Origin of the sequence: Embleya scabrispora DSM 41855 (genome assembly GCF_000372745.1) — a bacterium.
GTDB lineage: Bacteria > Actinomycetota > Actinomycetes > Streptomycetales > Streptomycetaceae > Embleya > Embleya scabrispora.
The window spans coordinates 1-50,244 of sequence record NZ_KB889705.1; the positions used below are offsets into that span (position 1 = coordinate 1).

General features: G+C 69.8%; 31 protein-coding genes, 2 pseudogenes and 1 CRISPR repeat array. Of the genes and pseudogenes, 20 read left to right on the plus strand and 13 right to left on the minus strand.

Features of this window, described 5'->3' with window-relative positions:
- The first annotated feature begins 5 nt into the window (after positions 1-5).
- Positions 6-1,378: a CRISPR direct-repeat array (repeat unit 29 nt; unit sequence GAAGTCCCCACACGCGTGGGGGTGAGCCG).
- Between the two features lie 442 nt (positions 1,379-1,820).
- The 3 genes and pseudogenes from A3IC_RS67880 to A3IC_RS70365 all read left to right on the plus strand — a co-directional run.
- Positions 1,821-1,979: pseudogene (locus A3IC_RS67880) on the plus strand (mycothiol transferase); the annotation flags it as partial.
- Positions 1,980-2,263: 284 nt separating this feature from the next.
- Positions 2,264-2,752, plus strand: a complete 489-nt coding sequence (locus tag A3IC_RS59380) for an NUDIX hydrolase (RefSeq protein ID WP_245599798.1) — start codon at positions 2,264-2,266, stop codon at positions 2,750-2,752.
- A gap of 8 nt (positions 2,753-2,760) precedes the next feature.
- Complete coding sequence (locus A3IC_RS70365) at positions 2,761-2,913, plus strand: hypothetical protein (RefSeq protein WP_020555740.1); 153 nt, start codon at positions 2,761-2,763, stop codon at positions 2,911-2,913.
- Here the strand turns inward: A3IC_RS70365 and A3IC_RS70370 are convergent.
- Positions 2,910-3,221, minus strand: coding sequence for a hypothetical protein (locus A3IC_RS70370; protein ID WP_020555741.1), 312 nt, complete (start codon positions 3,219-3,221; stop codon positions 2,910-2,912). The genes A3IC_RS70365 and A3IC_RS70370 overlap by 4 nt on opposite strands.
- A 357-nt stretch (positions 3,222-3,578) precedes the next feature.
- On the opposite strand from A3IC_RS70370, the gene A3IC_RS0140340 reads away from it, so the two are divergent.
- Both A3IC_RS0140340 and mobF (A3IC_RS0140345) read left to right on the plus strand, forming a co-directional pair.
- The gene (locus A3IC_RS0140340) at positions 3,579-6,905 is read left to right on the plus strand and encodes a hypothetical protein (protein ID WP_040877965.1); all 3,327 of its coding nucleotides are present in this window, start codon (positions 3,579-3,581) and stop codon (positions 6,903-6,905) included.
- A gap of 258 nt (positions 6,906-7,163) precedes the next feature.
- Positions 7,164-8,711, plus strand: a complete 1,548-nt coding sequence (gene mobF, locus A3IC_RS0140345; protein WP_020555744.1) for a MobF family relaxase — start codon at positions 7,164-7,166, stop codon at positions 8,709-8,711.
- A gap of 547 nt (positions 8,712-9,258) precedes the next feature.
- Here mobF (A3IC_RS0140345) and A3IC_RS0140355 read toward each other — a convergent pair.
- Positions 9,259-9,783 (minus strand): NUDIX hydrolase, encoded by a 525-nt coding sequence (locus A3IC_RS0140355; RefSeq protein WP_020555746.1) that lies wholly within the window; start codon positions 9,781-9,783, stop codon positions 9,259-9,261.
- Positions 9,780-10,286, minus strand: coding sequence for a hypothetical protein (locus A3IC_RS0140360; protein ID WP_020555747.1), 507 nt, complete (start codon positions 10,284-10,286; stop codon positions 9,780-9,782). The genes A3IC_RS0140355 and A3IC_RS0140360 overlap by 4 nt, the downstream gene beginning before the upstream one ends.
- Positions 10,287-10,868: 582 nt before the next feature.
- On the opposite strand from A3IC_RS0140360, the gene A3IC_RS0140365 reads away from it, so the two are divergent.
- The 7 genes from A3IC_RS0140365 (at position 10,869) to A3IC_RS0140400 (ending at position 23,011) form a co-directional block, all read left to right on the plus strand.
- Positions 10,869-12,359, plus strand: a complete 1,491-nt coding sequence (locus A3IC_RS0140365) for a hypothetical protein (protein WP_020555748.1) — start codon at positions 10,869-10,871, stop codon at positions 12,357-12,359.
- Positions 12,356-14,014, plus strand: a complete 1,659-nt coding sequence (locus tag A3IC_RS0140370) for a hypothetical protein (RefSeq protein ID WP_020555749.1) — start codon at positions 12,356-12,358, stop codon at positions 14,012-14,014. The genes A3IC_RS0140365 and A3IC_RS0140370 overlap by 4 nt, the downstream gene beginning before the upstream one ends.
- Positions 14,015-14,217: 203 nt before the next feature.
- Positions 14,218-14,640, plus strand: coding sequence for a hypothetical protein (locus A3IC_RS59385; RefSeq protein ID WP_020555750.1), 423 nt, complete (start codon positions 14,218-14,220; stop codon positions 14,638-14,640).
- Between the two features lie 671 nt (positions 14,641-15,311).
- Positions 15,312-20,135 carry a MobF family relaxase gene (gene mobF / locus A3IC_RS63320; protein WP_020555751.1) on the plus strand — a complete coding sequence of 1,608 codons (4,824 nt, stop codon included), beginning with the start codon at positions 15,312-15,314 and terminating at the stop codon, positions 20,133-20,135.
- A gap of 308 nt (positions 20,136-20,443) precedes the next feature.
- Entirely contained in the window at positions 20,444-22,060 is a 1,617-nt protein-coding gene (locus A3IC_RS0140390; protein ID WP_020555752.1) for a hypothetical protein, read from the plus strand.
- 280 nt (positions 22,061-22,340) lie between these two features.
- A complete protein-coding gene (locus A3IC_RS0140395; protein ID WP_020555753.1) occupies positions 22,341-22,616 on the plus strand; it encodes a hypothetical protein in 276 nt (91 codons plus the stop codon).
- Positions 22,613-23,011 (plus strand): PIN domain-containing protein, encoded by a 399-nt coding sequence (locus A3IC_RS0140400; protein ID WP_020555754.1) that lies wholly within the window; start codon positions 22,613-22,615, stop codon positions 23,009-23,011. The genes A3IC_RS0140395 and A3IC_RS0140400 overlap by 4 nt, the downstream gene beginning before the upstream one ends.
- 215 nt (positions 23,012-23,226) lie before the next feature.
- On the opposite strand, the gene cas6e is transcribed toward A3IC_RS0140400, so the two are convergent.
- The 7 genes from cas6e to A3IC_RS59405 all read right to left on the minus strand — a co-directional run bounded on the left by cas6e (position 23,227) and on the right by A3IC_RS59405 (position 32,938).
- A complete protein-coding gene (gene cas6e, locus A3IC_RS0140405; protein ID WP_020555755.1) occupies positions 23,227-23,895 on the minus strand; it encodes a type I-E CRISPR-associated protein Cas6/Cse3/CasE in 669 nt (222 codons plus the stop codon).
- Positions 23,892-24,743, minus strand: coding sequence for a type I-E CRISPR-associated protein Cas5/CasD (gene cas5e, locus A3IC_RS0140410; RefSeq protein WP_020555756.1), 852 nt, complete (start codon positions 24,741-24,743; stop codon positions 23,892-23,894). Before cas5e ends, cas6e begins: the two co-directional genes overlap by 4 nt.
- Positions 24,740-25,936: a type I-E CRISPR-associated protein Cas7/Cse4/CasC gene (gene cas7e, locus A3IC_RS0140415; RefSeq protein ID WP_020555757.1), complete on the minus strand. Its 1,197-nt coding sequence runs from the start codon at positions 25,934-25,936 to the stop codon at positions 24,740-24,742. Before cas7e ends, cas5e begins: the two co-directional genes overlap by 4 nt.
- A 37-nt stretch (positions 25,937-25,973) precedes the next feature.
- On the minus strand, positions 25,974-26,636 hold the full coding sequence (casB, locus tag A3IC_RS59395) for a type I-E CRISPR-associated protein Cse2/CasB (protein WP_020555758.1): 663 nt from the start codon (positions 26,634-26,636) through the stop codon (positions 25,974-25,976).
- Positions 26,637-26,665: 29 nt separating this feature from the next.
- Complete coding sequence (gene casA / locus A3IC_RS59400; protein WP_040877967.1) at positions 26,666-28,282, minus strand: type I-E CRISPR-associated protein Cse1/CasA; 1,617 nt, start codon at positions 28,280-28,282, stop codon at positions 26,666-26,668.
- Positions 28,283-28,464: 182 nt separating this feature from the next.
- On the minus strand, positions 28,465-31,278 hold the full coding sequence (locus tag A3IC_RS0140430; protein WP_020555760.1) for a CRISPR-associated endonuclease Cas3'': 2,814 nt from the start codon (positions 31,276-31,278) through the stop codon (positions 28,465-28,467).
- Between the two features lie 613 nt (positions 31,279-31,891).
- Complete coding sequence (locus A3IC_RS59405; RefSeq protein ID WP_158696299.1) at positions 31,892-32,938, minus strand: tyrosine-type recombinase/integrase; 1,047 nt, start codon at positions 32,936-32,938, stop codon at positions 31,892-31,894.
- A 726-nt stretch (positions 32,939-33,664) separates the two neighbouring features.
- Here A3IC_RS59405 and A3IC_RS71810 point away from each other — a divergent pair.
- Positions 33,665-34,273 (plus strand): annotated as a pseudogene (locus A3IC_RS71810) (PIN-like domain-containing protein); the annotation flags it as partial.
- Between the two features lie 148 nt (positions 34,274-34,421).
- Entirely contained in the window at positions 34,422-34,967 is a 546-nt protein-coding gene (locus A3IC_RS71815; protein ID WP_020555765.1) for a hypothetical protein, read from the plus strand.
- Between the two features lie 114 nt (positions 34,968-35,081).
- On the opposite strand, the gene A3IC_RS0140460 is transcribed toward A3IC_RS71815, so the two are convergent.
- Positions 35,082-36,815, minus strand: coding sequence for an ATP-binding protein (locus A3IC_RS0140460; protein WP_020555766.1), 1,734 nt, complete (start codon positions 36,813-36,815; stop codon positions 35,082-35,084).
- Between the two features lie 121 nt (positions 36,816-36,936).
- The gene (locus A3IC_RS0140465; protein WP_020555767.1) at positions 36,937-37,407 is read right to left on the minus strand and encodes a hypothetical protein; all 471 of its coding nucleotides are present in this window, start codon (positions 37,405-37,407) and stop codon (positions 36,937-36,939) included.
- A gap of 1,102 nt (positions 37,408-38,509) precedes the next feature.
- On the opposite strand from A3IC_RS0140465, the gene A3IC_RS59410 reads away from it, so the two are divergent.
- From A3IC_RS59410 to A3IC_RS0140495, 6 genes are all read left to right on the plus strand, one after another.
- Positions 38,510-39,967 (plus strand): ATP-binding protein, encoded by a 1,458-nt coding sequence (locus A3IC_RS59410; RefSeq protein WP_020555768.1) that lies wholly within the window; start codon positions 38,510-38,512, stop codon positions 39,965-39,967.
- Between the two features lie 26 nt (positions 39,968-39,993).
- Positions 39,994-42,834 (plus strand): Z1 domain-containing protein, encoded by a 2,841-nt coding sequence (locus tag A3IC_RS59415; RefSeq protein WP_020555769.1) that lies wholly within the window; start codon positions 39,994-39,996, stop codon positions 42,832-42,834.
- Positions 42,822-43,817, plus strand: coding sequence for a PD-(D/E)XK motif protein (locus A3IC_RS0140480; RefSeq protein ID WP_079027003.1), 996 nt, complete (start codon positions 42,822-42,824; stop codon positions 43,815-43,817). Before A3IC_RS59415 ends, A3IC_RS0140480 begins: the two co-directional genes overlap by 13 nt.
- On the plus strand, positions 43,810-45,573 hold the full coding sequence (locus tag A3IC_RS0140485) for an AIPR family protein (RefSeq protein WP_020555771.1): 1,764 nt from the start codon (positions 43,810-43,812) through the stop codon (positions 45,571-45,573). Before A3IC_RS0140480 ends, A3IC_RS0140485 begins: the two co-directional genes overlap by 8 nt.
- Before the next feature lie 218 nt (positions 45,574-45,791).
- Positions 45,792-47,678: a DNA cytosine methyltransferase gene (locus A3IC_RS59420; RefSeq protein ID WP_245599800.1), complete on the plus strand. Its 1,887-nt coding sequence runs from the start codon at positions 45,792-45,794 to the stop codon at positions 47,676-47,678.
- 1,799 nt (positions 47,679-49,477) lie between these two features.
- A complete protein-coding gene (locus tag A3IC_RS0140495; RefSeq protein ID WP_158696302.1) occupies positions 49,478-49,813 on the plus strand; it encodes a hypothetical protein in 336 nt (111 codons plus the stop codon).
- 119 nt (positions 49,814-49,932) lie between these two features.
- Here the strand turns inward: A3IC_RS0140495 and A3IC_RS0140500 are convergent.
- Positions 49,933-50,244 (minus strand): IS30 family transposase (locus tag A3IC_RS0140500; protein WP_020555774.1); only part of this gene is annotated, 312 nt, incomplete at its 5' end.

Consider the following 50,244-nt stretch of genomic DNA (forward strand, 5'->3'; position numbering starts at 1 on the left):
CCCGGGAAGTCCCCACACGCGTGGGGGTGAGCCGTCGTCCTCCGCGCGTCCGAACGCCGGGCCCGGGAAGTCCCCACACGCGTGGGGGTGAGCCGCACGGCGATCATCACCGACGACTACGACACGGCGAAGTCCCCACACGCGTGGGGGTGAGCCGATCCGCCCACAGCCTCGCGAGCGTTGCGTTCGGAAGTCCCCACACGCGTGGGGGTGAGCCGCAGGTCGGCGCTACCCCACCAGCTCACGACGGGAAGTCCCCACACGCGTGGGGGTGAGCCTCTGCGGTGTCGTGGCTGAATCCGATCGGAAGCGAAGTCCCCACACGCGTGGGGGTGAGCCGCCTTGGTCGTCGGTGCGGACGCCGCTGGTGCAGAAGTCCCCACACGCGTGGGGGTGAGCCGTCGGACATAGGCGTGATCGTCGTCATCGAAGAGAAGTCCCCACACGCGTGGGGGTGAGCCGCGGCCGGGTTCGATGGCGCACAGCTCGGCCGCGAAGTCCCCACACGCGTGGGGGTGAGCCGTCGATCCGGCCTTGGTCGTGCAGCTGGGCCCACGAAGTCCCCACACGCGTGGGGGTGAGCCGGCGCTCGCTGGCGGCACCGTGATCTGGGCGGAGAAGTCCCCACACGCGTGGGGGTGAGCCGAACCTTCCTCCGCGACACCATCGACGTTGCACGAAGTCCCCACACGCGTGGGGGTGAGCCGTCACGCAGGAACGCAAGGCCCAACGGCGTGCCGAAGTCCCCACACGCGTGGGGGTGAGCCGCCCGAACGCGGACGACACCAAGCCGAAACCCGGAAGTCCCCACACGCGTGGGGGTGAGCCGGATCATGCCGATATCGCCCCCGTCGGCTGGCTGAAGTCCCCACACGCGTGGGGGTGAGCCGACCGCCACGGCCCCGGGCTCCGAGGTCAAGCCGAAGTCCCCACACGCGTGGGGGTGAGCCGCTCAACTGGTAGTGCTGGGTCGCGGCGGTGTTGAAGTCCCCACACGCGTGGGGGTGAGCCGGTGCGCGGCGAGGACGATGTAGATCCGGACGGGAAGTCCCCACACGCGTGGGGGTGAGCCGGCCCAGGGGTCACAGTCGAGTTGGGCCCATGCGAAGTCCCCACACGCGTGGGGGTGAGCCGGGCAAGAAGAGCGGGAGCGCCGGGAGCACCGGGAAGTCCCCACACGCGTGGGGGTGAGCTGGCGGTGGACAGGGCGCTGATCCGGCGGTCCTCGAAGTCCCCACACGCGTGGGGGTGAGCCGAACGAGGCCGCCACCGAGGCGACCCCCGGCATGAAGTCCCCACACGCGTGGGGGTGAGCCGGTCGGCCGCAAACTCCAGGAGTGGGGAACGGAGAAGTCCCCACACGCGTGGGGGTGAGCCGCGGTATCGATGTATCGCGCGGGAGCCGACGAACGAACCCTTGTCCGGCTAGCCGCCCCCGCTGTGACCACCGAGGGGCCAGCGTTGCGGGCCACCATCGGTACCGCCGACGTGATGAGCGACGAAAACGTCATCCTCGGCGGCGGATTCTTCGCGGCCAGCGGACACTACGCGGGATCGTGGACCTTCGAACTCAACCCCGCCGCCCACAGCACATACCTCGACTTCCTCCGCATCGAATCCGACCACCGAGCACAGGGATTCGCATCCGCTCAGACCGGACACTTCGAGAACTGGCTGATCTCCCAGGAGCACCGGACGGTCAGCCTCCTCGCGAACATCGACATCGGCGGCTACGCATGGGCCCGCAACGGCTACTCCTGGACCGACGAAGACGGGACCGGGTCCGCCGGGGCCGGCGCGACCACGTCCGAGCGTTGCCGGTCGCCGGGAACAGCCTGGATACCCGGGCCAAGGGAGCCGTCCGCGACGGTCTCCGTGTCGACCTGCGCTGGATCATCCTCCACCTCACCGAGGAGACGGCCCGCCACAACGGCCACCTGGACATCCTGCGCGAGATGCCCGACGGCACGACCGGCGACCAGATACGGCGGAGATCACGCGCGGAGTCGGATCGAGGCGATGGTGACGGTGCCGTGGAAGATGTAGCCGCGCTTGTCGAACCTCGTGGCCATGGCTCGGGCGTTCTTCAACGCGCTTGTTCGCCCGGCGCCACTCGCAGATCGATATCACCGGATCGCATGCTCCGAACCTGGTCCGGTCGCCCTGCGAGTGAAACCGATGACGAGTCCTGTTCACGCCGCCCTGCCCCGAACCCCGACCGGCCGTACAGTCACAGATCGTCAACCCGGCGTCATCGACGAAGGTGTCCCGTGCCGCCTCAACCCGGTACTGGGTTCCGAAGGTCCCGCGCCCGACCACAATTCGTGAAGGACTCCATGGACGTCCCCGCCCCCCACGCCTGGCCCGTCTCGGTCAAGGGCGTCGTCGTCGACCCGAAGACCGGGTCCTGCTCCTGCGCAACGAGCGCCGGGAATGGGAACTCCCGGGCGGACGCCTGGAATTGGGCGAGGAGCCCGCCGAGTGCGTCGTCCGCGAGATTGCGGAGGAAACCACCTGGGACGCGAAGGCCGGCCCCCTGCTCGACACGTGGGTGTACCGGCCCATCCCCGGCCGGCACGTCCTGATCGTCACCTACGGCGTCCACCCCCTCGACACCGCCACCACACCGGTCCTCAGCCACGAACACAAGGAGATCGGACTCTTCGGCCGGGCCGAGATCCCCGACCTGTTCATGCCGGACGGATACAAACGCTCCATCGACACGTGGTTCGACCACCCCCACCGGGCCTGACCCGAACCGTGCCCACGAGAGCCGACCCGGCGACGATGTGGCGGTGGGCCACCCCCGCTGGCCAAACCGTCCTCACCACCCGCGACCTCGCCCGCATCCTGCGCCACCACCGCGCGGTCAACGCCCTGATCCCAACCGTGCCGGGCGAAGTCCTGGGCTAAGAAAAGACGTTCATCTCCACGCTGGAGAACCATCGCCGGACCATTTCCGACGTCGAATCCCGACGGCGCGTCGCCGTCCACCTGGGCATCCCACCGCACGTCCTGGCGTGACCGATCCGGGAGACGTCGACTTCGCCGTGATGCTCCGGTTCGGAGACTCCACCGTCCGCCTCGCCGAGATCGCCCGCCGAAGCGGACAGGCCACCGAGGCGGTCAACGAACTGTGGCCACTCGTCGCCCGCCCGGAGGCTCGCGTCGCCGACGGCCACATCGAACGCGATGTACTCCCTCTCCTCGGCCGTGCCCACACCGGCCTAGGCGTGGCCCTCGCACACATCCTCCCCGAAGAGCGCATGGCCACCGCCGCCCACTGGACCGGCAGGGGATTCGCCGTCACCCGCCGCGGTCCAACCCTTCCTTGCCCACGCCGCCGAGCACAGGGGGCTCTTCGACCGGACCTGTGCCACCAGCCGACGACTGCTCGACCGAACGGACCACGACGGACTGTTCAACCCGCTCACCCACCACGAGATCCACCTGCGCGGCCTGGTCGCCCTCGAGCCGCGCACCCGCCTCCGACTCCCCCGTCACAACCCGCGCCGCGCGCGCACCTCCCCGACCACGACGGCGACTTCCCGGGAGGCACGACGTGAGCAGGCACGACCATGTCCGAAGGTAGGGCGGACGGACGCACACCGATCGTGATCCGTCTGGGAAAAGACCCCGGCGTCCACGACATCGACCCCGCCGACCGTGATCTCAAGGTCATCCTGCGCGCGGAAGGCTTCGAGCCGGGAATCGACGAACCCCGAGTCTGGAAACCACCGCCGGACCGGGCGGGCGCCGCGATGGCCCACCTGCAGGCAGTCCTCGCAAAGCACCCCGCGTACGAGGTGGTCCCCCAAGAGACGGCCACAGACCGCGCCGCCCACCGAGCCCCCGAGTCGGCGGCCACCGTTGTACATGCCGGCACGGAGACCGCCGACTCGGGTACCCCCACGTCCGCGGCTCTCCCGTCACCCCACCCCGAAGACACCGGGCCGACCACCGACGGCACCCGCACCGACGGCCGCCCCATCGCCGAACCGCAGAACCCGCCGCCCGATCAGCCGATTTCGGCGCCCGACGGCCCCGACCAGCCCGCCACCGACGACACCGAGCAGCCGAACCCCACCACCTCTCCCGACCCGGCGCCGGACCCCGCGCACACCGCCACCGATTCCGCCGAGACGAACCACGACCCGGACGAACCCCCGCCCTACACCACCCGGGACGACGCCCACGCCCAAACCCGGAGCATCGACGACGCCGCCCACGCGTGGAAGGCCTCCATCGACAACCGATCCGACACACCGGACCACGTCCGCGAGCTCCGGGCCACCCTCACCGACGCCCTCCGCGCCGCCCGAACCGCCCACGACATCCACCTCGGCGATCCCACCGACGCCACGGACACCCCGACCGTCGGCTCCGACAACCTCCGCGTCCTCGCGGACCACGCCCGCACCCTGGTCTCCACCATCGAGAATCTGAGCCCGGCACTCACCGCCCGGACACGGAATCCCGAACGCGCCGCCCTCCGCGCCATATGGCAGCGCGCGCGCCACCACATGGACACCCTCGACGCCACGATTCGCGACCTCGACAGCGGCAATCCGCGGACGCTCGCCTGGACCCGAACCCACACCACACCACCGACCGAGGCCACACCACCCACCACCACCGAAAACCCCACCACCGAGACCGCCCAGGCCAAACCCGCCGACGCCCCTACCCGACCGCCCCAACCCGCGACACCACCCACCGACCCGCCCCCACCACCGCGATCCGAGTTCGACCACTGGAACGGCATCGCGCTCGAATCCGCCCACCGCCGCCACGCCCGCGACAACCGCCGGAGCCAGGGCCGAAGCCGCAACCCCCTCCGCCGCCGACACCACAGCGCCCTCATCCGCGCCTGGAACATCGCCACCGACCCCCGCGTCCCCCCGGACACACCCAGCCGGCACCTCCGGGACCTCCGCGACCGAGGCGACCGCTACGCCGCCGTAGCCCGAGCCGCCGCCAGACTCACCGCCTCACCCCAACGCCGCATCGAACGCGAGGCCCTGCACGAACTCCGCGTCGCCGCCGAACTCCACGCCCGCCACCTCCACCGCCAAGCCGACGCCCTCGACCCGCCCCACCGGCGACCGCGACTGCGGACCACGCGCTCCCCGTTCACCCCACGCCCACCCCGCCGGCGACCCGACCCCGACACGCTCCTGGCCCGCGTCGCCGAAGCGGAGGAACACGCACGACAGGGGATCGCCGGCCGCGACGCCCGAGCGAAGGCCCACCTGCACGCCACCGGGCCCGAACACGACCGACTCGTCCGGGACATCCGCGTCGAACACGCGACCGCGCACCAGGTCATGCGCGACGTCCGCGACCGCGCCTGGTGGCGCCGCGCCGACCCCGGACAGATCGCCGCCGTCTGGCAACGCGCCGTCGAATGGTCCGCCCACCACGACGTCGCCGCCGCACAAATCCTGCGCCACATGCAAGGCCGCATCCTCCAACACCACGGCGTCGAACTCCCCACCCCGGCGGTCAACGGCGTCAACCTCAACACCGCCATCGCCCGCGGCCACCCCACCCCCGCCGAAGGCCCCGCCGCCCACTGGACCTACACCGTCCGCGACCCCCTCCCGCACACCCGACTCATCGACCAGGGCCGACACACCGCCCTCGCCCGGGACACCCCCGACACCGTCGGCCGCCGCGTCCTCGCCGACCTCGCCGCCCGAGGCACCGACCCGGCGACCCTGCGCCGCGCCGTCGTCGAGGTCGTCCCCGCCGACCGACCCGACGCCGCACCCGTCGTCGTCACCGCCGCCCGGATCCCCGAGATCGGCCGCGACCAGGCCGCCCGCGACCGCGCCGAACACGACCTCGCCCAGGCCGGAGCCGCCCTCAAGTCCGCCCTGGACCACCGCTGGTGGGAGGACGCCCGCCCGGTCGAGATCGGCTGGATGTGGCGTGGCGTCCAGGACTGGGAAGAGGGCTCCGCCCGTACCGACGCCCTCACCTTCCTCGCCGACCGCGTCCAGGCCCACTTCGGCATCACCCTCGCCCCCGAGACCCCCGCCGTCGTGGTCACCGAACGCGTCCGCGAGTACGACCCCGCGCCGCTCGACCCCACCGGCGCCCCCGAGCGCGCCGTCGCCGCCCAAGCCGCCCGCCTCTTCGACCGCGCCCACCGCATCGAAGCCCGCATCGCCGCCGGGGACATCCCTGCGGCCGACGCCCCCGCCATGCGTCAGCAGGCCCGCTCCCACACCCTCCGCGCCCGCCACCTGGCCGGCCTCGCGAGCGACCCCGAGGAAGCGCGACACCTGCTCCGCGCCGCCCGCCCCCCGGCCGTCGACACCGACCGCATCCACCGCGACATCGCCGCCGAGTACCACCGGTCCTGGGGCCGCGCCCTCACCGACGACGAATCGGCCCGACTCCGCTCGATCCTCGAACGGGACACCGGCGACGCCGACACGGACCGCACGCCCGCGGCCGACCACGACCCGACCCGATCCGTCGAAGAGCCGCCCCGACGGCCGACGGCCGACTCCCCCGTACCACCGGACACTTCCCGGCAGCCGCCCCCGCCGAGCCCGGAAGCCGGACACCGCGAACGCGTCCCCGCACCGGTCGAACCCGCGTCTCGACAGCAGGATCCCCACCCGGGAACACCCGAACCGACGCGTGAGGCCGCCCGGGTGAGCGCGTCCGTCACCGATCGAGCCGACAACCCGCCGGCGCAGGTCCCGCGATCCGAGTCGGACGGCGCGACCCTGCGGATGGCCGATCGCCTCCTGAGGCAAGCCGAAGACGCCTTGGCGGCCGAGCACGCCCGGCCCCGCCCCCACCACCGATCCGGGCGGCACTCCGTCTCACCGGTCGGCCCGGGCGTACCGGCACCGACCGACGACGCCGTACCCGAGCTGAGCGGATAGGCCCCGCCCCACCCGACGAAAACCCGGCCCCATCGGCGGAACGCACCGCACCGGCCCCCGGTCCCCACACCCCGGGAACCGGTGCGTCCCGGCCCCGCCTCCCGCGCACCGTCACAACACGAACAGGCCCCGCACCTTCCGGATCATGGACATCGGAAGCCGCGCCCCATCCCCCACCCGCCGGCCGCAACTCGCCGACCGCGCCCCCACGTCACCGACGACCGGGCCCCACTCGGCCACCCCACCCGCCGGCCGCCCGTGCTGACCATCGCCCCCCGCAGCGACGTCACCTACCTGGCCAAGCAGGTCGCCCGCGGCGCCGAGCACTACCACCTCCGCGACGCCGCCATCGCCGGCGAACCCCCCGGCCACTGGCTCGGCCGCGGCGCCCCCGACCTCGGCCTGTACGGCACCGTCGACCACGCCGTCCTCGAAAACCTCTACCACGACTTCGTCGACCCCCGCCGCCGCGACGAACTCGCCGCCGCCATCGCCGACATCACCGACCCACTCGGCACCGACGCATGGACCGCGGCCGCCGACGCGGCCCGGGACACCGTCCGCCTCGGCCCCCGCCCCAGGGACTACACCACCGGCACCCGCGCCGCGATCGCCGAGGCCCTCGCCGCCGAACCCGACGCGACCCCCGCCCGACGCCGGCAGATCGAGGCCCGCGTCCGCGGCAAGGCCCGCACCGCCGTCAAGTACCTCGACCTCACCTGGTCCGCCCCCAAATCCTGGTCCATCCTCCACGCCGCCCTCCAACTCGCCGGCCGCGACACCGACGCCGACCGGGTCTGGGAAGCCTGGCTGACCGGAGTCCGCACCGGCCTCGAGTACCTCCAGGACAACGCCGGATTCGCCCGCGCCGGCCGCCACGGACGCACCTCCACCGGAGCCTCCACCGGCCGCTGGGTCGGCGCACACCGCTGGACCGTCGCCGCCTTCCCCCAACACACCTCCCGCGACGACGACCCCCAACTCCACGTCCACACCGCCGTCCTCAACCGCGTACACGCCGACGACGGCGCCTGGCGCACCCTGGACAGCCGCGGCATCCACCGCCACAAGCAGGCCGCCGGACACCTGTGCGAACGCGCCGCCGAAATCACCCTCACCCACGTCCTCGGCGTTGAATTCGCCACCCGCCCCGACCGCCGCGCCCGCGAGATCGTCGGCATCCCCGAATCCCTCCGCGCCCGCTTCTCCTCCAGGCGCCGCGCGATAGCCGCGGAAGTCACCGTCTACGCCGCCAAGTTCACCGCCGCCTACGGCCGCGAGCCCTCCGCGTACGAACTCACCGCCATCGCCCAACACATCACCCTGCTCCGCCGAGAGGACAAAAAACGAGTCCCGCTCCCGCGCACGGAACTCCTGACCCGCTGGGCCGAAGCCGCCCACCGCGACCCGGGCGTCGCCCTGACCGACATCCCCGCGGCCACCCTGCACCGCATCGGCCCGGAAGACGCCGAACACCCCGACCGAGCGGCGATCGTGGCCCGCGCCACGACGACCCTAGACGCCGTCAAGGACGCCTGGACCCGCCCGGACCTCGTCGCGGAACTGTGCCGCCGACTCCCCGACCGCCTCGCCACCCGTAACGTCCGGCACTTGGTGGACGACCTGGCCGACCAAGCCCTTGTGGGCGTCGTCCGATCAGACCCTGTCTCGTCGGGGCCGAGGGGCGGGTACATCGTCGAGGCCGCGTCGTTGCGAATGCGCCACTCGATCGGCGGCGACCACGAATCCGCCTCGATCGTGGGTCGCCTCGCTCCGGCACCGCGCGTGGTTGCCGCCGTCGAGTAGATCCGGGTCCGGGCGCCATCACCATGACCGGCTCCGCCCGCGGGCGAGGGATCGTCGGAGATCCGGCCACCTGATCCCGGAGGTCCCGCAGGCGGGTTCTGCGGCGGGTGCCGTTGCGGGCGTTCCCGCCCCGGCGCGCGCTCGCCCCACCGGTCCGGGCCTGCTCGGCCGCGAGGTGTTCGTCCATCTCCGCGTCGAGCGCATCCTCCATCAGGTGCTTCGCGAGCGCCTGCAACAGGCCGCCCTCACCGAGCAGACGCACCCCGCCCTGGCCTGCTCGGCCGCCTTCTCCGCCAGCTCGGCCACGGCCGCCGTCAACGTAGTGTCCACGCCCTGCCCGGTAGCCGGCGCGGACGTTCCCGAAACGTCCTCCACCGCACTCGACCCGGTCGTCGTAATCGCCACATCGGTCATCGGATACTCCCTTTGCGCAGGGTGTACACCGAGTCCTTGATAGTCCCTCCAAGGGTTCTCGGCCGATCCGGAATTCCCCACACCTAGGCATCGTGGGGGCGGTGGTTGTGGTGTGTGTCGGGGGCGGAGGGGGTCAGAGCCATTGGTATGTGTCGTCGTTCATGGGGGGTAGTAGGGCGGATGTGGTGTCGAGGGGTGTGTGGGGGTGGGGGAGTTGTGCGAGTGGGATGGGGGGGAAGAGGTTGAGTTTCGTGGTTTCGCGGTAGTTGGTCCAGACGATGGTTCCGGGTGTTTGGTTGTCGTCGATTTCGGTGGTGTGGAGGTGGTGGCGGGTTCGGGGGTGGATGTGGAGGCGGAAGACGAGGTGGAGTTTTCGGGGTGGGGTGGTGGGTCCGGGGCGGGTGACCATGGCGTCGATGATCCAGGTGAGGTCGGGGCCGGTGTGGGTTTGTTCGGGGTGTAGGCCGATTTCCTCGGCGAGTTCGCGTGTGAGGGCGTCGAGGAGGGGTTCGCCGGGTTCGACGTTGCCGCCGGGGAGGGTGTAGTGGTCGATTCCGTCGGGGTTGGTTCTTTTGATGAGTGCGACGGTTTCGTGTGCGAACACGGCTGCGGCGACGCGGATTTTGATGCGGTGGAAGGGTGGTTGGGTTGGGGTCATCGGGGGTTCTCGTTGTCGGTCGGGGGTGTGGTTTTGGTGGTGGAGCGGTTGCCCATTCCGCGTCGTGAGGTGTGCCAGTCGATGACTTCTCCCCAGGAGCGGAGGCCGTCGGTGTCGGTTGTGGGGAATGGGTTGGTGGAGTCGTCGGGGTAGAGGCGGGGGTAGTTGCGGATCTCGACGTAGTCGCGGTCGAGGCGGCGGGCGATTTCGGCGAGGGTGACGCGGTCGTGTCGTGGCCAGTGTCGGTCGGGTCGTGTGGGTGGTCCGAATTCGGGGTTGGTCGTGGTGTGGGCCCGGATCGCGGCTTCGACGGCGTCGCGGGGGTAGACCTTCATGGGTCGGCCTCGGGTGGCGCGGCGTTTGCCCAGGCCTTCGGTGGCCGCGGGCCATTGGGGCCAGTGGACCCATTCGCGGGTGACGGTCGCTTCGGTGACGTCGTAGTGGGCGGCGACGTGGTGGACGGTCCAGAATTCGGGTGTGTCCCAGGGGATGATCTCGGTCATGGGGGGTGCTTTCCGCGGGGGGACTTTTTCCGAATCTACTACGCTGGTCGGTGGTGGTGGCCTCGTGTCCGTCGTGGGGTCGGCCGGGGTGGGGTGGTGGCGTTTCGGGGTTCGTTCCCGGGCGCTCGCCGCCCCGGACCCCGGCGGCCTCCGGGGAGGGGTGGGCGTGCGGCGTGCGTGGGTGCCCGCTCGGGTCGTCGGTGGCGCCGGGCGCGGAGGTTGCGGTGTGGGTCGGTGCTCGTGTCGCTCCCCGTTCGGCCGCCGAGGGCTTACCGCGTCCGGCGTGGGGGTCAACCCGGGAAGAGCGCCCGGGTTGACCCCCACGCCGGACGCGGTCGGGGCTGTGCCCGGCCGAACGGGGAGCGACACGAGCACCGACCCGGGGGGAGCGGTGCGCGCCCGCGCACCGCTCCCCCCGGGGGCATGTCGCGTCCGGGGCGACCGGCGGTTCCGGGGATGGGAAGGACCATTGACCGATGGCACTTGCGACCGGTATCATGGAGGTGTCGGACGGAGGAAGGGAGACGGGAACGAGCCTCTTTTTTTACCCGAGACCGTAGTAGAATCGGAAGGAATTAGTTCATGCGAGACGACACGACATCCCAGCCGCACGGGTTGGCCGACCGCACGGCCACCGCACACGAGGAACTGACCGCCGCACTCGCGGGTCGCCCGCTCGTCAACTACGACCGCCACACCTCCGCCGGACGCGTCGCGCGCACCGGTCCCGCCCCGGTCGCGGCATTCCGCCCCGCCCTCGCCCTCGGCTCGTACTCCTCCTGGGACGCCGCGCGCGCCAGCGAGACCCTGGCCGCCGAGGACGACACCCACGAGCGCGGCGGCGGAGACGGCAAACACCAGTGGTGGCCCGTCATCGCCGACCGAGCCGCCGCCCGCGTCGCCGATTTCCCGCGTCCGCCCGTCGTCGCGGGATGGTGGGCGGTTCCCCACCTGTCCGACCTCGCCGGGCGAAACGGCACGGTCGCGGGCATCCCCCTCGCCACCCGCCACACCATCGAGGACAAAGCCGCCGTCGGGCACATCCTCCGCGACGCGGGAGTCCACGACCACATGATCATCCGCGCGCGCACCTACACCGGGCGACACCTGCCCGATCCGGCGGTCATGCGCAGGGACGTCGGTTCGCGCCGTCTGGTCGTGCAGTCGGGCCACGTCGGGGGCGGACGCGGCACCGTGTTCGTGAACGGCCGTCACGACATGCCCCGAGCCGCCGCGCTCCCCGGTCCGTGGCGCGTCTCCGCGTTCGTCGAAGGCTGGAGTTCCAACACCACCGTCGTCTCCATCCCCGACGGACACGGAGGCGTGCGCGTCTACGTCGACCGCCCCTCGCACAACCCCATGGCGATCACGGCCGTCGGTATCGGTCCCGCCAAGGGCGCCGGGAACGACTGGTCGTCCGCGTGGCCCGCGTCCGGCGTCCGCGACATCATCGACGCCGCCACGCGCATCGGTCGGTGGGCATGGCGCACACACCGCCTTGTCGGCATCTGGGGCATCGACACCATCTGGACCCCGCACGGTCCCGTGATCAACGAGATCAACGCCCGCAGGCAGGGCACCACCGAGGTCTCCGGCGTCAACCAACTCCTCACCGGATTCCCGCCGTTGGTGGTGGCCCATCTGACCACCCAACTCGGACACCGCGTGACGTGGCTGCCGTCCCCGGACGACTTCAACACGACCACCCTCGACAGCGCCCGAGGCGGCAAGCCCGCACCGTACTACCTCAAGATCCGAGCCCGCCGCCGCATGACCGCGCCGAACGACTTCCCCGGCGCCGGAATCTACCGACTCACCCCGAACGGTCTCCAGTGGGACCGCCCCGGCGCCAACCCCATCCAAGCCGACAGCGACACCGGACACGTGCTGTTGGCCAACGTCCCCCGCGCCGGAACGATCTCCCACCCCGGAGCCGAGATGGGCACCGTCGAGGGAATCACCGCCGGACCCGCCAGCCCGTTCGGCGGACCCCACGACCTCTCCCCCACCGGACGCGTCGTACTCGCGGCGTTCGACCGCCTGTTCACCCACACCGAAGGAGACCAGCAGTGAACCACGCCCTTCCGTCCCCGACGGACCAACTCCGGGCACTGCCCGACGAGGCATTCACCCGACTCCAGTACCTCGCCCCCGCCGCCGGATGCTTCAACCGGTGCGCATTCTGCTCCCAGGCAGCCGGACGCGACGTCTGGCAGCTCACCCGCCCCGGTCTCTACACGCTCATGAACGCCATGGCCACCGTCGCCGACGAACGCGGCATCGCCATCGCCCGAGGACGCGACGCCCACCGCCCGGGAACGATCTTCCCGTACCTGGACAACGACATCGCGAGCTACCCCCACCTCGACGACTACCTGTCGCTCGCCCGCGACACCCTCAAGACCAAGGTCCGAATCTCCACCGTCGGCTTCTCCGCCAACGCCCCGGACCTCACGGCCATGCATACCCGCATCGCCACCACCCTCGCCGACGTCCTGGACGGGGTCCGACTCTCCATCACGCCCTACACGACCGGATGGATCGACCACAACGCCGACTCCACCAGTCGAGCCCAGTTCACCGCAGACGTCGCGAACATCCTGCGCACCTACCGCCCCGTGTTCGACCGTCTGGGACACGGCGCAGCGACCGCCGCCGTCGAACTGCGCTTCGCACCGCTGTTGGGCAGGGTGCCCGTCACGGACACCCACATCGACGGACACCACGTCATCGCCGCCGGGCCACACACGCTCATCGCCGTCGAACCGACCACCGAACCGGCGCCGACCACCCGCGTGACGGGACTCGGCCCCGACAATCAACCCGAATTCACCACACCGCCCCGGCGCTACGTGCACATCACCGCCCGCGACACCACACCCAACCCCGCCACCGTGCGCGCAGCCCTACGCGACACCCTCACCCACCCCCACCACCGTCGCGAAGTCGACCTCTACCGATTCCGCAACGCGGACGGCCCGTACTACGCGATAGAACCCAACTTCCCCACCGGCGGGGGCTTCACCGCACTCCACATCTACCCCGCCACCAACCGGCGCGAGACATCCGGCTACACCGACGCCACACGGCCCTTCCTCAACGCCATCCTCACCGTCAAGGCAGCCCGGGGACTCGCCCGCCGAGACGCCTTCCCCGACGCCACCTGGACCGACGTGGACAACGTCCTACGCGTCCTCACCGACCGCGCCACCGCGCTCGACACCATCGACCCGACCGCCGCAACCCACATCCGCACGGCCATCCTCCCGGTCGTGACCACCTACATCACCGCCATGCGCACCGCCGACATGCCACCGTCCGCAGTCCTGTCCCGGGAATTCACCATCGACACCGGCCAAATCGTCAACCAGGGTCGCGCACGCGGACTCTTCCGAGGACTGGTCACCGTCGCCGACGAGCCGATGACCCCCCGAGAAGAACGCGGATACGGAGAAGTCAGCCTCTCCAGCATCCGGGGAACCGTCTGGCGCATCGCCCCCGTACCCTTCGCCAACGAACGACTGACCACAGCCGTCAAGGGCGACAAGAACACCGCCGCCCGAACCCCGACCATCGTGATCGAAGAACTCGACCCCCGCCACCTCCGCAACACCGACCGCGCCACAGGAAAGCCGCTCCGCCGCTACTTCCTGACCGGCGTGGACATCGAGCGCGTGACCCTTGAACAGGGACACATCCGCCGCTCCTTCCCCGGCATCACCCAGTAACCGCGAAACCCCGCACGAAACAGGTGTGCCGGACCCGAGAGAAGCGGGTCCGGCACACCGCCACGTTACCCCACCCCCACCGACAACCCCCCGACACACAACGCCCACGGCACGCAACATGCCGTGGGTACTCGCGCGCACACCAGGCTTCGGGTACAAGTAATCACCACCCACCCCGGCCCAACCGCCCGCGAGGAGCGTCCTTGATCCGCGCCAACCACCAGGCCATCGACACACAAGACGCCCTCACCATCTACGGCATCTCCCTTCGCACCTTCCGCCGCCGCATGAACACCCCCACCCCCGACCAACCCACCCCCATCAACCCCACCCACGGCAGTCGCGGACACCGACAACTCTGGGACGCCGAAGAAATCCGCGCACACGCCGAAGGCAGGCCCCTCCCCCCACACACCACCGAAGACCACCCCCAAGACCTCTTGGACCGCACCGAAATCGCCACACTCATCAACATCCACCCCGACACATTCGCCAAAGACCCCTACGCCCCACCCCCCGACCACACCATCTACGACATCCCCCACTGGTACCGCCACACCATCGAGCACTACCGCGACAACCGCCCCGGCAAGGGACACCCCAGAACCCCACCACCACAACCCTGAACCAAAACAGCCCTCACACCTGGTGCACTATCAGTGGTCATGCGCGTGGCGGGGCGATCGAGGACCGCTGGGCAAGGGGGCCGCCGCCCCACTGCTGGTTGCGGCGGGTCGAGCGGGTCGAACCGACTCGGGCCGCGCGACGCGGACTCTACGGCGCGTGCTCCGTGGTTGACTCGGGGTCGTACTCGGGACGGCGTCGAGGGTCGGCCTGGTCGGGCTCTTCGGCATGGCTCGGTTCTGGCTCTTGAGAGTGGAGTGCGACTCAGGCAAGTCGTTGCCTGATTACCTCAGTGTTTGGCCACGGATCGGTTACGTACCTGTGAATGTGCAGGTCGGCAAGTGAACTCCCCACGCAGGTGGGGGTGAGCCGAACAACGCCCAGGACGACCTCGACGTCAACGTGAACTCCCCACGCGGGTGGGGGAGCTGGGGCTGGCCATCCGGTGACTGCCGGAGGTGCCGGCTCCCGCGGAAGTTTGCCAAGTCCCCTCGCCCACCACATCACCTGCAGGCACACTCCCTGGCCCTACCGCCCCCGCCCCCTCGCCCTGATCCCGCCCGTCACATCGTCGTTGGTGGGCAAGTGACGGTGCTTCCTAGCATCGCCGCATGACGGCTCGGGCAATGGTTCAGGCGCGACGGCGCGGCGCGGCGGGGGTGGTCGCGCTGTGATGACGCTCCACAAGCTTGGGCCGAACGGGTGGGAGTACCTGGTCGATTCGGTGAGTGTGGCCGACGAGGGGCGTGGGCTCGGGCAGGATCTTGTCGCCTACTACGCCGCGACCGACAACCCGCCCGGTGTCTGGACGGGTGCGCTCGCCGAGGTGTTGGGGGTCGCGGGTACGGAGGCGGGCCGCGAGCAGATACGGAATCTCTTCGGGCACGGCCGGCACCCGATGCTCTTCCGGGAGTACGCGCGCACCCTCGTCACATCGCTCGACGCCGGCGCCACCTCCGGCGCCCTCCCCGGCCTCGGCCCCGACGTCACCCCCGGCATCGATCCCGACGCGCTCGCCCGGGCCCTGGAACGGCACCCCTCCGTGGTGGAACGTGTGTTGCCCGGCGCCGACATCGCCCATCGGGTCAACGAACGCATGGCCGTCGAAGGCGTCGACGTCACCGGCGCGGCCCGGACCGCGCTCCGCGACCGGATCCGCGGCGAGGAACGCGCCGCCGACGCCCGCCGCGTCGCCCACCTCGCGCGCCGTCTGGCGAAGAGCGCCAGCGCCGACGAGCGCGTCCTGGCCGACGTCCTCGTCCGCGCGAGTCCCGCCCACCTCGCCGCCGCCGCGGACGGGCTTCAGCTCGGGCGTGCCTTCCCCGTCCACCGCACCGTCGCCGAGCGCGCCGCGACCCGCTTTGTCGCGCATGCCGTCGCCCACCCCCACGCCACCGAGGCCGAACTCGCCCACGCCAAGGCCGAGATCCTGCGCGAGGAGGACACCCGCGGCGAACGCCAGGCCGTCACCGGGTTCGACCTCGTGTTCTCCCCGCCCAAGAGCATCTCCACCGCCTGGGCCCTGGCCGTGGTCACCGGCGACGACGCCACCCGGCTCGCCCTCGAGGAGGCGCACAACGACGCCGTACGCGCGGTCCTCGCCCGCCTGGAGAACGACGTGGCGTTCACCCGCCTCGGCGCTGGCGGCGCGGCGCAGGTCAAGGCGGACGGCGTCGCCGCGGTGGCGTTCGTGCACCGCACCTCCCGCGCCGGCGACCCGGACCTGCACACCCACGTCATCGTCTCCACCAAGACCCTCGGCCCCGACGGACGATGGCGTTCCCTCGACGGACGTGCGCTGTTCGCGGCCAAGGTCGCGCTCAGCGAGCAGTACAACTCGACCGTGCTCGACGGCGTCACCCACCGTCTCGGCTGGGCGACCGGTGTCCGCGCCGACCAGGTCGACCACGGCAGCCGCGCGATCCGCGAACTCGTCGAGATACCCGTCGCGCTCAACGAGGCCTTCTCCTCCCGCCGGGCCCAGGTCAAGGCCGAGTTCGCCACGCTGTATCGGAAGTTCCGCGAGACGCACGGCCGCGAACCGCGCCGCGGCGAGGAGTACGACCTCCTGCAACAGGCCACCTTGAACAACCGCCCCCGCAAGGACAAGGGCGGCACCGCCGCCGCCGAGGCCCGCCGGTGGCGGGAGATCGCCGAGAGTGTCCTGGGACCGGGGTACGCGACGTTCCTCGCCGGGCTGACGCACACCGCCCGGACACTGCGCGCCGACGACATCGGCGTCGAGCGGATCGCCGCCTGGGCCGCCGCCACCGTCGACGGCGTTCAGCACCACCGTTCCACCTGGACCGTGCGCAACCTCGAGGCGGAGGCTCAACGCGTCACCCGCGACACGGCGTTCGCCTCCTCCGAGGACCGCGCGGCGACGGTGTCCCGGATCGTGCGCCTGGCCACCGCCGAGGACCGCCTGCTCGACCCGGACACCGGCACCCGCGTCGTCCGGATCACCCCCGACGCCCTGATCGCCGAACCTGCGGCCCTGCGCCGCCCGGACGGCACCGGCGTCTTCCAACCGCACGCCGCCGTCCGTTACACCAGCACCGCCATCCTCGACGCCGAACGCCGCCTCCTCGCCCACGCCCGCGCCGGCGGCGCCCCCACCCTCTCCCGCGCCGCCGTCGACGCGGCCCTGGCCGAGTCCGCGCGCGAACACGGCCGCACCCTGGCCCCCGACCAGCGGGCCGCGGTTCGCCATCTCGCGCACAGCGGCACCTGGTTGACGTCGCTGATTGGCCCGGCCGGCACCGGCAAGACCACCACCCTGCGCGTTCTCGTCCGCGCCGCCGAACTCGACGGCTGGACCGTCGTCGGCCTCGCCCCCTCCGCCCGCGCGGCCCGCGTCCTCGCCGACACCGCCGGGATCGCCACCACCGAGAACACCCACCAATGGGCAGCGCAACTGCGCGGCGGCGCCGTGGCCCCCCACCCGCGCACCCTCGTCCTGATCGACGAGGCCGGCATGGCCGGCACCCTCACCCTGGACGCCATCACCCGCGCCCACGTCGCCGCGGGCGGCGTCGTACGCCTGGTGGGCGACCCGCAGCAGCTCGCGGCCGTCGAATCCGGCGGCGTCCTGCGCCACCTGCAACGCCACGCCGACAGCGCCGAACTCACCAGCGTCTGGCGCTTTCGCGAACCCGACGGCACCCCGCGCACCTGGGAGATCGACGCCTCGCTGCGACTGCGCGACGGCGACACCACCGTCGTCGAGGAATACCTGCGCCACGGCCGCGTCCACGACGGCTCGCTCCAGTCGATGACCGACCGGGTGTACCGGGACTGGCGCGCCGACACCGCCGCCGGCCGGGTGTCCCTGATGATCGCCTCCACCAACGCGCTCGCCGGCGAACTCTCCGAGCGCGCCCGCGCGGACCGCGTCGCCGCCGGCGAGGTCGAGCGCGACGGCGTCGCGTTGGCCAACGGCGGCCGCGCCGGCGTCGGGGACCGCGTGGTCACCCGCCGCAACGAACGCGCCATGTCCCTGTTCGCCGGCCGCGACTGGGTCAAGAACGGCGACGTCTGGGAGGTCACCGGCCGGGGCCGCGACGGAGCGCTGACCGTACGCCATACCGAGCACGGCGGCACGATCACCCTGCCGCCCGCCTATGTGGGCAGCAGCGTCGAACTCGCCTACGCCTCCACCACCCACCGCGCCCAGGGCATGACCGTCGACGTCGCCCGCGCCCTGGTCAGCGCCGACCTCGGCCGTGAGAACCTGTACGTGATGGCCACCCGCGGCGCCGCCGCCAACCACCTGTACGTCGTCGTTGACGAAGGCCTCGACCTCGACGGACACGTCCCGGCCGGCCAACGCCGCACCGCCCGCCAGGCGTTGACCGCCGTGATCGCCCGCGGCACCACCGAGAACGCCGCCCACGACGACATCGCCGCCGCCCTCACCGCCCGCACCTCGCTCGCGACCCTGACGCCCCGGTACCGCTACGCCCACGGCCTGGTCTCGTACCGCCTCGACGACGAGGAACAGGCACGCGCCGCGGACGTCGTCCGCGAAGCCCTTCCCGACCCGCTCGTCGACCGGGCCCTCGACGACGAGGCCTGGCCCGCCCTCGCCTACTACATCGCGCTCGCGGGCACCCGGGATCGCGACGCGCACGACACCCTGACCCGCGCGCTGACCCAGGACTTCTCCGTGCCGCCGGGCGAGGTCGTCGAGGAGTTCGCCGCAGTGAACAGTCCGGCGCAACTGCTCGCGTGGCGCATGGAACAGCGGCTGTACGGCGAGGACAAGCCGCCGCGGTCGGGAACGATGCCGTGGCTGCCCGTCCCGCCCCGGCCGGAATCCGCCCGCGAACACGACACCGCCGACGTCATCGCGTACGCCCGCTCCACCTACGAACGGATCGAGGCCCGCGCCGCACACCTGGCCGTCGCGGCCGTCGTCGCGCCGGGCCTCGACGGCGCGGGCGACGACCAGTCCTGGACCGTCACCCTCGGGGCGCTTCCCGAGACCGGGGTCGAACGCGAGGGTTGGCTGCGCACGGCGGCGGCCGTGGCCGCGTATCGGGAGACGTTCGAGGTGCGCGGGCCGCTTCCGCTCGACGAGCCCACCGAGGGCGAGTCGATCGTCAAGACCGTGGCCCGCGACCACGTCGCCGCGATGCTCGCAAAGCAGCGGAGCGGCGAGTCCGTTGTTCGGGCGTCGGACGGCGACCGGCCCGGTCCGGGGCGCGACCTGGCCGCCGCGGACGCGCCCGCGCTCGACGCGCTCGCCTCGGACGCCGCCACGCTCGACGCGGCGGCTCTCGCCCGCGCCATCGAGCACACCCGGAAGCAGCACCTCGCCCGGAAGAACCGGGCCGCGAAACTCCACGACCGGGCCGACACCATCCTCGCCCGCGCCGAGGCCGGACAAGGCCCGGCCGCGCGCGGTTTGTACGCCGACTCGGTCGAACTGACCCGACGCGTCGACGCCATCGAGCGCGTCCCCCTCCTGGAGAAGACCCTGCGCGCCGCCCACGACCGCCTCGGCACGGCCGTCGTCGCCCTCGGCACGGGCCGCCCGAACAGCCTCGACCACGCGCGGGCGCGGGTGGAACGCGCTCGCATCGAACGTGTGAGCGGCCTCCTCGACCGGGCCCGGCAGGCGGCGGGATCCGAGTACGAATGGGACGCGGTACGCGCCCGGCACACCCACCTGACCCGCACGCTCGACCTCCACCGCGAGGCCGCCGCGGCCGTCGACCGCGCCACCGGACTTGCCGTACGCGCGGACGCGGACCGGCTTGCCACCCGGGCCCACCAGGCCCGCGCCGAACTCGACGCGCTGCAAACGGAACTGCGCGCGCGGGTCGGCGGGGGCGGGGGACGCGGCCTCGGCGACATCACTCGGGCACTCGACGCAGTCGCGACCACGAGGGCGCCTCGGCGAGCCACCCCGACCGGCGGGGCCGTCGGGCCCGGCGGCAGGCCGGAGCGGCGGCCGATGGTGCCCCAGGCGGGCCCCGAGCTCGCCCCCTGATCCGCCGGGCCGCGCTGGGACGGGTCCGTACGGGTGGGCGATCAGGGGCGGGGGCGGCGCGGATCGCACCGAAAGGCCTTCCCGGGATCGGTCACGCCCGCCCGCTCCCCCGCACCTTCCCCGGTGACGGCCGACGTGCGATCACCGGACGAGAGGACGAACCCATCGGCGCGACCCACCCGCCGGTCGGCGATCCACGGACCCCGCCCGGTAGCTCATTCGTCGGCCCCTCCGTCGGCCCTTCGCCCGGCCCTTCGCCCGGTCGTTCGTCTGGCCGTTCGCCCGGTTCCTCTCCGGGACATGAGCGAGTGGACCTGGCGTGGGAGGCGTGGACCGGCAATCCGCACGGCGAATGGTCTGACACCGACGACGCGGCCCGGGCGCTGAACCGAAGCTGGCACGCCCTGCGCGTCGCCCTGCGCTGCGGCGAAGACGCCGAAGTCCTCCTGGCCCGGCGGTACGCCGACCTGGCGGCCGCCGCGCGCGCGACGCTTCCGCACGTCCACCCGGACGCGCGGCGAGCGCTGAACGCCGTGTGCGAACGAGCCGCCGAGCGAGCGGCGGAACTACGGCGGCCGGTAGACCGCGCATCCGTGCCCAGGGGCATCGCACGCGCCGAGGCCACAGGCGAGCAGCCTCGCGCTCGGACCGGCGCGGTGGTGGCAGCGGTACAGGCGAGCCGTGCCCGACTGAACACGGCTCACGCAGCTTGGCGGGCCGGCGAGGACATCGTCCCGAGGGGCGGCGCCGAGGTCTTCGCCGCACTCGACCGGGCATGGACGGCGACGCGGGACTACCGTCCGGTCGAGGGGATCGACGAAGCGGACGGTGCCACCCGCGCCGAGCAGGCCGAGCAGGAGGGCAGGGCTTGCCTGACCCTTGCCCACCACGCCCACACCCTCGCCGCCCTCCCCCAGGGCACGCCCACACGCGCCCGGTTGCACGACCTGCGCGTCCACGCCGAACACACCGCGCACGCGCTGCGCGCCCTGGCCCGGCTCACGAACCCGCCACCCCCATACGCCGACGACGGGCCCGACCGAGGCGGCCGTCCGACTCGGCGCGGCGCTGCCGACCCCCCGTCGACGACCCGCCCCATCCGCGCACGGCTCACCGCGCGCACCCTCGGCGCCGCGATCGCCCGGACCGAACTCACCCGCCCCCCGGCGCCGGACCGCGCATCCGACCCGGACGGCAACGGACTCCGCGCCCTGTACCGCGCCGACCGCACCGTGATGCGAGCCGTGTGGCATCGCGCCTGGTGGGCGCGGGCCACCCCGGAAGACATAGCTCAAGCCTGGACATCGACGTCCCGATGGGCCGCCTCCGGAAGCGCCTACGCCGCGACGACACTCCGCCGACTCCGCGGCCGCGTCCGCCAGTACACCGGCCTCGAACCCCCACCACCGAACCCGGGCCCGGACCTGAGCGCGGCCCTCGCGGCCGAATTGATCCATCCACCCCACGGCCACATCGTCTGGTGGCACTGCACCGCCCACGACCCGACCACCGGCACCCAAGTCCTGCCGGAATCCCGCGAACCGGCCACCGCGTGGGAGCATCCGGAGGAGGTGGCCGCCCGAATACACGCCGACCTCGAACACATCCACGGTCTGCGAGCCGACATCCTGCGCCGAGTCCACATCACCACGACACCGGAAACCACCGACGCCGATCACCGCGCAGCCGTTGGAACCCGCGTCCGCAGCACCGACATCAACCGCATCCGCCAAAGAGCGGCCTTGCGACACCGCCAAGAGCACCACACCACCCGGCGAGCCGCGCTCCTACGCCAAGACCTCGACACCACCTGGCGTTCGACCGCCACCCCCGCCGAGACCACCGCCCTCGAACGCGAGGTACGCACCTGGCCGCCAGGCCCCACACGCGAAGACATGCTCACGTTCCTACAACACCAGACCTGAGGCCCGCCCTCCGCGGACCGCGGCGGTAGGTGCCCAACCTCTCTCCGCAAAACACCACCCTCAGGACCGACCTGGGGGTGAGCCGCGCTCCCGCTCCGTGCGTTTCGGCGAGGGCGACGTCCGCGTCTGATCGTCCATCGGCGCATCGTCCAGGACCGGGACTCGCCGACACCACGCGGGGGCGGGCGACCGTACCGGGCGGTGTTCACGATGCGGGCCGGGTAGCAGCCACGAGCAGAGATCCCGAAGACATGCTCTGTAGTCGGTCTATAGTGGCCCTATGACAACGACGACGATCCAGGTCCCGCGGGAGACCCGCGATCATCTCGCGCAGCTGGCCAAGGAACGCGGGTTGAGCATCGGCCAGCTGGTCGAGGTACTCGCGGCCGAGCAGCCCACCGCCGCCCAACGCGCCGAGCGTCTGGCCGCCGACCGCGAGGCGGTGCGCTCGGTGATCGGGGTCCCGATCACCGACGAGGAATTCGAGCAGGCGCCCGACATCCTGGCCAACATCCACCGGATCGCCGCGGAGAAGGCCCGGAAACCCCTCGCGTGATCATCCTGGACACCGGCGCCGTCAAAGCCCTCGCCGCCGGCCACAAGACGCTCAACCTCCTCGCCGGCAACATGGCCCGCACCCCCGGGGATCATCTCGTGATCCCGGCCCTGTGCCTGACCCAGGCCGAAGCCGACGAACAGGACGTCTCCCGCCGAGTCCTGGCCCTGACCAGCGTGAACGTCGACCCCCTGGACACCGTCGCGGCGATCGGCGTCGGCACCATGATCCGCGACAGCCTCGGCGGCCCGGACACCTGCCACGCCCTGTACTGCGCCCTCCCCCGGGCAGAGTTCACCGGCATGTCCATCCTGCTCACCCCGCACGAGGACGCCTATCCCCCGGGCATCATCACCGTCGACATCGACTCACCCGGCATGCTCGGACACTGGTAACCCAGGTCGCCGAGAACCGGGTCCCGGACTGGCAGGCACCCGGTGCGGGAGATCGAACCCGCTCGTCGCGAGTTGCTCCGAGAACAGAACCCACGGAACGTCGAGCGGGGCGCTGCGTGCGGGAATGTCCGGCTCGCTCCGGGGTGCTCGACTCCGATTGTTGAAGCTGGGCGGGGAAGACCGATCCGGTGCCGAGGAAGGGCACCCGCCGGTGTCTACTCTTCCGGCCGTAGGGGCGCGATCGTCAGCAGCCCGCACCCATATGCCCGCCCTTTTCCGACGCCACCGATCATCGCGGCCCGCAGCGCGTCGGGATCGACGATTTCTGCGGTGCCCTCGAAGCGGACGCGGTGGTGGCGCACCTTCTGAGCGCCACCACCGGTGCCGCTCCGGCCGACAGCGGCGTCCAGGGGGTGGGAGAGGTGGGTGTAAATCTTGAGACCGGCCAGGCCCGCCCGACGGTGCCACCAATCGTCGGCGTGGCGGCCGTGGAGGGCAACGAGGGGAGGCAGGTTCCTGTACAGCTCCCGCGTGGTGTGGCCGGGGCGGCGAACGGGGTTGGCATCGCAGCGGTAGGACAGGCGGCGGCCATGGGCAAGGGCGTTCAGGAGCGGCTCGATGTCGCGAGAAGCCGAGTCGACCGCGTATCCGTTCGGGAACCGCCCGGGAGCGACCTTTGTGTTGCTCTGGACCATGAGTACGACCTGTCGCTCGGCCTGCTCGACCCGGTGCAGTACACCGAAGTGGCTTCGTGCCCCTTCGATTTTGGGCAGGTCCGGGAAGAGGGACATCACGCGCCGGTGCATGGCGACGGCGTCGCGCAGTTCCCTGCGCACGTCGGCCCGGGAAGTGTCGAGAGTGAGGCGGGCGAGCCAGGTGGTCATACGGCGGCCTCCGGACCGTCGGGCGAGGGCACGGCGGTGGTGTGCAGATGGGCGGCGAGGGCTTTGAGGTAGTTGTTGCCGAGTTCGCCGGTGTACAGGTGCTCGGGCGGGTGCCAGGAACCCCGGTAGAGCCGACGGGTGCGGAAGGTACGCCGGTCCGCGGCCGTGTCGACCGGTTCGTCTTGAACCTCGGTGCCGGGGCGGGTGCCGTCGTCGGGATCGTCGGGATGGCGTGGAAGCCAGCCGAGGGGGCGGTCGGCGAGCAGCGTCACCACGGGAGCCGGGGCCAATGCGGGCAACGGGACTAGAAGAAGGCCGCCGAGGACGTCGGAGCTGCGGTCGAGCAGGACGGGCCCCTCGGGTGGGCAGCCGCGACGGCCCAGGTACAGGGGCCAACGCGGCGCGGCCAGCGCCTCGGCGCAGCGGTCGAGTACCCGCTCCTCCTGACCGCTGAGTGCGCAGACGAAGGCGGCGTCGGCGAGGTAGAGACGGTGGCCGTACACGGTGGACGTGTTGGCGCCGCGGGTGCCGCCCTTGGCCGTTTGCACGGTGTCCTTCGGGGCGAGGCCACCGCCGACGGTGTGCAGGTCGCGCAGCACGTAGCCGGCGCGGTCGATGCGGACGGTGAGTCTCAGTTGTCGCAGATCGTCGTTGGCCTGCCCTCGATGTCGGCCGAGCGCGCAGGACAGGAGGCCGAGCACACCGGACTTGGTGGGAAAGGCCGCGGTGTCACGCTCTTCGGTGAAGTGGCTGCGCTCTCCCCAGGATTGCAGCGGCGCGGCGAGGCGCAGCAGCAGCCCGGGCTCCTGTGGCGGCTGGGGCGCCTGGAGCGGCTGTGGTGCGGTCACGCGCCGCCCTCCAGCGGGGCGAACGCGGCCGCCACACCGGCCTCGACCAGTGCGTCGAACGTGTCGAGGCGGGTGCCCAGTCCTTCGATCTCCCGACCGGTGCCGGCCCAGTGGGCAGCGAGGATGCGGTCGGTGCCCATGAGCGTGGTGGCGGTTTGTGCGTACTCGACGAGCTGGTCGCGGGAGGCGGTGCCGTGTCCGCCGCCTTGCGCGGAGCGCACGGGGGTCTCGAAGGCGGCGGCGAAGGACAGCGGGCGGTCGCTGCGGACGCTGATGTGGACGAGGTCCGGTGCGGTGTGCGGTGCGGTGGAGTTCTTCTTCGCCTGCGGCAGGGAGCGGATGAAGGAGGAGAGGAAGGCCCCGGCGATGTTGCGGGCGTCCTCGGAGACGTCCCGGGGACCGTCGGAGGAGGTGTGGACCTTCCCCATGTTGGTGACGAGTTCGCGTAGGTCGATGGTGGCGAACCGGTAGAAGGTGCCGGCGGAGAACTCGGCCTCGTTGAGGTGGCCGCTGCCGGTCTCGCCCCATGCCGCGTTCAGGTCGTCGACGGCGGTGAAGTAGTCGACTTGGACATCGCTGCGGTGGGTGGTGAAGGCGTGCGCGACCTGGACCGCGCCGTCGACGTCCGCGTCGTCGACTTCGGTGAGCATGCGGCCGAAGGTATGGATGACCGCGTTGCCCCGACGGATGATCTCTTGCACGTCGGCCGCGGGGAGCGGCGACTTGTCGGACGCCTTTTCGATCTTCTTTTTCTTGATCTTGTCGGGGTGTTCGGCGGCGAGGTCGGCGAGTTCTTCGATCGACTCGGCGGACAGGTAAACGAGTCCGTTGGTGATGGCCTCGTAATCCTCCTGGTCCGGCTTCCCTTCGATGCCGAACTTGATGTTGGAGGCTGCCACGATGTGAGCGCCGGCCAGCCGTGCTCCTTGCTGATCCCAGCCGTGCTTCTCTGCGAGAACCTCGGCAACGGCCCTGCCGATCCGACGAGTTCGGGTGGCGAACTGGCCGATCTCCTTCTGGAACTCCTGGCGCAGCGCCCTCTTCCAGGACTGGCTGCTGACGCGGGTGCGCCGTACGCCGCCGTAGTCCACCGTCTTGACGGCGTTGAGGTCGTCGCGGTTCAGCGTGGATACGGGGACGCTCTGAAGGACGTGTACGTCCACGAAGCAGGCGGGCAGGTGCGCGGTCGGCACGGAGGACTCCTTCTGGAGTGGTGTGCGAGGAGGGCGGTCAGGCGGTGGACGACGATCCGGGCTGAGGCACGGCCTGGGCGACGTCGGTTTGGTCCTTCGTCTTCCACTCGTCACGGTGGAGGGCGCGGAAGTAGTCCTGCTGCCAGCGGGTTCCGATGTCGGCCGCGTGCCAGGGCCAGCGGGTCAAGTCGTTCAGCAACTGGGCCCAGTCGGGTTCGACCTCGTACTGGCGCAGGAGGCGGGTGGCCGGGGGGAGGTAGCGGTGCAGCCCGGTAGGGCTCTGGCGGACGAGGAGGTCCAGTCGCCTGCGGGTACTGTCGCGCCGACGTGAGCGTTCTTGTGCGGGAGCGTTGAGGACGGCCTCGGCGAGGGTGTGGCCGAAGCTGGGGCCGTAGGTATCGATCGGCTGCTCCACCTCCGTGTCATCCGCCGGCCGGCCGCGGACAACGTGGCGGGGCTGGTCGGCGATGAGCGCGGCGATCGCGTAGTAGGCGCGGTCCCGCTCCCGGTTCCGCTTGTCCGGCAGCCAGTGCGCGACGAACTCATGCATCCCGGTCACCTGGTCGATGTCCTTGCCTACGCCGCGGCGCAGGCGCGCGTGTACCCCGGGGTTATCGGCACACAACCGCCGGATCTCCCGTACGAAACTCAGGTGTTCGGTGCGGCGTGCCCGTGTGGCGGCATCGCGGACCTCTGTCATGGGGCACCTTCCGATCGGCGTGGTGGTGACTACTTGTTCTTGCGCTCAGGGCGCGTCATCCACAGCAGGCCACGGGCGTCCAGCACGGCTTGGTTGCCGCGGACGGTGCGGGTGAGCGGCTCGGTCGTGCGCGCATATGCCTCGCGGGCCAGTCCCAGAAAGGCGTCGCGCGCGGCGCGGATGTCCAAGCCGCCATCGGGGTCCTTGCCGGTGCGATCGAGGTGGTCGAAGCGAATCCAGAACTCACGTTCGGCAGCGGGCCAGTACAGGGCCTCGGCCTGTGGGACGAGTTTGCCTGCGTGCTTGGGATCGCCCCTCGTGTACAGCGCCCAGGCCTTGCGTACCGCTTCGGTGAGGTTCTCCCCGTACCGTTCACCGAGCCTGCGCAAGCGACCGACCGCGACCTGAGCATCGGGGAACCGATCGGACAGGTGGCCCACAGTCGCGGAAGTGAGTCCGCTGACGAGCTGGGTGTTCTTGGCCTTGTTCTGATCGAAGCCGAGTGCCCGGACGCGCAGTTGCTCGGTGAGCTCTACCGCCGTTGCGAACACCTTTGGTGGCTCCAGCGTGGTTTCCTCGCCGTCGGCCTCCGGCGGCCGGTGCAGCAGCAGACCGTCCAGGTCCCTCCACAGGGCTCGGTTCGCCTTGGCCCGCCGGGCGGTGCGAATCTCCTCCCCCGGCTTGTTCTTGTCGAGCCTGCGTTCCCAGATGAGGTACGGATCGTCGAAGGCTCCGGGGAGGCGGTATGCCCAGGTGATGCGGGCGTTCGTGACGCGCTCTCGGCGAGCATCGGGCTGGAGTAGGAGAGCATGCCGCGAGGTGTCCGTCCACCAGCCGCAGGGGCCGACCGGCACCGGCGGAGCGCCCGCCGGGTCGGTCGGCTCGTCCCGCTCCCAGGGGCACAGATCTTCCTCGCGTCGCACCTCTGTCCCCGGCCGCACGAGCCCGGCGAGCAGGGTGACCAGTAACGAGTCCCCTTCCGGGTGGTAGGAGAGCGAGCTGAAGAGCGGTCCGCGCTTGGCCTCGGAGATCCGCTCCCCGTGGAGTGCGCGGGCGGTGCACTTGCCGGGAGCGCCGTAGTAGTGCCACATCAGCAGGTACGGCACTGCCGTGGCTGCGGAGGGCGGGCGCGGGGCGCTGTCGCGAACGTGGCCGAACCAGGAGTGGTTGTTGCCCGAAGGCCGGGTCATCACCAGCTTGTTCACGCCGGTCGACTCGGTGCACTCGTCCGCCAGACGCGAGTCCTGCAGCCACGGACGGCCGGTGGCGTCGTCGAAGAGAAAGAATCGCTCGTGACGCTGGGAGATGTAGTTCTCGATGCCGCCCTGCGGCAACGCGCGGTGTTTCAGGATGCGCGCGCGCCGGTGCATCCAGTCGCCGTTCCGATCCCGGTCGTCCTGATCCTGGGCGTCCCGATCCTGGTCGTCTTGATCCTCGTAGTGCCGCCGCTCCTGGTCGAGCTTGGTGACCCGCGCGGTGAGCGCGTACAGCACCCGCAGGAGCGCCGACTGGGCGGCGGCAAGCGGGACATCCAGGGCTTCGATGTGCTGGCAACGCTCCAGAAGCCCCCGGAAACCGACGGACTCGGGGCCATCCTGGCCGGGGAGCCAGCGCACGGGGATCCACGGCTCGTCGAAGAGATTCATCGCCTGTGGCACTTCCACAGTTCTCCCGGTCTCCTGTTCGTTTCCGTCCCGCAGGGCCGCACGGCAAGTCCGTCTCGTCGGAATGGCGCGCACCAATGGTGCTGTCGAGGGCACCTTCCGTAGCCGTTGGTTGTCGGAGATCGTAAGCGGTCACGGCTCGCAGCGCGGCCCGTTTCGGGGAATCAACCGAGTCTGACCAGGCCGGTCCTGGTGAGTTCGAGCCGCATGCTCCCGAGGAGTCCGGTATAGGTATCGCTGGCTCCGCTGACCACCACCGGGTACACGTGGTTCAGCCATGTCCGCTTCTTCCAGTGGTTGTACTTGATGTTGTCGAATCGATCGCGGCCGATCTGCGCCGAGATCCCGCCCTCGGGCGCCCAGTGCGCCGGAACCGAGATCGTATGTTGGGCCAGAGCGGCCACGGCCGGACTACGCTTGTCGCCCCCCACGAACGGCACCTTTTCCTTCCCCTCCGGATCCAGGTAGGCGGTCTTGTCCCGGAGGTGGACGCACAGAACATACGCCTGCTCGAACCCCATCGTGGCCGCGAGATGCGCCTCGGTGAGACCGCGCTCGGCCCGGGTCAGCGCATACAGGTCGTCGTGAACGTCCGCCGGGCTCGGGATGCCGGTGAGCCTGGCGTCGTGCAGCAGCCTGGCCTCGTGGCCGTGGGCCTCGGTGTCCAGTCGGCGCTGCCGCACAGCCGATACGTCGTCGAGAGTGGCCAGGTAACTGTCCGAGTCGTACACCTGGCGGATCAACCGCTCGACGTGATCGGGGAGAAGGAGTTCCGAACCGTGGGAACGGAGCGTTCGGATCGTGCGCTGCCTCAGCGCTCGGTCCATCGGCGAATCGGCCTGTGCCTCGCTTCCCAGGAGCAGTAGATGCCGACCGCGGGAGGCACGGGCCAGCAGCGAGGGCAGCGGGACCACAGGTGTGACGACCCACTCGAAGCGGAAGGGGAGATGTTCGGCGAAGGAAGCGGTGGTAACGAGCACCGAATCGCCTTGCGCCGGGTCTTGGTGAGCTGCTGTGCACTCCGCCACAAGTTCGCGGACACGATATCGGGGGAAGCGCGAGTGCAGCAGCCGAAGCTCGCGGGGCATCGCGCGCCGGCGATGCAGATGTTCGAGCGCACGGAAGGTCCGCTGGGCTTCCTCCTCACTGCTGCAGCACACGAGGGTCGAGCCGCTGTCCCCGACTTCGCGCATGACGGAGTCCACGTACGTGTCTGCGCCGCCGGGCCACGGGTGGACTTCGGACACGGAGACGCGCAGAACCGAGTCCGCAGGAGGATCGACCGCGAATTCGGTGACCGCGCCGTCCTGTCCGTCGACATGCAGCCAACCCGGCTGTGGCAGTTCCGCCGACGAGCGCGCGCCCTCCTGTCCGCTCCGCGTTCCCCGAGCCAGTCGCGCGCCCCTTTGATAGGCCTGCACCAAGCGATGGGCACTCGCGCCGGCCAGGGTGTCGGTCAGCAGCACGACGGATGCCCCGAGCGCCGCCAGCCACTCCACGAGCAGGCACAGGAGTTGATGCAGCCGGGGCTTCTGCGGACGCACGTCGTCCACCACGAGAACCTTCTCGCTGAGTGCGAAGAGCCGCACGGCGTTGTCCGGCACCGGCAGGACGGCCGGCAGGAATTGGTCGTGGGCGCCCACCCCGAGGGGAGCCAGTAGCCCGCGCCGCCGCAGGGTGAGCCACTGCTGTGCGACGGCCCGGGCCTGTGGCGTGTCGAAGCTGAGTTCGGGGATCTCCTCGGAGGCCGACTCGGGATCGCTGTCGAAGGCCATTTGGTGAAGACGGGTGAGCGTACCGAAGCCCTCCAAAAGCATGCCCGCCAACGACGCCAACTCTCCCGACGCCTCATCGAGGTGAAGCTCTTCCGGCAGGGCGAGAGCAATACCCCGAGCCCCGGACGCCCGGCCCAACCGCGAGGCCGCGACCAGCCCGAGCCGCCGGCGGGCGGGCCCAGCCGGAGCGCTAACGAGCAGCATGCCGGGACCTGCGGGCTCGGTCGTTGTGAGCAACTGTTGCGCGAGCCGACCGTGCACGGAGCCGTCCGGGAACCCGGCCGCACTCAACAGCTTCTCCCTCGCCGGGGTGGCGAATCCGCACTGCCCCAGAGTTCGCTGCTCAACCCCGGTCCGGGCCACCTCCCGGGCACGCTCCCAGTGCTGCGCAAGGGCTTTGCTGCAGCAGCACTCTTCGTCCTCGAGACGCCGCACCGTGTTGATCGACTCCTTGTCGCTGGCCATCCAGTCCGCCACCATCACCGCGCCGAGCACCACGACCGCGAGCTCGGCCGGGAGAGTTCCGGTGGGTACCGGGCCGTCGTGCGCGATCAGCGTGCGCAATACACGGACGTGGTGCAGGCGTTGCTCAGGCCACTTGCCCTTCCCGGCCTGCGGTAGGAACGTCGCCGGATGCTTCAACTGCCGACGGTCCATCCGCGGGTGGAAGACTCCGTGGTGGCCACCGAGCAACTGCCCGATAGCGTGACCGACCCGGTCGCCGACCGGCCCCTCGGGATCACCCGGCGGATAGCCCAGCTGTTCGAGAATCCCGGGCAGGGTCCAGTGCGTGATCTTGCCGTGTGGGCCCGCGCCGTTGTCCGTGCCGCCTGTGCCGTTCCAGTAGCGGCGGTCGGCGAATACCTTCTCGAAGCACCCCGGGTACCCCTTCCGCACTGAGTGCTGGTACGACGGTGAAATCTTCCCCACGTCGTGCAGCGCCGCCCAAAAGGCCAGTTCTCGCGTGGCATCGAGCTCCGACAACCCCAAGGCCAGAGCGATCCGGGCATGCATGCGCGGGCCGACAGCCGACTCCCACAAGGCCGCGAAGTAAGCGCCGGTGTCGACGAGGTGGCACACCACCGGGTATGGGGGCTTCATGCCTTGCTCCTTGCCCCATAGGCGGACGTCCAGGAGCCGGGGATTGCCGTGGTGGCAGCGGTTGTTCTCGGCGCCGACGCCACATTCGGTGGTGATCTCCATGCGAGTGTTGTAGCAGCCGTCATGAGCCAACCGGCGGCGAACGGCGAGTACTTGGCGTACAGTCGACGGTGGGTCGAGGAGATCCGGCGCCACACGGCAGGGGATGCGTCCCCACGGCCAGTGACACCGCCCCGCGGGTCCAGCCGGCCCGTGGCACCGAATCTCCCAGAGGTGTCTACATGAACGAGTCCCAGAACCGCTGCGGTGGGTTCCTCAAGCTGGTCGCCGGCTCCTTCGTCGGCAAGGTGCTTGCGGGCATCCTGCTGGAGTGGTGGTCAGGGCAGTAGTCCCAACCCACGGCCCGGACTTCGGTCCGGGCCACCTTGTTCCCGGGACCCGGCGATATCGCCCGGTCATCGATATCGCCACCCCCGAGATCGTGGGCCGGGCCACTGCGGTCCCGAGCGATGGCCCATACGGGCGGGTGCCGCTCAACGCGCCGCTCCGAGATGGATGTTCGTCCGGGGCCGGAACGCACGGACCAGACACAGGGCCTTCGCCCCGGATGAGCATGCGGATGGCGCCCATACTTACCCGCCCCGATGACAGGATCGGTGACCCGGATCCGCGCTACCGCCGGGGAACGCCCGGGCATCTCATCCCGGCGCCGCGGTCACAGCACGCCATCGAGGACGTTCTCGTGGAATTGCCTTGCGCGGCGCACGTATTCATGGACGACCGGCGAGTTCGGACTCCAGCGACCGTGGACCGCGATGTCGTGGACGGAGGCGCCTCCGTCGGCCGCGGCGGTGGCGCCGCCGGAGCGCAGGGAGTGTGCGGTCACCAGGTACGCGGAGGGCACGTCGGCCAGGACGGCGCGTTTGCGGACGATCCTGTTCGCGTGGTGATCGCTGAGCGAGGAGCCGATGCTCTGGCTCGAGCCCTTCCCGATCGAGCGGATCAGTCGTCCCGTGGTGACGCCGCGTTCAGCCAGCGCCGTACACCAGGCTGAGACGGCCCGCACCGGATCGATGTCGGGGTGTCGTCCGTGCGGGATGGCGACGACGACGCCCTCGGCCCTGCGGTCCGTCTTGGACCTGAGGATGCGTACCAGCAGGCCGCGTTCCTCCACGCTCACGTCATCCAGGTCCAGCGCGACGATCTCACTGCGGCGCCCCATCAGCGCGAAACCCAGGACCAGGATCACTCGGTCCCGCAGGCCCGACAGGGCGGTGGTGTCACACGTCGCGACCGCAGCACGCAGAGCGTCGACGCGCAGCGGCGGGGCCTTGCGCTTGGCCAACCCCCGGTCGGCGCGCTCGCGTTGGTGGTCGTCGATCACCTTGCGCGCGGTGGTGGTGTCCGGGATCGGCACCCCGTCCGCGCGGTGACGCGCGCACACCGCGTACATCGCCCGCCGGATGGTGGAGGGCGCGTAGTCGGCGACGACCAGGTGGGTGACGTAGGCGGCCAGAGTCGCCCACGTCGTGGGCAACGCGACCCGCGGTGCGGGCCGCCCGGCACGGTCTCGGGCCGTCGCGCACCAGCGCTCGAACGCCTCCCAGTCCCGCGTGTAGGCGCGCACTGTCTCCCCGGAACGCCCGCGCAGAACCCGCCGGATCGTCTCGTCGGGCAATTCGAAGTCGGCCGCGCCATACGCGGGGACAACCTCGGCCTCCACCAACGACTCACTACGCGGGGCGAGTTCGCCCCCGCTCACCGCGCCGCCCTCGACCCGCCGCACACATCCGCCCGCCGCTCACGACGAACCCCGGACGCCGCAACCCGCCGACACAGGAAGCGCCCGTCGGCGCTCACGGCCCCGAGCCCCCCGAATGCGACTTGCGCCCCCTCCCAGCCGGGACGACCGCGTCGCTCGCCGAACCGTCTCCACAGATCGACGTCCACGCGCATGTTGCGTCCTCCGATCGGCCGCCCGACAGGTTCAGGTCCGGTAATGCATGTTACCGGACCTGAAAGCCGCGAGTCCGCGAGACAGAAGTCATTCGAACTCGAATGTCTTCTGTCAGAAGCAACGAGAGCGAAGCCCCGCTCGCTTCGTGAGAACGGATGCCCCTCTGCGGACTCTCTGTGCAGGGAGACAGTCCGGAACCCTGAGGATCCCCGCCGGGAGGTGGGTCAGCCTCCGCGTGTCCACATTGCACAAATCCAGCTTGCATGATCGGCGGCGCGTTTCGTGTGAACTGCCCGGGAGTCGTCTGCCGCCCGGGCTCTCCGTCCGATGAGATATCGATTTCTTTCCGTTGATGCCGTCTGGAATCATGAAGTGTTTCGACGATCTGACTTGGGGGATGTCGTGGTGCACGGGCAGGGGCTGTTCGACGGGTTCGAGGCCTATCGAACACCGAGCGATGCCGACTACGAAAGCGTTCTTCGCCGGGGATTGATTGCCCTGGATACGAACGTTCTTTTGGATCTCTACAGGATGAATGCCCGCGTTCGCAAGGACATGATGACGGTCCTTCATACGTTGAAAGACCGCATCTGGATTCCACAACAGGTGATTGTCGAATTCTGGCGGAATCGTTAGGGCGAGGAACTTGTCGCGTACCACGAGAAGAAGTCAGCAATCACGCGGGAATCCTTGAAAGAGTCCATCGGCAATTCGAGAAAAGTCATCGACGAGTGGGTCGCCAGTGTTCACGCCGGCAGCAACGGGGAAATTTCCAAACCCCTCTACGACGCACTCGGCCGGATCGAGGATATCTACGGCGACCTCGACAGGATCCTCCGCGAACAGGCGGACCGGGCCACTGTCCTCGGCATGCGCGACACCAACACGGACCCGGTGATCAGGAAGCTGGAGCCCCTGCTCGACGGGCGGGTCGGACGTCCCTTCGACGAGCAGCGCCACGCCGAGGAGATCGCCCGGGCAAAGGAGCGGGCAGACGCCAGGATTCCACCCGGCTACAAGGATTTCGAGGACGGAAAGAAGGGTGATGCGGAGGCGGCCGGGGACTACCTGGTCTGGCGGCAGCTCCTCGATGAGGCACTGGACCGGAAGACGGACGTCCTCTTCGTCACCAGAGACCGCAAGGAGGACTGGTGGCAGCACGTGTCCCGGAAACCCACGCGGCTTCCCCGCATCGAACTCGTCGACGAGCTTCGCGCAGTCACCGGACAAAGACTCTTCATAGTCGGGCCCAGTGTGCTCATGAGCCACGTCAGTCGACGTCTTCTCGTTGAAAGAGAAGTTCGACGAAGACTACGTGGCCGCCCTGCAGCGCATCGAATCGGCCGAGGCCGACTCGATCCGGCTGCGAAACTCCACGAGGAAACCCCGATATCGACTCGCCCAGGTTCCCAGAAAAAACAGCGGCGACTATGTCGAGACATTCTGGACGATGGCCCAGATGGTGGACGACAACCCACTGCTCGACGCGTGCATAGGGAAATTCATGGAATGCTTCCCCAGTGTCACGCTCATTCCGGAGGCCCGTAGGCGTCTGATGAATCTGGTCTCGCTCGGGCTGGCCGTCGTGCACGATGACCGCATCCTCCTGACGGCCTCCGGAAGAAGGTTCGTCGGAAGTCGCGATACCACACTGCTCTGCGCTCTCTTCCTGGAAAGAATCGAAGGCGCCGTCGAAGCCCAGCAAATGTTTCGGCAGGGACTCGAGACCACCGAAATTAAAATCCGTCTCATGAGCCATCCCGAATTGGAGGTGAGCGCCACGCAATGCGATCTGCTGTTGCGCTGGTTCGAGAGGCTCGACCTGTCGACCTGACCGGGCGCCCTTTCCGGCCGGACTCGACCCACTTTCCGGGAGACCTGCCCCACCATTGCTCTCACTCGTGTCGGAGGCCACGCCGGATGTCCGGCGTGGCCTCCGACACGGTGGTCATTCCCCGTCGGGAAGTTCGCGCATGAACGCGTGGGTCGACTGGCCCCAATAGCAGCGGAGATTATCGAAGACGGCGGGGTCGCGATGCATGTTCTCGGCCTTGGCATAGGCAAGGAAGAGTAGGTCGAGGGCGGTTACAGTCTCACGGATCAAGGCGACAAGGTCGTCGACCTCGCTGCCGTTGATTCCTGCTTTGGCAACGGACTTGAGTCGGTCGTAGATGTCACGCACGAAGATGTGGCGGTGGTTCAGACGGACGATGGCCTTCTCGTTGAGATGATCGATCTCGAAGATTTCCTTTCCCGGCCAACCGCCGTCCATCAGCGTGAACGGGTTCTCCTGAATATGCTTGCGGACTTCCTCAGACTTTTCCTGGTTATCGGCCAGGCCGAGGTCCTCAAGGATCTCTTGAACGATCCGTGCGTTGTCCTCCTTGGTGAATTGTTTGCCGGCCTGCCCCATCGGGGACGTCCTGTTGGCGCGTGACGCGGCCTGCGTTGCCGAGCTGTGCTCTTTGGCCTTGGCCAAGTCCGATGTCGCCACCTCGCCCCAGTGACGACGGATCTCCTGACGGGCAAGCCTGACGGGGCGTTTGAGCCATTCACGGAGCTCCGCCCGGAGCTTGTCGACCGGCACGGCACCTCTCTTGACGTTGCGTACCTGGAAGAAGTCGTCCAGCGCGGCGGGGAATGTCACCTCGATACCGATGTAACGGTCGACCTTGTCCACGCCAGCCGGAAGCAGCTTGGGCACGATGTCGTAGTTGATCTCGCGCCCGTTGCGGACCATGCTGATCTTCCCGGCACTGTCCGGGATGTGGAACTCTCGGATATCGCGACCGTTGTTGTCACATTTGCCGCCTTCACCCTCTTTCCAGCGAAACTCGACGGGAGCAATGGTGACAGTGACCTCGATACTCTCGCCATCGGCGATCTCGATCTTCGCCCGGTCGATCACCTTTCCCAGGAGGCCGGCCCTGGGGTATTTCTTGACGATGCGCGGGTTGTCCATGAGGAACAACGGGTCGAAGAGAGTCACGTCGGTTCCGTCGAGCTCGATCCTCAATCCCGCGTCCAGGAACTTCCGATAGGCGCGGGCGATGAAGTTGCGCAGGTCGGCCAACTTCTCGGTGAGGCTCGTGCCGAAGGTGCCTCCGTCCCTGAGCTTATCGATCTTTCCGTACACCACGAGTGTGCCGGAGTCGAAGGCGGTGCCGTCTGTGTTCGTCATGGCTGCTGCGAATTCGTCGGGCCAGCCGTCGAGCTCACGTGCCCGGATGTGCGTCTGCTGCTCGTTCTTGATTTCCTCCAGGTCTAGATGGGCATGCCTGATGGCGTCGTCGCCTGATTGCTTGGTGTAGACGTCGATGCGCCTGCCGAGGCTGAGACCGGCAAGCTTGAGGCCGACTCCGAACCGTCCCAGACCGTCGCGGCGGCGCCCATATCGGTTGCTGAAGCCCATGGACAGCACCAAGGCGACGATGCTGGCTTCGATGCCCCGGCCGTTGTCGGCAAACGCAATCGCGTTAATGGAGCGCCTGTCCGTTTCGTACCGCACGAGGACGCGGATGAGATTGGCGCCTGCCTCTACGGAATTGTCGATCGGCTCCCCGACTGCGGCAGTGAGGTCGAAGCCGGAGTCGCGCATGGACTCCAATGCGTTGGCGACCTGGATGATATCTGCCTGTGGCATGGATGGGGTGAAGAGCCGGGAAGTGGAGTCGGTGCTCACGTTGCGCTCCTTGTCGACGACGTTCCACTGACGAGGTAGGCCGTAGCTGTAGTGGATTTTGTGCCGTTCTTCGGGAAGGCGAGGGCATGCTGCCGTATCAGTTCGCGGCAGCCGCAGGTCTTCATGAGGTCGTTGTCCGGGCGTAGGCCCTGCGGGCCCGCGCGCGGAGACGGGAGATGCGCTCGCGCATCCGACAGGGGCTGATGTTGAAGGCGGCCGCCAGTACCGCGATGTCCGGGTCGATCGTGAGCATTTGTACTAGAATGCGTTCCTCGTGCGTGAACGTGGGGGTGGTCTGCAACCACTCGCGGAGCTCCACGGTCGCGAAGTCGTCCTCCAGGCAGCTCGGTTCCTGATGCGCCCGGATCTCGCTCAGGGGCGTAACCGGCACGAGGGCACGGCGCTCACGCAGGACGGTCCCGGAGTGTGCCAGGGCGCTGCGGACCTGGAAGGGCGCGGGCGAGGTGCCGTTGAGCCGAATGACCTCGTCCGAGGCGCGGTCGATGCGCTCGAGTTCGTACATCTCGCAGTGCCTCTTGGCACGGCATTGAAGCAGCGTGAGGGCACGCTGCGCCTGCTCGGTGAGCAACACGTCTCCTGAGTCTGACTGCGTCCCCCGTACGGTGGGACGCGGTCGCGTTCTGTGGAGGATCTGAAGTTGGTGGGACGGGCACCGCGCGGGCCGGTCCTTGACGATGTTCGAGATTCGGTCTGCTCGTGCCTCAACTACGAAGGGCGGGTGGGGAGATGAGGTCTTGCGCTTCCGGCGGGACGATTCTCACCAAGTCCACTGCCTGGTGCCCGTTCCGGGGAGGGAGTACCGACGGGAGCCTTGCAGCGACTTCGCCGTGGTGCGCCATTCGTTCGAGCACTCCTTGCATACCCGTCAGTGTCGGTCGGCGTGCGCGGCGACGAAGTACCGCTTCATGTCAGGGTGAATTCCCGGAGATCGGCTCTACCCCCAGGTGGGGACACCTCACCGCCCAGCGCTTCACCGCAGGTGGGTTGGTCGCGGGATGCGATTCCGGCGGCTTTCCCGGAGCCGGGGCGCGACGCCAACGTGTCCCCACGCGGCGCGGTCTCCCGTGACCCCGCCGCACGCGCCCCCGGCCTCGGGATCCGCTGCCGCGTTCCCGATCCTGCCCGGTCTCGGCGGGGTCCGACCTGGTCGATCGCGATGCCGGCCAAGGGGTACGAGGGGGACGCCCCGCAGGTTGTCGTCGTGGGCGCGACCGTCGTGGTGGCCACGCCGACCGATCCGACCTCGGCCGGCTACGAGTTCGGCGTCCCGGCACGGGCCACGAGGCCGCAACGGGTCGAGCTGCGGGATCCGGCGACCGGCGCGCCCGGAGCCCGTGACGAACCCGGCTCCGCGCACCGACTCCGGCATCGGATCCGATCTGCGCGCGGCACCACGGGAGCCCGACTCAAGACGCCCGATTCGGGCGGTCTTGCGTTGTCGGTGTGTTTGGACGGGCCGTCGCGCCGGGCCTGTCGAGGGCGCTCAGATTCTGCCTACCGACCGTCGGCAGGGCGCAAATCGTCGACGGTATGGCGTTTTTCGCGCGTAAGCAGTTGACTACCCCGGGGACAGGTATGACCGACGTTCGCACACCGCAGTAGTGGCGCGCGTGGTGCCGTCGGGGAACTCGGGTGGGGATCGGGGGGACGTGCCGGGCACGGATGGGCGTCAAGTGCTGCCACCGCACCCGTCCGCCCTGATGGAGTCGTTACGGGCGTTCGGCTACGACATGTCGACCGCCCTTGCCGATCTGGTCGACAACAGCATCGCGGCGGGCGCGCGGGAAGTGCGCATAGAGTTCTCCTCCGATCCCGGCGGCGCCTGGGTCGCGGTGGTGGACGACGGTTGCGGCATGACCGAGAGCCGGTTGCACGAGGCCGTGCGCTTCGGCGGACTCGGCCCGGATCGGCCCCGCGACAAGAGCGACCTGGGGCGTTTCGGTCTGGGGTTGAAGACGGCCTCGCTCTCCCAGTGCAGGCACCTGACGGTGATGAGCCGAACCCTCGGCGGTACGACCTCGGTGCGTTCCTGGGACATGGACCTCGTCCGGGACACCGGGGATTGGTGTGTCCTGACGGCTGCGGACGAGCAGGCGGTTCGCATCGCGGAAGAGGTCGGTTTCACCGGGATCGGAACGATGGTCCTCTGGCGCCACCTGGACCGCGCGGGCGACGGCCCGCTCCTGGCCAGGCGCCTCGCGCGGACCAGGGCCCGCCTGGAGATGTGGTTTCATCGCTTCCTGGAGTCGGGGCGCCTGCGCCTCTCGCACGGCCGGCGCGAGAGTGTGGCCTGGGATCCCTTCATGCGGGACCTCATGGCCACCCAGGACACCGGTCCCGAACTTCTCCGCGGTGCCGGTGAGGCCGTGCGGGTGACGCCGTACGTTCTCCCGCATCCCGCGAGGCTGACCGAGTCCGAACTGGCGACGGGCGCCGGACCGCGCGGGTGGAACGCGCAACAGGGCTTCTACGTCTACCGCGGCGACCGCATGGTGTCCGCGGGCGGATGGCTGGGACTGCGTGACCTCACGCAGACACCTACCACGCGCCTGGCACGCATCGCCGTCGACATCTCCCCGTCCGCGGATGCCCGTTGGCAGGTCGACGTGCGGAAATCGCGGGTCCACCCGCCGGCCGAGCTGGAGAACCGCCTCTTCGCCTTGGCCGAACACACGCGTGAGGCCTCACGCCGGGTCTTTCGTCGGCGTCAGCCCGGGTCCTCCGGCGCTCCGGGCGCGGCCGAGGTCGCCGTGGTGTGGCAGCAGGTGCGCCGTCCGGACGGCCGGGTGTGCTACACGGTCAACCGGCGACACCCGTTGACCGCGGCCGCCTTGCAGTCGTCGGACGCAGGCGCCCTAGAGGCGATCCTGAGACTCGTGGAGGCGTCGCTGCCCATCGGGTACATCGCCCTGGAGGCACAGGCCGACATGACTCGCGTACCGCAGGCATCCCTCGAAGGCGCCACCGAGGACCAGGCCCGAGCGGATTTGGAAGCCATGCTCGGGGCCCTGCCGGCCGAACCGGCGATGAGGCGAGCCGTCCTGCGGGTCCTCGCCACCTCCGAGCCGTTCAACCGATTCCCCCGGTTGTTGGAGCAGATCGCCGCCCACGACCCCGCAGACGGAGCGTGACTCACTTGACCGCACAATCCGTAGGCTTGGCGCTCCAATTCGCCGAAAGCATGTTGTTGGAGGTCGCCCCTCGCGATCGAACGCCGGAACGAATCCGGGAGATCGCCGGCAAGGCCCAGCTGCTGATGTCGACGCTGAACACCGAGGTCTCGGCGGAACAGATCGCTCGCGAACTCGAATCCAGGTTCGACGTGTGGGTGCCCCGGGAGATCTCGCTGCTGGATCCGCAGGACCACGACGCGTGGCTCAACCAGCGCAGATACGACGTGGAGTGGGCCTACTGGGAGCGCTACAAGAAGTGGCTCTCCCACGGATCGGGCTGGAAGCCCCCGGCCGTGGAGGCCTTGGACGAGGCGACCGACACCGTTCTGGGGCTCATGGAGGACCCGATGCGCCCGGGGGAATGGCGCAGCAAGGGGCTCGTATACGGCCAGGTGCAGTCCGGGAAGACCGCAAACTACACCGGGTTGATCTGCAAGGCGGTCGACGCGGGATACAGGGCCGTCATCGTGATGACCGGCGCGCACGAGAGTCTGCGGCACCAGACCCAGGCCCGCCTGGACGCGGAGTTCCTCGGGTTCAACACGAGCGTCACCCGCCAGCGCACCGCCGAGTCCAAGTACATCGGCGTGGGAACGCTGAGCATGAAGAGCCCGCCCCTGTGTCTGTCCATCACCTCGCGGGACAAGGACTTCCAGTCCGCGGTCTTCCGAAGCACACCGGTGGACCTGCGCCAGGTGCGCCTGTTGGCGGTGGTCAAGAAGAACGCGAGAATCCTCGACAACCTGGCCAAGTGGCTGGGTGACTTCGCCAAGGGGACACCGGACGGGCGGTTGTCCGACCTTCCCGTGCTGGTGATCGACGACGAGGCCGACTACGCCTCGGTCGACACGAAGCGGCCCCGCGCCAAGCGCGCGCAAAGCGACCCCGAGCACGATCCGACGAGGATCAACCAGGCCATACGCAAGCTCTTGGGGTTGTTCGAGAAGCGCACCTACGTCGCCTACAGCGCGACGCCGTTCGCCAACATCTTCATATCTCCCGAAACGGACCATCCCACCCACGGCGAGGACCTGTTCCCCGAGAGCTTCATGGTCGCGCTGAAGCCACCCTCGAACTACACGGGTCCCGAGGTGGTGTTCGGCCTGGTGCCGGAGGACGCGGCGTTGGAGACCCATCCGCTTCCCGTGCACCGTCCGGTGACCGACCACGAGGGCTGGATGCCCGAGGGGCACACCAAGGGGTGGGTACCGCCGAGGTCGCTACCCGCCTCGCTCGACGAGGCGCTGGACGCTTTCGTGCTCTCCACCGCGGTGCGCCGTGCCCGCGCGGAACTGGGAACGGCGCGACCGAGCCACGCCACCATGCTCGTACACGTTACGCGCTTCACCGACGTGCAGGCCGCGGTCGTGCAGCAACTCCGCGAACGGCTGCGCGACATGGACGACACGTGGTCCGACCGCGGGGCGGCGGGGACGCGGTTACGGGGGCGTCTTCGGTCCTTATGGGAACGGGACTTCCTGTCCACGCGCGAGGAGTTGACCGCCGTACACGGGCATCTGGGCAGCGTCATCGGGTCCGCGGTCGCCTACGATCGGGTCGAGGCACATGTCCAGGACGTCCTGTCCGACGCCGCGGAGGGTGTCAAGGCGGTCAACGGTCAGGCGTCCGACGTCCTGGAGTACGAGTCGAGTGCGCCGGCCACCGTGGTCGCGGTGGGCGGGGACAAACTGTCGCGAGGCCTGACGCTGGAGGGCCTGAGCGTCTCGTACTACCTGCGCGCCTCCCGCACCTACGACACGCTGCTGCAGATGGGGCGTTGGTTCGGATACCGACCGGCGTATCTCGACGTCACGCGCCTCTACACCACCCCCGAGCTCGTGAAGTCGTACGTCCACGTCACCCGCGCAAACCGCGAACTCATGGACTTGATCTCGGTGCTGGCCGAGACGGGTAGCAGGCCGCTCGACGTCGGGCTGCGTATTCGTGACGGTCACGAACACCTCCAGGTGACCGCGGCGGCCAAGATGCGCAACACGAAGAGCATCTGGCTCACCTTCGCGGAGCGGCGCGCGGAGACACTGCACATGCTTACGCGTCCCGAGGCACTACGCGCCAACAAGGCCCGCCTGGACGCACTGATCGACGCGATCACACCCTGTGCGATCGTGCCGGCGGAGCTTCGGCCGCCCGACACGGGCCAGGGATTCATGCGTCGCAACGTCCCGGCTCAGGCGGTGATCGAATTCCTGGACGGCTTCGCGTGCCCGGGACGGGTCTCCCAGGCGAATCCGAGAAACCTCATCGACTACATCCACAGCCAGAACGCTCGTGGGGAACTGGTGCGGTGGACCGTGGCGGTCACCGGCGGCAGCTCGAAGCAGCGCCTGGAGGTCGCGGGGGAATCCGTGCGGCTGGTGAGACGCAAGCCCGTGGGGGGCGCGGTCGAGGTCGGCCGCGACTTCGAGGTCGGCGTCCTGGTGAGTCCCGTGCACGAGGCGATCGGCCTGACCCGGGATCAATACGACGACGCACGCAAGATGACCCACGCATCGTCGGACACCGACACTACGCGCGGGCCCCTGCGGCGGAGCGATCCGAGGAACAGCCGTCCCAGTGGCCGAGAGTTGCGACGACGGCGTGATTGCGCCGAGGGCTTGTTGTTGGTCTATCCCATCGAGACGGCCGGCTGCGTTACGGGCGCCCCGGATGGGCTCCCGCTCGTGGGTTACGCGTTGTCCTTCCCGCCGTCCCCGACGGCGAGGCCCTTGTCCTATCGGGTGACCGAGACCTATCTGCGTGAGCTGGTCACGATGTTGACGGTCGAGGACGAGGATCCGCAGGGGGACGACCGATGGTTGGACTGACTCCTGCGGCACTGCGGGCGATGTTCGAGGCGGCCCAGGCGGGAGAGCTTCGGGGCGTGGGGGGCACGCGGCGCCGTCTCCTGCCCGAACACGCCCTGGACATCTTCGTGGAGGTGCGCTTCCCCGATGGGGAATGGGCGCTGCTGGTCTCGAGCACCGAGAACCTGGGCGACCGGGAACTGGTACTGGCCGCGGGGCTGACGTGTCGTTGCCGGGAGGGAAGGCTCGAGGTCGTCGCGCAGCCGACCACCGACCGACACATGTTCTGTGTGCTGCTCGCCGATCTCCTGAACCATCTGCGATGGGCCCAGCATCGAGCCGCCACCGCCCTGGTCGCCAGGCTCACGGCGTGGCAGGCGATGCTGGGGCGAGGGCCCCGGGACGGGCTCAGCCGTGCGGAGTCGATCGGGCTGCTCGGGGAGTTGCTCGTCCTGCGCGACGTCGTGCTCCCCTTCACAGGGGCGGGAGCGGCGAAGTCCTGGGTGGGGCCCACGGGTGCCGCCCAGGACTTCCGGGCCGAGGACTGGGCGCTGGAGGTCAAGTCCGTCTCGGCGAACACGCTGCGCTGCATGATCAACGGGGCCGGTCAACTGGACCGCTTCGGCCTGCGGGAACTGGTCCTCGTGTATCAGGTGCTGGCCCGCGATGACCTCGGTGTGACCCTGGGGGCCCTCGTCGAGGAGGTGAGGACCCATCCCGCGCTGGGCGCGGATCGACCGTTGGTGGACAACCTGCTTCTTCAAGCCGGATGGATGGACGCGCATCGGGAGCGGTACGAACGCGATCGGTACCGCCTCTCCCGCCGGTACTGCTATCGCGTACGTAACGACTTTCCTGTGCTCGCCCCGACCGATCTTCCGCACGGAGTATTGAACGTGTCCTATTCGATCGACCTGTCGACCTGCGCGCACGCGCTGGTCGACGAGCCCGCCCTGGGCGACATACTGGCGCCGCCTCCGAACCGGGAGCGTTCCCGTGCCTGAACCGGAGTGGGAGGGTTTCGCGCGGTCCCTCGAAGCCGCCGTGGTCGACCGCGTTCCCGACGAGTCCGCGGAACGCCGGCGCAACGCCTTCCTCGAAGTGGTCTGCGACTACCTCGTCAACGACGGCGTGGTCGAGGACGTCACACCGTGCTATCTGCGCAAACAGGTCCGCCGCCGCACGCTGGAGGTCCACGGCTACGAGATCAGCGACGGGGGCACCTCGCTGGACCTGTTCATCGTGCGCGCCGATCTCGGCGCGACGGCGTTGGCCCGCAGAGACGTGCAAACGGCGTTCAACGCCGTCGAGGCCTTCGCGGAGGAATGCGCCGCGGGAACCCTCGCCGAGCTCGAGGACACCAGTCCCCAGTTCGACATGGCGGACACCGTCCACAAGGCGTGGCCGGGTCTCACACGCATGCGGGTCTTCCTTCTCACCGACGGCCGGACCACGCTGGCGCACGTCGACGCGAAGACGGTCGCCGGCCTGCCCACCAGCTACGAACTCTGGGACATCGCACGACTGTTCCGCCTCGCCACATCCGGCCGTCAACAGGAACAGATCGTCATCGACCTGGCGGACTTCGGAGGCCCCGTGCCGTGCCTGCCGGCACTGCGGGGAGGCGAGTACCACTGCCTCCTGGCGGTCCTGCCCGGCCAACTGCTGGCCGACCTGTACGACACCTACGGCGGCAGGCTGCTTCAACGCAACGTCCGCGCCTACCTGCAGGCGCGCGGCAAGGTCAACAAGGCGATCAGCCAGACCGTGCGAGAGGCCCCGGGACGATTCCTGGCCTACAACAACGGCATCTCCGCCACGGCGACCGACGTCGGCCTGGAGGAGGGACCCGACGGCCAGATCATGCTCGCCCGCCTCGTGGACCTGCAGATCGTCAACGGCGGTCAGACCACCGCGTCCCTACACCACACGTCGCTGCGCGATCGCGCCGACCTGGCCGACGTCCGGGTGCCCGCGAAGTTCACCATCGTCCAGGAGGCCGACGCCCTGGACGAGTTCGTGCCGAAGATCTCCAAGTACGCGAACTCGCAGAACATCATCCGTGAGGCCGACTTCGAGGCGAACAGCCCCTTCCACGTGGAGCTGGAGAGGCTGTCGCGGGCCCTGTGGGCACCGGCCGTCGGCGGAAGCACACGGCAGACCCGCTGGTACTACGAACGCGTTCGCGGGCAGTACCAGGTCGCGTTGAGCGAGCAGCGAACGGAGGCCCGCAAACGGCAGTTCCGCCAAGAGCACCCTCCGGCCCAGCGGTTCGGCAAGACGGAGGTCGCCAAATACGAGATGTTGTACCTGCGGCATCCGCACCTGGTGAGCCGCGGAGGTCAGAAATGCTTCCAGATCTGGACGTCGGACGTCGTGAGCGCGTACGCGTCGCCGCCCTCCGCCGCCTACTTCAGGGAATTGGTCGCCAAGTCGATCCTCTTCGAGGAATCGCGGAAGCTGATCCGCGCCCTGAGCGCAGCCGACGATCACCAGGGATACCTGGCCCAACTCACCAACTATGTCGTCGCTCTCCTCGTCGACCGCGCCGGCGGTGCGGTCGACCTGGACCGCGTCTGGAAATCGCAGTCGCTGCCCGAACACATCGCCGCGCTGCTGCCGGGGCTGCTCGCCTCGATCCGTCCGATCCTGACGCACCCGCCCGGAGGAGCGAATGTCACCGAATGGTGCAAGAAGGAAGAATGCTGGAAGACCGTGGTCGGCGCCGACTGGGGACTTCCCCCGACGTTCCTGGGGTAGTCGTCGAACGTCCGTCCACGAACCATGTGTCGGTGAGCGGCTCGAATGCGGGATACTGCGTGCCTCGGAGATCGTTTCGTTCGCGGGGCAACCCCGCGTTCGCGCGCGGACGGCGCGGCCACTCTCCGAACACTCTTTGACCCGCGGGCTCGGTTGATGCCCGGTCCTTGCGTGTGATCTGTGTGCTCGACGTCGGTGTTCGTTGAAGGGTGGGGAGCGTGGCTTACGGGGTGCGCCTCGAGCGCAGCGACTATCTCAAGCTCCCTCCGCACGCGGACGCCTGCACGCCGGAGGACTTCCCCGCTTGGCTCGCGCGACGATCCCCCGACGAGCGGCTGGCCGTCGACCTGTTCTCCGGGGCTGGCGGACTGAGCCTGGGGTTGGAGCAGGCCGGGTGGACGGTTGCCCTCGCCGCCGACTACGACGAACGCGCCCGCGAGACCCACGCGGGCAACTTCCCCGGCCTGTCGCTGTGCACCGACCTGGGAAACCCGGACGAACGGGACCGTCTCGTCGAACTCCTGAGCCACGCCGAGATCGACCTGGTGGCCGGAGGACCTCCCTGCCAGCCGTTCAGTCGCGCCGGACGGAGCAAGATCCGCAGCCTGGTGCGGGAAGGCGTCCGCGAGGCCATCGATCTGCGCAAGGAACTCTGGCGTGCCTACCTCGACGTCATCCTCAGGGTGCGCCCCCGCGCCGTTCTCATGGAGAACGTCCCCGACATGGGCCTGAGCGACGATTTCTTCGTCGTCCGCAGCATCGAGCAGGAGCTCGAGGACGCGGGCTACTACACCCAGGTCCGGCTGGTGGACGCGTGGAACTACCGGGTGCCCCAACACCGCAAGCGACTCATACTGCTGGCGCGACGCGACGCCGAAGCCTTCCCGTGGCCGCGGCCGCACAGCCGCACCACCCTTCGCGACGCGATAGAGGACCTGCCCCCTTTGCCCGAAGGCAACACCGGACAACGGGAGTTCGCCTACCGCGCGAAGGCCGGTCTCTCCGAGTTCGCGCGCCGCATGCGCGCCGGCGCCCCCAGGGGGCGCGTCCACGACCACATGACACGCCCGGTCCGCGACGACGACCGGGAGATCTTCGCGGGGATGGACTCCAAGTCGTCGTACCGCGACGTCCCCGAGCACCTGCGGCGCTACGACTCCGAGCACTTCAAGGACAAGTACAAGAAACTGGACTGGGACGAGCTCAGCCGCACGATCACCGCACACATCGCCAAGGACGGATACTGGTACATCCATCCCGAGCAGCTCCGGACGCTGACCGTCCGCGAGGCCGCGCGCGTGCAGACCTTCCCCGACCGATTCCGCTTCGCCGGGAACCGCAGCGACGCTTTCCGACAGATCGGCAACGCCGTACCGCCGCTGTTGGGCGAGGCCGCCGCCCAGGCCCTGTTGCCCGTGCACACGAGCGCGTCCGCGCCCCCGCCCGAGCCCGAGGCGCGCCCCTACTGGCTCCGGGTCCGCGAAGCATTGACCGCATGGGCCGTACGTGAGACCACGGGGCCGAACTGGGCCGTGCTGCCGGGGCCGGACGTGATCCCGGCGGCGGCTGCCCTGTCGGCGCTGCTGACCGCCGCCCGAACGGCCCCGGCCGTCGTCGGCAGGCAACTGGCGCCCCTGCGGGGCAGGCAACGGCTGACGGAACGCGACCTGATCGCCGTCTCGGCCGTCGTCAACGGCGACCGGGCCCGGCGGGGAATCGAGGAACTGCTCATTCGCAAGCGGGAACGCTCGAGGTCGATCACCAGGGCGGAACTCCCCACCGCCCTGGACATGCGCCCCGGTGAACAATCCCTCTTTCGTCTGCTGACCGGCGAAGACCTGCTTTTGGTCGGCCAGGGGTCCTTACGAGTGGCCGCCCGCGTCACCGGCTCCGCATCGGACCGGACGAACCGTCTGAGCGACGGACGCGTCGACCTCTCGAAGATCATAGGAGCCGGCGAGCAGGCACCGTTGCGCATGGCCGCGATCCGACTCATCGGCAGCTCCTACTGCCGCGAGACCGACCCGATGTGCGGCTCGTGCCCGCTGCGCGCGTTCTGCGTGAAGAGGGATTCCCTGGACACGGGCGCGACGCTCCTGGGCTGATCGAGGACATATTGCGCGCCCGAGGGCAGGTCGCCCCGTTTCGGATCTCGCTCGCGAGGCTGGCACGGGCGTCACGGACCGGCGGGTCGACCACTTCGGGCCGCCGCGGCTTAACCGCCCCCACTCGATCGCCACGTGCTTCTCCGACCTTGCCGGGGCTCCCCTTTTCCGCAGGCTGTCCGGCCCCGCCGGTGCCGGGTCGGTGCCCGTCCCGTCGGTCTCCGCGGGCTCGGGCCGGCAGTCGAACGGACCGACGTCGCCGGAAACGTGGCCTCGAGGACGCCCGGTCCGAACGGTACGGCATGGGATCACCCGGTTCCCCCACCTGGCGTACGCGAGTAGCCGGGCCGCCACATCGTCGGAGCCAGGTGGTCGAGTTGGGACCGATCCTCACCGCTGCCGAGTCGTCCGACGGTTCTCGCCGGCGGTGACTGGCCAGCGTCCGCACCTCGCGTCCGAGGAACGTCCTCGAACTCCGCGTCGCCACGTTCGGTCGCAAACCCCCGGCCGTCAGGTCGATCCGGAAAAACCACCGTGTGCCCCGTACGTTCAAGTGCCACCTCGCCAGTCGGGTCGGGCGGGGACGCGGGAGACCGGCCGCGTCCCCGGTCACACCGGCGCCGCCGTCGGCACCTCCTGTGATGTGGGCGGGCGGCGACGGGATCCGACGTTTCCCCGTGTGCTGTCGCGGCTGCGGGGACGAGGCCCGTTCACACGTTCGTCGGCCGGATCGAACACAGGGGATCCCGATGGCCGTCGACACGGACACGGGGAGGATCGCGTGCGGCGGATCTGGGCGGTGATGGTCTCGGCGGTCGTGCTCCTGGGCGGTGGGTCGGTCTCGGGATGCGATTCCGGCAGCGGCCTTCCCGGGCCTGGGCGCGGCGCAGGCGTGCCCGCCGACCCGGCCCCACGCGACGCGATCTCCCGTGACCCAGCCGCACACGCCCCCGCGTCGGGAGCCGCCGCCGTGTTCCCGAGTCTGCCCGGTCTCGGCCGGGACCCGGCCTGGTCGATCGCGATGCCGCCCAAGGGATACGAGGACGACGCGCCGCAGGTCGTCGTGGGCTCGACGGTCGTGGTGGCCACGCCCATCGGTCCGGCCTCGGCCGGCCACGAGTTCGGCGTCCCGGCGAGGGCCGCCAGGCCGCAGCGGGTCGAGCTGCGGGATCCGGCGACCGGGGTGACGCGCGGGACCTTTCGGGTCCACGGCGCGGTGACGGCCGAGACCTGGCGGGGGCGTCCGGCGATCGTGGCGCGAGGCCGGCGCGTCACCCCCGCCGACGGGCTGACGCCGGAGAAGCGCGATTTGGCGCGTCGACGCCTGGGACGAACATGGCGCACGGATCGGCGGGGCGGACCTGCCCCCGGCCGACGCAGGCTCGCGCGACACCGCGGTCGTGGACGGGTGGCTGGTCACCCCCCCACCCGCGAGAACACGCGTCGCGCCGTCCACATCGCGCCGGCGGACGGCGGCGACGCGGGCGTCACCGTATCGTGCGCCACCGGCGGCTGCGATCCCACCGACGCCTACAGCGGATCGCCCCTCGTCCTCGGCGACACGCTGCTCGTCTCCGACCAGGGCGGCCCCGGTGCCGACGCGCCGGGCAACGTGACGGCCTACGACGTCGCGACCGGCACCCGACGATGGTCCACCGACGGGGTAGCCGCGCCCGCTTCCGCAGGCGTCTACCCGGCCGCGTACGCGCACGGCCTGCGTCCGGTCGTCCTGGGCCGGGTCGGCGTCGACGCGGTCGCGATCTCGTGCAGTCCCACGTCCACGCGGTATGGGCGTGGTCGTGGGACTGCACGACCGCCGTACCGGGGCGTTGATCGCGACCGGGCCCGAAGTCCCCGACGGGGTCTCGGTCTTCCGGACCGACGCCGCCGGCACCCTGGCCGTCGTCTGCGGAGATCGGTGCGCCGCGTGGGAACCGGCGACCGGCCGCACGCTGTGGCAGCAGGGCCGCGACGAACTCCCCTTCGTGCCGCGCGAACTGGTCGGCACCGTCGTGTACGGAGTGCGGAAGGACCGGGGCGCCAGCGGTTCGACCACACCGCTCGCCTTGGACGCGCGCACCAGGCAGGTGCTGTCGCCGGTACCACCCGGTGTCATGGTGGCTATGACGTCTTGAGTTGGCCCCGGCGGGACGCCTTGGGTTCTAAAGGTGGTTGCAACACCTGACCCTGCGGGGTGCTGCGATGGCCAAGCCGCGGCGAACGGCGGATTCCAGCAATCGTCGCAACACGGTGGTCATTCCAGTGTTGCGGCGAGCTTGGCGAAGAGGTTCGCGGGGGTGTTCCAGCCGAGGGTCTTGCGGGGGCGGCTGTTGAGTTCGGCGGCGACGAAGGCGAGGTCCTCGGCGCCGANGAGGGACAGGTCGGTGCTCTTGGGGAAGTACTGGCGGAGCAGGCCGTTCGTGTTCTCGTTCGAGCCNCGTTGCCAGGGGCCGGCGGGTTCGCAGAAGTAGACGGGGATGCCGGTGGAGCGGGTGAACTCGTCGTGCCGGCTCATCTCGCTGCCTTGATCCCGGGTCACCGAGCGGGCCGGTTCGGTGGGGAGGTC

What these genes read in the sequence shown, in the direction of transcription:
- casB (WP_020555758.1), bottom strand. Translation starts at nt 26,636, where the DNA reads ATGACAGAGGTCCGCGATGCCGCCACACGGGCACGCCGCACCGAACAC.
- A3IC_RS0140430 (WP_020555760.1), bottom strand. Translation starts at nt 31,278, where the DNA reads ATGGAGATCACCACCGAATGTGGCGTCGGCGCCGAGAACAACCGCTGC.
- A3IC_RS0140480 (WP_079027003.1), top strand. Translation starts at nt 42,822, where the DNA reads ATGGTTGGACTGACTCCTGCGGCACTGCGGGCGATGTTCGAGGCGGCC.
- A3IC_RS0140340 (WP_040877965.1), top strand. Translation starts at nt 3,579, where the DNA reads ATGTCCGAAGGTAGGGCGGACGGACGCACACCGATCGTGATCCGTCTG.
- cas6e (WP_020555755.1), bottom strand. Translation starts at nt 23,895, where the DNA reads ATGACCACCTGGCTCGCCCGCCTCACTCTCGACACTTCCCGGGCCGAC.
- A3IC_RS0140395 (WP_020555753.1), top strand. Translation starts at nt 22,341, where the DNA reads ATGACAACGACGACGATCCAGGTCCCGCGGGAGACCCGCGATCATCTC.
- A3IC_RS0140355 (WP_020555746.1), bottom strand. Translation starts at nt 9,783, where the DNA reads ATGACCCCAACCCAACCACCCTTCCACCGCATCAAAATCCGCGTCGCC.
- A3IC_RS0140365 (WP_020555748.1), top strand. Translation starts at nt 10,869, where the DNA reads ATGCGAGACGACACGACATCCCAGCCGCACGGGTTGGCCGACCGCACG.
- A3IC_RS0140360 (WP_020555747.1), bottom strand. Translation starts at nt 10,286, where the DNA reads ATGACCGAGATCATCCCCTGGGACACACCCGAATTCTGGACCGTCCAC.
- casA (WP_040877967.1), bottom strand. Translation starts at nt 28,282, where the DNA reads ATGAATCTCTTCGACGAGCCGTGGATCCCCGTGCGCTGGCTCCCCGGC.
- mobF (WP_020555751.1), top strand. Translation starts at nt 15,312, where the DNA reads ATGACGCTCCACAAGCTTGGGCCGAACGGGTGGGAGTACCTGGTCGAT.